The 55,726-nt window shown below is 63.1% G+C and carries 55 protein-coding genes (2 of these 55 running past the window's edge); 23 read left to right on the top strand and 32 right to left on the bottom strand.

Annotated features, from left to right (window positions below; all coding sequences use genetic code 11):
* The 6 genes from AC07OJ_RS05565 to AC07OJ_RS05540 form a co-directional block, all read right to left on the bottom strand.
* Positions 1-1,937: the 5' portion of a TonB-dependent siderophore receptor gene (locus AC07OJ_RS05565; RefSeq protein WP_495094159.1), read on the bottom strand. 478 nt of this gene lie to the left of the window's left edge; only the first 1,937 of its 2,415 coding nucleotides appear in the window; it begins with the start codon at positions 1,935-1,937; its stop codon lies beyond the left edge, outside the window.
* Positions 1,938-2,031: 94 nt separating this feature from the next.
* Entirely contained in the window at positions 2,032-2,961 is a 930-nt protein-coding gene (locus AC07OJ_RS05560; protein ID WP_495094158.1) for a FecR domain-containing protein, read from the bottom strand.
* On the bottom strand, positions 2,958-3,494 hold the full coding sequence (locus AC07OJ_RS05555; RefSeq protein WP_065907906.1) for a sigma-70 family RNA polymerase sigma factor: 537 nt from the start codon (positions 3,492-3,494) through the stop codon (positions 2,958-2,960). The genes AC07OJ_RS05560 and AC07OJ_RS05555 overlap by 4 nt, the downstream gene beginning before the upstream one ends.
* A 72-nt stretch (positions 3,495-3,566) precedes the next feature.
* A complete protein-coding gene (locus tag AC07OJ_RS05550) occupies positions 3,567-4,253 on the bottom strand; it encodes a GntR family transcriptional regulator (protein WP_065907908.1) in 687 nt (228 codons plus the stop codon).
* Positions 4,254-4,270: 17 nt separating this feature from the next.
* Positions 4,271-4,972 (bottom strand): FadR/GntR family transcriptional regulator, encoded by a 702-nt coding sequence (locus AC07OJ_RS05545; RefSeq protein ID WP_065907910.1) that lies wholly within the window; start codon positions 4,970-4,972, stop codon positions 4,271-4,273.
* A gap of 169 nt (positions 4,973-5,141) precedes the next feature.
* Complete coding sequence (locus AC07OJ_RS05540; protein ID WP_495094272.1) at positions 5,142-6,467, bottom strand: C4-dicarboxylate transporter DctA; 1,326 nt, start codon at positions 6,465-6,467, stop codon at positions 5,142-5,144.
* A 217-nt stretch (positions 6,468-6,684) separates the two neighbouring features.
* Here AC07OJ_RS05540 and AC07OJ_RS05535 point away from each other — a divergent pair, with 217 nt between their 5' ends.
* Complete coding sequence (locus AC07OJ_RS05535) at positions 6,685-7,314, top strand: DNA-3-methyladenine glycosylase I (protein ID WP_495094157.1); 630 nt, start codon at positions 6,685-6,687, stop codon at positions 7,312-7,314.
* 54 nt (positions 7,315-7,368) lie between these two features.
* Here AC07OJ_RS05535 and AC07OJ_RS05530 read toward each other — a convergent pair whose 3' ends face one another.
* The 3 genes from AC07OJ_RS05530 to pdxR all read right to left on the bottom strand — a co-directional run bounded on the left by AC07OJ_RS05530 (position 7,369) and on the right by pdxR (position 9,666).
* Positions 7,369-7,770, bottom strand: coding sequence for a cupin domain-containing protein (locus AC07OJ_RS05530; protein ID WP_065907916.1), 402 nt, complete (start codon positions 7,768-7,770; stop codon positions 7,369-7,371).
* A gap of 96 nt (positions 7,771-7,866) precedes the next feature.
* Positions 7,867-8,148, bottom strand: coding sequence for a putative quinol monooxygenase (locus tag AC07OJ_RS05525; protein WP_495094156.1), 282 nt, complete (start codon positions 8,146-8,148; stop codon positions 7,867-7,869).
* Positions 8,149-8,232: 84 nt separating this feature from the next.
* Positions 8,233-9,666 (bottom strand): MocR-like pyridoxine biosynthesis transcription factor PdxR, encoded by a 1,434-nt coding sequence (gene pdxR / locus AC07OJ_RS05520; protein ID WP_495094155.1) that lies wholly within the window; start codon positions 9,664-9,666, stop codon positions 8,233-8,235.
* 155 nt (positions 9,667-9,821) lie between these two features.
* Between pdxR and AC07OJ_RS05515 the strand changes: the two genes are divergently transcribed.
* Positions 9,822-10,265, top strand: coding sequence for a carboxymuconolactone decarboxylase family protein (locus AC07OJ_RS05515; RefSeq protein WP_213552988.1), 444 nt, complete (start codon positions 9,822-9,824; stop codon positions 10,263-10,265).
* Here AC07OJ_RS05515 and AC07OJ_RS05510 read toward each other — a convergent pair whose 3' ends face one another.
* The 7 genes from AC07OJ_RS05510 to AC07OJ_RS05480 form a co-directional block, all read right to left on the bottom strand.
* Positions 10,266-11,033, bottom strand: a complete 768-nt coding sequence (locus AC07OJ_RS05510) for an SDR family oxidoreductase (protein WP_065907923.1) — start codon at positions 11,031-11,033, stop codon at positions 10,266-10,268.
* Between the two features lie 22 nt (positions 11,034-11,055).
* A complete protein-coding gene (locus tag AC07OJ_RS05505; protein ID WP_106803634.1) occupies positions 11,056-12,123 on the bottom strand; it encodes a phosphotransferase family protein in 1,068 nt (355 codons plus the stop codon).
* A gap of 129 nt (positions 12,124-12,252) precedes the next feature.
* Positions 12,253-13,206 (bottom strand): 2-hydroxyacid dehydrogenase, encoded by a 954-nt coding sequence (locus tag AC07OJ_RS05500; RefSeq protein ID WP_213552990.1) that lies wholly within the window; start codon positions 13,204-13,206, stop codon positions 12,253-12,255.
* Between the two features lie 109 nt (positions 13,207-13,315).
* A complete protein-coding gene (locus AC07OJ_RS05495; protein ID WP_495006359.1) occupies positions 13,316-13,840 on the bottom strand; it encodes a cysteine hydrolase family protein in 525 nt (174 codons plus the stop codon).
* 182 nt (positions 13,841-14,022) lie between these two features.
* On the bottom strand, positions 14,023-14,616 hold the full coding sequence (locus AC07OJ_RS05490) for a TetR/AcrR family transcriptional regulator (protein WP_495094154.1): 594 nt from the start codon (positions 14,614-14,616) through the stop codon (positions 14,023-14,025).
* Positions 14,617-14,768: 152 nt separating this feature from the next.
* Positions 14,769-15,203 carry a hypothetical protein gene (locus AC07OJ_RS05485; protein WP_495094153.1) on the bottom strand — a complete coding sequence of 145 codons (435 nt, stop codon included), beginning with the start codon at positions 15,201-15,203 and terminating at the stop codon, positions 14,769-14,771.
* Between the two features lie 54 nt (positions 15,204-15,257).
* Complete coding sequence (locus tag AC07OJ_RS05480) at positions 15,258-15,758, bottom strand: DUF4822 domain-containing protein (protein WP_495094152.1); 501 nt, start codon at positions 15,756-15,758, stop codon at positions 15,258-15,260.
* A gap of 451 nt (positions 15,759-16,209) precedes the next feature.
* On the opposite strand from AC07OJ_RS05480, the gene AC07OJ_RS05475 reads away from it, so the two are divergent.
* A complete protein-coding gene (locus tag AC07OJ_RS05475) occupies positions 16,210-17,487 on the top strand; it encodes a serine/threonine transporter (protein ID WP_065907935.1) in 1,278 nt (425 codons plus the stop codon).
* A 120-nt stretch (positions 17,488-17,607) separates the two neighbouring features.
* Complete coding sequence (locus AC07OJ_RS05470) at positions 17,608-19,257, top strand: SulP family inorganic anion transporter (protein ID WP_495094151.1); 1,650 nt, start codon at positions 17,608-17,610, stop codon at positions 19,255-19,257.
* Between the two features lie 217 nt (positions 19,258-19,474).
* Here AC07OJ_RS05470 and acnB read toward each other — a convergent pair whose 3' ends face one another.
* The gene (gene acnB / locus AC07OJ_RS05465; RefSeq protein WP_065907939.1) at positions 19,475-22,084 is read right to left on the bottom strand and encodes a bifunctional aconitate hydratase 2/2-methylisocitrate dehydratase; all 2,610 of its coding nucleotides are present in this window, start codon (positions 22,082-22,084) and stop codon (positions 19,475-19,477) included.
* 395 nt (positions 22,085-22,479) lie between these two features.
* On the opposite strand from acnB, the gene AC07OJ_RS05460 reads away from it, so the two are divergent.
* A complete protein-coding gene (locus tag AC07OJ_RS05460; protein WP_065907941.1) occupies positions 22,480-22,950 on the top strand; it encodes a DUF1289 domain-containing protein in 471 nt (156 codons plus the stop codon).
* A gap of 42 nt (positions 22,951-22,992) precedes the next feature.
* Here AC07OJ_RS05460 and AC07OJ_RS05455 read toward each other — a convergent pair whose 3' ends face one another.
* On the bottom strand, positions 22,993-23,856 hold the full coding sequence (locus AC07OJ_RS05455) for a universal stress protein (protein ID WP_495094150.1): 864 nt from the start codon (positions 23,854-23,856) through the stop codon (positions 22,993-22,995).
* A 150-nt stretch (positions 23,857-24,006) separates the two neighbouring features.
* On the opposite strand from AC07OJ_RS05455, the gene AC07OJ_RS05450 reads away from it, so the two are divergent.
* Positions 24,007-24,609, top strand: coding sequence for a MiaE family protein (locus tag AC07OJ_RS05450; RefSeq protein ID WP_065907945.1), 603 nt, complete (start codon positions 24,007-24,009; stop codon positions 24,607-24,609).
* Here AC07OJ_RS05450 and AC07OJ_RS05445 read toward each other — a convergent pair.
* Positions 24,565-25,764: an MFS transporter gene (locus AC07OJ_RS05445; protein WP_495094149.1), complete on the bottom strand. Its 1,200-nt coding sequence runs from the start codon at positions 25,762-25,764 to the stop codon at positions 24,565-24,567. The two genes, AC07OJ_RS05450 and AC07OJ_RS05445, sit on opposite strands and share 45 nt — an antisense overlap.
* 157 nt (positions 25,765-25,921) lie before the next feature.
* Between AC07OJ_RS05445 and AC07OJ_RS05440 the strand changes: the two genes are divergently transcribed.
* Complete coding sequence (locus AC07OJ_RS05440; RefSeq protein ID WP_065907949.1) at positions 25,922-26,629, top strand: response regulator; 708 nt, start codon at positions 25,922-25,924, stop codon at positions 26,627-26,629.
* On the top strand, positions 26,630-27,907 hold the full coding sequence (locus AC07OJ_RS05435; RefSeq protein WP_120448804.1) for an ATP-binding protein: 1,278 nt from the start codon (positions 26,630-26,632) through the stop codon (positions 27,905-27,907). It begins immediately after the preceding gene.
* Between the two features lie 69 nt (positions 27,908-27,976).
* On the opposite strand, the gene AC07OJ_RS05430 is transcribed toward AC07OJ_RS05435, so the two are convergent.
* From AC07OJ_RS05430 to AC07OJ_RS05415, 4 genes are all read right to left on the bottom strand, one after another.
* A complete protein-coding gene (locus AC07OJ_RS05430) occupies positions 27,977-28,768 on the bottom strand; it encodes a MipA/OmpV family protein (RefSeq protein WP_083221476.1) in 792 nt (263 codons plus the stop codon).
* Between the two features lie 20 nt (positions 28,769-28,788).
* A complete protein-coding gene (locus tag AC07OJ_RS05425) occupies positions 28,789-30,612 on the bottom strand; it encodes a serine hydrolase domain-containing protein (RefSeq protein WP_495094148.1) in 1,824 nt (607 codons plus the stop codon).
* 94 nt (positions 30,613-30,706) lie between these two features.
* On the bottom strand, positions 30,707-31,195 hold the full coding sequence (locus AC07OJ_RS05420) for a GFA family protein (RefSeq protein WP_495094147.1): 489 nt from the start codon (positions 31,193-31,195) through the stop codon (positions 30,707-30,709).
* A gap of 33 nt (positions 31,196-31,228) precedes the next feature.
* Positions 31,229-32,119, bottom strand: a complete 891-nt coding sequence (locus tag AC07OJ_RS05415) for a LysR family transcriptional regulator (protein ID WP_065907961.1) — start codon at positions 32,117-32,119, stop codon at positions 31,229-31,231.
* 191 nt (positions 32,120-32,310) lie between these two features.
* Between AC07OJ_RS05415 and AC07OJ_RS05410 the strand changes: the two genes are divergently transcribed.
* The 8 genes from AC07OJ_RS05410 (at position 32,311) to dctM (ending at position 41,073) form a co-directional block, all read left to right on the top strand.
* Positions 32,311-33,129, top strand: coding sequence for an HTD2 family dehydratase (locus AC07OJ_RS05410; RefSeq protein ID WP_495094146.1), 819 nt, complete (start codon positions 32,311-32,313; stop codon positions 33,127-33,129).
* Between the two features lie 29 nt (positions 33,130-33,158).
* A complete protein-coding gene (locus AC07OJ_RS05405) occupies positions 33,159-34,322 on the top strand; it encodes an acyl-CoA dehydrogenase family protein (protein WP_106803645.1) in 1,164 nt (387 codons plus the stop codon).
* Between the two features lie 10 nt (positions 34,323-34,332).
* A complete protein-coding gene (locus AC07OJ_RS05400) occupies positions 34,333-35,682 on the top strand; it encodes an MmgE/PrpD family protein (protein WP_495094145.1) in 1,350 nt (449 codons plus the stop codon).
* Between the two features lie 13 nt (positions 35,683-35,695).
* Positions 35,696-36,889, top strand: a complete 1,194-nt coding sequence (locus AC07OJ_RS05395) for a CaiB/BaiF CoA transferase family protein (protein WP_065907967.1) — start codon at positions 35,696-35,698, stop codon at positions 36,887-36,889.
* A gap of 123 nt (positions 36,890-37,012) precedes the next feature.
* Positions 37,013-37,828, top strand: a complete 816-nt coding sequence (locus AC07OJ_RS05390) for an HpcH/HpaI aldolase/citrate lyase family protein (protein WP_201144872.1) — start codon at positions 37,013-37,015, stop codon at positions 37,826-37,828.
* Positions 37,829-38,001: 173 nt separating this feature from the next.
* Entirely contained in the window at positions 38,002-38,985 is a 984-nt protein-coding gene (locus AC07OJ_RS05385; protein ID WP_495094144.1) for a TRAP transporter substrate-binding protein, read from the top strand.
* 175 nt (positions 38,986-39,160) lie between these two features.
* Positions 39,161-39,793, top strand: coding sequence for a TRAP transporter small permease (locus tag AC07OJ_RS05380; RefSeq protein ID WP_065907970.1), 633 nt, complete (start codon positions 39,161-39,163; stop codon positions 39,791-39,793).
* Positions 39,793-41,073, top strand: coding sequence for a C4-dicarboxylate TRAP transporter large permease protein DctM (dctM, locus tag AC07OJ_RS05375; RefSeq protein ID WP_495094143.1), 1,281 nt, complete (start codon positions 39,793-39,795; stop codon positions 41,071-41,073). Before AC07OJ_RS05380 ends, dctM begins: the two co-directional genes overlap by 1 nt.
* 79 nt (positions 41,074-41,152) lie before the next feature.
* Here the strand turns inward: dctM and ampC are convergent, their stop codons facing one another.
* Positions 41,153-42,307: a class C beta-lactamase gene (gene ampC, locus AC07OJ_RS05370; protein WP_201144868.1), complete on the bottom strand. Its 1,155-nt coding sequence runs from the start codon at positions 42,305-42,307 to the stop codon at positions 41,153-41,155.
* 125 nt (positions 42,308-42,432) lie between these two features.
* On the opposite strand from ampC, the gene AC07OJ_RS05365 reads away from it, so the two are divergent.
* Together AC07OJ_RS05365 and AC07OJ_RS05360 are read left to right on the top strand one after the other, a co-directional pair.
* Positions 42,433-43,308: a LysR family transcriptional regulator gene (locus tag AC07OJ_RS05365; RefSeq protein ID WP_495094142.1), complete on the top strand. Its 876-nt coding sequence runs from the start codon at positions 42,433-42,435 to the stop codon at positions 43,306-43,308.
* Between the two features lie 438 nt (positions 43,309-43,746).
* Positions 43,747-44,640 carry a LysR family transcriptional regulator gene (locus tag AC07OJ_RS05360; protein WP_495094141.1) on the top strand — a complete coding sequence of 298 codons (894 nt, stop codon included), beginning with the start codon at positions 43,747-43,749 and terminating at the stop codon, positions 44,638-44,640.
* On the opposite strand, the gene AC07OJ_RS05355 is transcribed toward AC07OJ_RS05360, so the two are convergent.
* The 3 genes from AC07OJ_RS05355 to AC07OJ_RS05345 all read right to left on the bottom strand — a co-directional run bounded on the left by AC07OJ_RS05355 (position 44,641) and on the right by AC07OJ_RS05345 (position 48,056).
* Positions 44,641-45,216, bottom strand: a complete 576-nt coding sequence (locus AC07OJ_RS05355; RefSeq protein ID WP_495094140.1) for a DUF1349 domain-containing protein — start codon at positions 45,214-45,216, stop codon at positions 44,641-44,643.
* A gap of 69 nt (positions 45,217-45,285) precedes the next feature.
* Positions 45,286-46,788, bottom strand: coding sequence for an APC family permease (locus AC07OJ_RS05350; protein WP_065907977.1), 1,503 nt, complete (start codon positions 46,786-46,788; stop codon positions 45,286-45,288).
* The gene (locus AC07OJ_RS05345) at positions 46,785-48,056 is read right to left on the bottom strand and encodes an aspartate aminotransferase family protein (protein WP_282397979.1); all 1,272 of its coding nucleotides are present in this window, start codon (positions 48,054-48,056) and stop codon (positions 46,785-46,787) included. Before AC07OJ_RS05345 ends, AC07OJ_RS05350 begins: the two co-directional genes overlap by 4 nt.
* A 243-nt stretch (positions 48,057-48,299) precedes the next feature.
* On the opposite strand from AC07OJ_RS05345, the gene AC07OJ_RS05340 reads away from it, so the two are divergent.
* Positions 48,300-49,484 (top strand): DUF2252 domain-containing protein, encoded by a 1,185-nt coding sequence (locus tag AC07OJ_RS05340; RefSeq protein ID WP_201144860.1) that lies wholly within the window; start codon positions 48,300-48,302, stop codon positions 49,482-49,484.
* A 72-nt stretch (positions 49,485-49,556) separates the two neighbouring features.
* On the opposite strand, the gene yghX is transcribed toward AC07OJ_RS05340, so the two are convergent.
* Positions 49,557-50,444 (bottom strand): YghX family hydrolase, encoded by an 888-nt coding sequence (gene yghX, locus AC07OJ_RS05335; RefSeq protein WP_065907982.1) that lies wholly within the window; start codon positions 50,442-50,444, stop codon positions 49,557-49,559.
* A 44-nt stretch (positions 50,445-50,488) separates the two neighbouring features.
* Positions 50,489-50,983 carry a PaaI family thioesterase gene (locus AC07OJ_RS05330; protein ID WP_120448794.1) on the bottom strand — a complete coding sequence of 165 codons (495 nt, stop codon included), beginning with the start codon at positions 50,981-50,983 and terminating at the stop codon, positions 50,489-50,491.
* A gap of 121 nt (positions 50,984-51,104) precedes the next feature.
* Here AC07OJ_RS05330 and AC07OJ_RS05325 point away from each other — a divergent pair, with 121 nt between their 5' ends.
* On the top strand, positions 51,105-51,659 hold the full coding sequence (locus tag AC07OJ_RS05325; protein WP_106803656.1) for a YceI family protein: 555 nt from the start codon (positions 51,105-51,107) through the stop codon (positions 51,657-51,659).
* Here the strand turns inward: AC07OJ_RS05325 and AC07OJ_RS05320 are convergent.
* Entirely contained in the window at positions 51,656-52,546 is an 891-nt protein-coding gene (locus AC07OJ_RS05320; protein ID WP_495094139.1) for a DMT family transporter, read from the bottom strand. The genes AC07OJ_RS05325 and AC07OJ_RS05320 overlap by 4 nt on opposite strands.
* A 90-nt stretch (positions 52,547-52,636) precedes the next feature.
* Between AC07OJ_RS05320 and AC07OJ_RS05315 the strand changes: the two genes are divergently transcribed.
* On the top strand, positions 52,637-53,965 hold the full coding sequence (locus AC07OJ_RS05315) for an aminotransferase-like domain-containing protein (protein ID WP_495094138.1): 1,329 nt from the start codon (positions 52,637-52,639) through the stop codon (positions 53,963-53,965).
* On the opposite strand, the gene AC07OJ_RS05310 is transcribed toward AC07OJ_RS05315, so the two are convergent.
* Positions 53,962-54,603 carry a LysE family translocator gene (locus AC07OJ_RS05310; protein ID WP_495094137.1) on the bottom strand — a complete coding sequence of 214 codons (642 nt, stop codon included), beginning with the start codon at positions 54,601-54,603 and terminating at the stop codon, positions 53,962-53,964. The genes AC07OJ_RS05315 and AC07OJ_RS05310 overlap by 4 nt on opposite strands.
* Positions 54,604-54,683: 80 nt before the next feature.
* Complete coding sequence (locus AC07OJ_RS05305; RefSeq protein WP_065907991.1) at positions 54,684-55,115, bottom strand: nuclear transport factor 2 family protein; 432 nt, start codon at positions 55,113-55,115, stop codon at positions 54,684-54,686.
* A gap of 250 nt (positions 55,116-55,365) precedes the next feature.
* On the opposite strand from AC07OJ_RS05305, the gene AC07OJ_RS05300 reads away from it, so the two are divergent.
* Together AC07OJ_RS05300 and AC07OJ_RS05295 are read left to right on the top strand one after the other, a co-directional pair.
* Positions 55,366-55,584 carry a DUF6434 domain-containing protein gene (locus AC07OJ_RS05300; protein WP_065907993.1) on the top strand — a complete coding sequence of 73 codons (219 nt, stop codon included), beginning with the start codon at positions 55,366-55,368 and terminating at the stop codon, positions 55,582-55,584.
* A protein-coding gene (locus AC07OJ_RS05295; protein ID WP_495094136.1) for a RidA family protein crosses the window boundary here: on the top strand, positions 55,581-55,726 show its start. It continues 325 nt past the right edge of the window; the window shows 146 of its 471 coding nt (coding positions 1-146); the start codon lies at positions 55,581-55,583; its stop codon lies off the right edge, out of view. The genes AC07OJ_RS05300 and AC07OJ_RS05295 overlap by 4 nt, the downstream gene beginning before the upstream one ends.

The raw sequence follows: 55,726 nt of genomic DNA, 5'->3' as shown, positions 1-55,726 counted from the left end.
TCGAAGCCACGGCTGCGCGCTTCGCCGATCTGCACGGTATTGCGCATGTCGAGCGGGTCGGCCGTGGTGAGATTCTTCTGGGTCAGGGTGTAGACCGACGCGGTGATAAAGCTGTCCTGGCCCGGCGGTTGGTACTTCACGCCGGCTTCATATTGCTCGCCTTCGGTCGGCTTGAAGATCGGCGTGGTCGCGCTGACGCTGGTGTTGAGCGTCGGGTCGAACGATTGCGAGTAGCTGACGTAGGGCATCACGCCGTTGTCGAACAGGTAGCCGAGCCCCGCGCGCCAGGTGCCTTTTTCATCGTCCTGCTTGATCACGCGGTCGCGTGGCGTCGCGCGGTCCGGGCGGAAGTCGCTGGTGGACGTGGCCCAGTCGTAGCGACCGCCGAGGGTCAGGATCCAGCTATCCAGCTTGATCTGGTCCTGCAGGTAGACGCCGGTCTGCTTCTGGGTCTGGTACATGTCGCGACCCACGTACTGGCCGCTGACGCTGCCGCCGTAAGTGGGGTTGTACGGGTTGATCGGGCTGAACGTGCCGTTGACCACGTCGTTGTCCAGCGCGTTGCGCCGGAAATCCAGGCCCATCAGCAGGGTATGCTCCAACGCGCCGGTGTTGAAGCGCGCCTGCGCCTGGTTATCGACGTTGAAGATCTGGATGTTGCGCTTGATGTCGGAGGCCAGCCGATTGAGCACCGGGCTGGTGGCGCTGGCATAGCCGTTGTTGAACGCCGAGCGGTTCTGGATGTTTACCTTGCTCCAGCGCAGGTTCTGGCGAAGGGTCCAGGTGTCGTTCAGATGGTGCTCGAACAGGTAGCCGAGCTGGAAGCTTTCGCGGCGCAGCTGATCGTAATCCGGATCGCCCAGCAGCGTGTCGCTGCCGATGTGGCCCCAGGGCGAACCCTGCTGCGAGCCTTTTTGCGGGTAGTACTGCTCGGTGGTGCCGCCCCAGTCGCGCTGGTATTGGACAAGCAGGGTCAGCGAGGTGTCATCGTTAGGGCGCCAGGTCAGCGCGGGGGCGATGAAGTTGCGGTTGTTGTCGACGTGTTCGACCTGGGTGCCGCTGTCCTTGACCAGGCCGGTCAACCGGTAGCTCCACACGCCCTGGTCGTCCAGCGGGCCGCTGAAGTCGAAGCCCAGTTGCTTGAGGTCATGGCTGGCGCCTTGTACCTGCAGCTGATGCAGGGGCGTGGTGGTCGGTAGTTTGCTGGTGAGGTTGATCAAGCCACCGGGCCGGCTCTGGCCATACAGCATCGAGCTGGGGCCGCGCAGCACTTCCACGCTTTGCAGGCCGTAGGGCTCGGACACGCTGCCCTGGCCACTTTCGCCATACGGCAGCATCAGGCCATCCTGGAACACGTAGGGCGAAAAGCCGCGCACGCGAAACTGCTCGCGGCTGTTGTTGCTGCCGGTGTATTCGCCATAGATACCGGGGGTGTAGCGCACTGCCTGGCTGACGTCCTGTACGGCCTGGTCATTCATCTGCTTGCGCGACACCACCGAGATCGACTGCGCAACTTCGGCCAGCGGCGTATCGGTCTTGGTTGCGCCACGGCTGCGCTTGACCACATAGCTGTTGTCGCCGTTCTCTTCACTGTCGAACGTGTTGGCGTTGATGCTGGTCTCGCCCAGGTTGAGGGTGCCGGAGGGCAGGGGCTTGAGCGTCAATACGCCGCCTTCGGTGGTGTCCAGGCCCAGGCCGGAACCCGACAGGGCGCGGCTCAAGGCCTGCTCGGTGCTCATGTCACCGCGGACCGCGGGCGCTTGCAGGCCAGACACCAGGCTCGGTTCATACACGATTTCACGCGCGCTTTGCTGGGCGATGCGGCCCAGGGTGGTCGCCAGGCCCGCGGGCGGCAAGTCGAAATTGGCGGCGTGGGCCAGGCCCAGCGGGGCCACCAGCAGGGCTAGCGGAAAGAGGGTACGGGTGCAGCGGGACATAACGAGGGCTCCATTGGCGGTCCGCATTCGTGGGCGGTTCATGGGGTATGTCCAGCGAGCATGAAAAAGCGATATAGGCGGATGAAAAAATAATTCAGGCGCGGTCGACGCTGACCCACCACTCGCCATAACGCTGGATGCGCAGCGGCATGGTTTGCGCCAGGGCGGCGAGGGCGCGGTCGCTGTGGTCGAGGGAGAACACGCCGGAGACGCGCATCGGCGCAGCGCTCGGGCTGACGCGCAGCACGCCGCGCCGGTACGGTTTCAACGCGGCGATGACGTCGCCCAGTGCCCAGTCCTGCACGTTGAGCCAGCCGTCCTGCCAACTGCTTTCGCCGCTGTGGTTGGCGGCCAGGCGTTCAATGCTGTCGTTGAAGCGTGCGCCCTGATCCGCTTTGAGCGTCAGTTGCGCGCCACGGCGGGTGGTGATGTGCACGTCCGGCCCCAGGGCCCAGACGTGGGTGAATGAGGCGTACGCCGCTACCATCAGCCGTGTGCCATTGCCCTGTATCTGGCCAAACGGGGTGCTGATATTGAAGGGGCGTGGCTCGTGGCGGATGTCGAGGATGATCTTGCCGGCGCGCAGCAACAGCCGGCGTTCGTCCGTGCGCCAATCGATATCCACCGCGCTTTGTGCATCGAGTACCAGGTGGCTGCCATCTGCCAGCCATGTGTTCAGCCGCTCGCCGGTGCCGGTGCGCAGGTCGGCGCCGAATTCCGCCAGTGGCATGCCTGGCTGGCGCAGCGCCTGGGTGACCACTCCGAGTCCGGCGACGGCCAAGGCGCCGCGCAGCAATTGACGACGACTGGGGCGCGGTGCTTGCAAGGCGCGGCGGGCCTGTGCGTCATGGGCCGGCGCCAGGCTGCGTTGCACATGGCTTTGCACGGTATTCCAGGCCTGGGCATTCAGCGGATCGGCCTGCAGCCAATGCTCGAACGCATGGCGTTCACTGGGCAGCAGCGATTCATCGCGCAGGCAGGCACTCCACTCGATAGCTTGTTCAAGGGCGGCGCGCGAACTCATGATTCCAGCAACTCGCGGCAGCACAGGCGCAGCCCCTTGGCCACGTACTGGCGCACGCGAATCGTCGACACGCCCAGCAGCGCAGCAATGTCGGCGTACTTCATGCCATCGATCTGGCTGCACAGGAACGCGGTGCGCGCACGCGGCGACAACCCATCCAGCAAGGCATCCACGGCCATCAGGCTTTCCAGGGTCAGGGCGTGCTCCTCCGGTGAAGGCTCCACCGCTTCGGGCTGGGCGGCCAGCACTTGCAGGTAGGCGCGTTCCAGGTCGCGGCGACGCCAGGTGTCGTAGATCAGCCGCTTGGCAATGGTGGTCAGCAGCGCGCGCGGTTCGCGAATGGTTTGCGGCGCGGGCAGGGCAACGACTTGGACAAACGTCTCGGCGGCCATGTCGGCGGCATCATGACGGCAGCCCAGGCGGGCGCGCAGACGGTCGAGCAGCCAGCCATGGTGGTCGCCAAACAACTGCCTCAGGATCTGCTCACGCAGGGTCGAAGCGTCGGAAGAGGTGAGGGGCGTGGCTGGCGGCATGTTGTAACTGTCTGGGCGGGAATGAGAGCGATTATCAATTATTCGCCCTCAGGTGACAACCGCTCGCCGCGTTCAGTTGAGTTGCAGCAGCTTGGTTTCCAGGTGATCCAGATGCTCGGTCATCAAGCGCACTGCGGTGTCCGTGTCGCGCTGCTCAATTGCATCGACAATCGCCACATGCTCCTCCCACGCGCAGTACGTGCAGGCCTGCGCTTCGTACTGGGCGATGATCAACGACGTCAACGGCACGAGGCTGTTGAGGAACTGCGCCAGCGGCGCGTTGCCGGCCATCGCAGCCAATTGCAGGTGAAACTCGCCGGACAAACGAATCGCCGGGCCACGTTGATCACGCTCGATACAGTCGCGCTCGCGCGCAATCAGCTCGCGCAGCTGGCGGATTTGTCCAGGCGTTGCCTGGGCGCAGGCCAGTTGCACCACGGTGATTTCGGTCATGCGCCGGGCTTCGAGGATTTGCCGGGTCTGCTGGCCATCCGGTGCGGCGACCTGGGCGCGCTGGTTGGGGCGCAGGATGATCACTTGCTGGTGGGACAGCTTGGCCAGCACCCGGCGAATCACGCTGCGGCTCACGCCAAAGGTCTCGCCCAGGCCTTCTTCGGTAAAGCGGCTGGACGGGGCGATGCGCTGCTCGAGGATGGCATCGAACAGCCGTGGGTAGATGTCATCCACCGAGGGCTTCTTGCCGGCCACCAGGCGCAGGGTGGGCAGGACGGGGTCGCGTTGCAAGGCGTGGGCGTTCATGGCCGGTCTCCAAAAAATCAACTGCCCAGGTGGTCGTCCGGGATGTTCAGGCGAATGCCCATGCGCAGGCCTTCCTGCAGGATATGCCGGCGCATTTCGGCGCTGGCCAGGGCACTGTTCTTGTTGCGGATGGCGCGCACCACCGCCTCGTTTTCCTGCAGGCGTTCGGCCAGGTGTTCCGGCGAGTTGCGCAACACCTGGGCGCTTTGCTTGAGCGCGTTGCTGGTTTGCTGCACCACGTTCTGGAAGATCGGGTTGGAGGTGAGGGCGAACAATTCCTCGTGGAAGCCGATGTAGGCGTTCATGCCCGCTTCGGCGTCACCGGCATCGAGGGCTTCGCGCATGTCCATCAGGGTCAGGCGCAGTTGCCCGACTTCCTTGCTGCTGATCGACTGCGCCACCAGGCCGACGATGAAGGGTTCGAGGGTGTAGCGCAGTTGCAGGATGTCTTCGAGGCTGGCGTCGGCCACGGCGTCACTGGACTGTGGATCGCTGACGCTGGTTTCCAGCACGACCACGCCTTTGCCGGGCATGGAACGCACCAGGCCGAGGGTTTCCAGCACGATCACGGCTTCACGCAGGCTCGGGCGGCTGATGCCCATCTGTTCGGCCAGTTCACGTTGGCCGGGGAGCATTTCGCCCCTGCGCCACTGGCCCCGCGCCAGGGCGGCGCGAAGTTTTTCGACGACTGAATTGACGACGGTTGAGGTGCTGATCACGTCTACCTCTCCTTTATGTTGCGAATACATTAGCGAGCATGGCGACTCTTGACTGTGGGAGCGGGCTTGCTCGCGAATGCGGTTATTCAGTCAATACATCTGTGACTGACGCAGCGCTTTCGCGAGCAAGCCCGCTCCCACATTTGAACGGTGCCGCTGATGAAATCGGTCAGAACTCCTGGTGCGCGGGCAGTACCGGCTTCTTGGTCTGGAAGGCATAGCCTTGCTGGCCGTCGAGCACTTTGTTCGCGCGCTGGATATCGATGTCTTTTTCCCAACGGGCAATGGCCACGGTGGCGACGCAGTTGCCGATCAGGTTGGTCAGTGCGCGGCCGATGCCCATGAACCAGTCCACCGCCAGCACCAGCACCAGGCCGACCACCGGAATCGCCGGGATCGCCGTCAGCGTCGCTGCGAGGATTACCAGCGCAGAGCCGGGGATGCCGTGGGCGCCCTTGGAGGTGATCAGCGACACCAGCAGGATGGTCAGCAAGTCGGTCATCGACAGCGGCGTGCCGGTGGCGTTGGCGATAAACACGATGGCCAGGGTCAGGTAGATCGAGAAACCGTCGAGGTTGAACGAGTACCCGGTCGGAATCACCAGGCCCACGGTGGAGCTGCCGATGCCCAGGTGCTCGAGCTTGCGCATGATCTGTGGCAGCACGGCGTCGGAGGAGGCGGTGCCCATCACGATCAGCAGCTCTTCGCGCAGGTACTTGAGCAGCGGCAGCATGCGCAGCCCCGACAGGCGCATGACCAGGCCGAGGATCACGGCGACGAAGGCAAAGCACGTCAGGTAGAACAGGCCGACCAGGCTGCCCAGGTGTTGCAGGGAATCGAGGCCGTAGGTGCTGGTGGTGAAGGCGATCGCGCCGAATACGCCGATGGGGGCCAGGCGCACGATCATGCCCATGATGCGGAAGATGATATGGCTCAGCTCGTTGATCAGCCGCGAGATGCCGGAAGCGGCTTCGCCAACCAGGTTCAGGGCGCTGCCGAACAACACCGAGAACAGCAGCACCTGCAGCACATTGTTGTCTGCGAAGGCGCCGATCACCGAGTTGGGGATCAGGTCCATCAGGAACTGGCTGGTGCCACGGATATGCTGGCCCTTGTCCGCCAGTTCATTGAGGCCGGCGGAGGACAACTGCTCCAGGTGGATATTGGCGCCGGTGCCGATCCCGGTGCTGAAGGCCATGATCAGGCCGATCACCAACGCGACGGTGGTGAGGACTTCAAAGTAGATCACCGACTTGAGGCCGATGCGCCCGACTTTCTTCAAGTCGCCGGCACCGGAAATACCGCTGACCACCACGCAGAACACAATCAGGCCAATCAGCATTTTGATCAGCTTGATAAAGCCGTCACCCAGGGGTTTGAGTTGCGAGGAGAATTCGGGAAGGGCCAGGCCGCAGATTATGCCTAGAGCCAGGCCAATCACGACTTGCAGGAAAATCGAACGCGAGCACCATCTGAGCATGGGAGGGATCTCTATTCGGTGCCCTGGTGGTTCCAGGGCTTAATTGTTGTGGTCATACCGGTAAGTCCAGTGCGCGGCCAGTCTACGCCGGGTTTTTTTGAAATAACAAGTCATTCTTGGACGGTTGACAAGTCCCGGTCTGACCAGTTGGTCGCCAACACCGATGCTTGAGCGGTTGGCGGAGGGTAATTTTTTTCGCTTATCATCCGCCGCTTGGCTTTGGAGGTGATGGATGGATAAACCCGGACTGACCACGGATGCAACCGGGCAGACCCACTGCAGTTGGCGCACGGCTGCGCCGCAGTACCCGCGTTACCACGACCATGAGTGGGGCGTGCCGGTGGCGGATGACATCCAGCTGTATGAAAAAATCTGCCTGGAAGGCTTTCAGGCGGGCATGGCCTGGATCACCATCCTGCGCAAGCGCGAGCAGTTTCGCCTGGCATTCGAAGGCTTTGATTTTCGCCGGGTGGCGCAGTATGGCGAGGTCGATATCGAGCGGCTGATGCAGGACCCAGGCATCGTGCGCAATCGCGCGAAGATCGTCTCGACCATCAACAATGCGCGCAGGGCGTGTGAACTGGTCGACGAGACCGGTTCGCTGGCGCGCTGGTTGTGGGCGTTCGAGCCCGACGAGACGGAGCGTCCTGCCGTGGTCGACATGGCGTACTGGACCGGCAACCCGACTTCACCGGCATCGGTGCGTTTGTCCAAGGCGTTGAAGAAGCGCGGCTGGACCTTCGTCGGGCCGACCACGATGTACGCGCTGATGCAGGCGATGGGCATGGTCAACGACCACCTCGAAGGCTGCGCGTGCCGGCCACGGATCGAAGACCTGCGCCGCCAGTTCAAACGCCCCTGAACCCGGCTGAACCTGTAGGCGCCGGTACGCCAGCGCCTGCAGTGGCGGGGTGGATTATTGCTTCAGCGGCGTCAGCACCTCGGCCTTGTCATCCAGCACCATCACCACCAGCAGCTTGGCTGGCTGGGTCTGGCTGGCATTGCTCGATTCAAAGTGCCGCGAGCCGGCCGGCTCGTAGAACGACTCGCCGACCTTGTAGGTCACGGCCTTCTCATCATTCACCCGCGAGGTGATCGCGCCTTCCAGCACGTAGGCCACGGCGGTGCCGGTGTGGCTATGCGGCACGGTGGCCTGGCCGGGGGCGTAGTCCACGGTGAGCATGATGGTTTTCTTGCCGGGCACATTGGTCAGGGCGTGCTCCTGCAGCACCTTGATCGATTCCTGGTTGTACACGGGTTCATGGGCGAAGGCGCTGAAGGAGGCGAGCATCAGGGTGGTGGCGAGCAGTCGTTTCATGGCGAAGTTTCCGAGAAGTTCGAGACCTCTTCACCCTACGCCGCGTGCCCCGGCTGACCAATGACCAATCCTGGCAAAGGCCAGGAGACCAATCGCTCAATGGTCGAAGTGCAGGCGGCTGGCCAGTTGTTCAGCGGTGAGCGCGATAAAGCCTTGCAGGGCCGGCAGCTCGAAGTGCGCCAAGAGCTGCGCAGCACACGCCCAGCGGCCCTTGACGGTCCACAGGTCGGGGTCTTGCTGGCTGCGTTGTACGGCATAGTCGAGGCAACCGGGGGCGCTGCGCACGGCTTCGGCGATCTGTCCCAGGCGCAGGCCCAGTTGCGTCGAGCGCCCGGCAGCCGCGCGGACATGAACAGTGTTGAAGGCGCATTCGGTCATGGCGAGGGTCTCCAGAGTCTGGGGGAGTGCACAGGCTAGAGCCTGGTTGCGCCAGCACCAATGTCCAATCCGGCGGAAAAGCTGTTAGCCAATCTGCTGGAGAATGTCGCGCACCTTGTCCAGTGCCGGGTCGATGTCCAGCGTCTCGATCGCCCCAAAACCGATGATCAGGCCCGGGTGTACCGGCGCGTCGTGGAAGAACACGTCGAGCGGGTACAGGCCCACTTCCACCTGGCGCGCCAACTGCATCAGCAGCGCGATATTCACCGGCACTTTGCACAGCGCCGCCATGTGGAACCCGGCCACGGTCGGCACCGCTTCGAACCACGGCGACAGGTCGCCCGCCAGGCGTTGCAGGATGCGTTCGCGGCGCCCGGCGTACACCGTGTGGCAGCGGCGAATGTGCTTGAGCAGGTAGCCTTCGCTGATGAACTTGGCCAGCGCCCACTGGGGCAGGGTCGAGCTGTGCTGGTCGGTCAATTGCTTGGCCTTGAGCACCGCGCCGTAGATCGCCGGTGGCAGCACCGCATAACCCAGGCGCAGCTCCGGCAACAGGGTTTTCGAGAAGGTCCCGACGTAAGTCACCAGGCCACGGGTGTCCATGCTCTGCAGCGAATCGGTGGGCCGGCCTTCGTAGCGGAATTCGCTGTCGTAGTCGTCCTCGATGATGATCGCGCCCAGTTCCAGCGCCCGTGCCAACAAGGCTTCCCGGCGCGGCAGGCTCATGGGCATGCCCAGCGGGAATTGGTGCGACGGCGTGACGTAGATCAGCCGCGTGCCGGCCGGGATCTGCTCGACCTGAATCCCCTGCGCATCCACCGGCACACTCGCGACGCTCGCGCCCATGGCCATGAACAACTGGCGCGCGGGGCTGTAGCCGGGGTCTTCCATGGCGACAATGCTGCCCGGTTCCAGCACTACCCGCGCGATCAGGTCCAGGGCCTGCTGCGCGCCATTGGTGACGATGATGTCGGTGTCACGGCAGTTGACCCCGCGTGAAAACGCAATGTGCCCGGCGATGGCACTGCGCAGTGCCGGCAAGCCTTCGGGTTGGCTGTAGAACCCACTGTTCTGCGCGATGCGCCGCAGCGCGTCCTGGGTGCAACGTCGCCATTCATCCTGCGGGAACTGATGGCGGCTGGTGGCGCCGCCGATAAATTCGTAGCGTAAGGTGCTGTCGCGCGTGGGGTGGCGCATGGGCGAGGGCAGCGCCTGCCAGGTCGCCAGGTTAGCAGCGCAGGCCAGGTCGGCGCCGGTTTGCAGGCGTTCGGTCTGCGGTGCGCGGGCGTTGACGAAGGTGCCACGGCCGGTCTTGCCGATCAGCAGGCCTTCGTAGGTCAGGGTCGCGTAGGTGTCCGAGACGGTCTTGCGGGACACGCCCAATTGTTCGGCGAGCAAGCGGCTGGGCGGCAATTGCGCACCGGCGGCCAGGCGTCCGGAACCGATGGCTTCACGCAACTGCTGGTACAACTGTTCGGCCAGATCCTTGCGGCCGTGGATCACGATGTGCAGTTCCATGTTTCACCCAGGAGCATTCAATCTGCGCCAAGACTACTCGCTCGCGGGGCGCGCTCAAAATGGTCTCTGCGTAAACCACCGGATTGGCTATAGGGCTTATGCCTTAAGGGTTCTAGGCTAGGTTGTGATTGCATTCGCTGCCTGAGAGCCACCCCATGGAACCTCGTCTGGATTACTACACCGCTTCGCCGCAAGCGCTCAAGGGCATGCTCGTGCTGGAGGCAGCGATCTTTGGCCTGTCCATCGAACAGTCGTTGCTGGAACTGATCAAGATTCGCGTCTCGCAGCTCAACCACTGCGGGTTTTGCACCGACATGCATTCGATGGCGGCGCGTCAGCGCGGTGAGACTGAGCGACGTCTGTTTGCCCTGTGCGTGTGGCGCGATTCGCCGTTTTTCACGGCGCGGGAGAAGGCCGCGTTGGCCTGGAGCGAGTCGGTGGCGTCGCTGCCGACCTCCAGCGTTTCAGATGAGCTGTTCGCGGCAGTGCGCGTGGAATTCAGCGAGCAGGAACTGGTGGACCTGACCATGGCGGTGTCCAGCATCAGTGGCTGGAACCGCCTGGCGGTGAGTTTTCGGCAGCAACCGCCGAATGCTTGATCAGGACAGGAAACCGCCGTCCACATTCAGCGACACGCCGGTGGTGTAGGTGGACGCATCGCTGGCCAGGTACAGCACCGCGCCGGCCATTTCGCTGGGGGCCGCCACGCGCTTGAGCGGGATCTGCGCCAGGGCCATTTTCAGGATCGAATCGTTTTTCACCAGCGCCGAGGCGAACTTGGTGTCGGTCAGGCCCGGCAGCAGGGCGTTGCACCGAATGCCGAACGCCGCGCACTCCTTGGCGAACACCTTGGTCATGTTGATCACGGCGGCCTTGGTCACCGAGTAGATGCCCTGGAACACGCCCGGCGAAATGCCGTTGATCGACGCCACGTTGATGATGCTGCCGCCACCGTTTTCGCGCATCAGCTTGCCGGCTTCCACCGACATGAAGAAGTAGCCGCGAATGTTCACGTCGACGGTCTTCTGGAACGCGCCGAGGTCGGTGTCCAGCACGTTGCAGAACTGTGGGTTGGTGGCGGCGTTGTTCACCAGGATATCCAGGCGCCCGAACTGCTCGCGAATGCCGGCGAAGACCTGGGTGATCTGCTCCATTTCACCGATGTGGCAGGCAATGGCCGTGGCCTTGCCGCCGTCGGCGATGATCGCGTCCGCCACGTGTTGGCAGCCCTCCAGCTTGCGGCTGGAGACGATCACGTGGGCGCCTTGCTGGGCCAGCAACTTGGCGATGGCCTCACCGATGCCACGGCTGGCGCCGGACACAAAAGCGATCTTGCCGTCGAGGTCGAACAGGTTGGTCTTGGACATGGGGATTCCTTGTTATGTGCAATCAGAGCGCGGATTTGCCGATGACATTCAGGCTCATCTGCTCCAGCAGCTTGTTCATGTGGATGAACTGCGCAAAGCGTTTGTCCTGGGTCTGGCCATGGAAGAAGCGGTAGTAGATCTGCTGCACGATGCCGGCCAGGCGGAACAGGCCGTAGGTGTAGTAGAAATCGAAATTGTCGATCTGGATCCCGGCGCGTTCAGCGTAGTAATCGACGAACTCGCGGCGGGTAAGCATGCCGGGGGCATTGCTCGGCTGGCGGCGCATCAGTTGCACGGGCGCCGGGTCGCCGGCCTCGATCCAGTAGGCGAGGGTGTTGCCCAGGTCCATCAGCGGGTCGCCGAGGGTGGTCAGTTCCCAGTCCAGCACGCCGATGATCTGCATCGGGTTATGAGGGTCGAGGATCACGTTATCGAAGCGGTAGTCGTTGTGCACGATGCTTGAGGTCGGGTGGTCGGCCGGCATCTTGTCGTTGAGCCAGGCGCGGACTTTCTCCCAGCTCGGCGCGTCGGGGGTCAGGGCTTTTTCGTAGCGGTCGCTCCAGCCACGGATCTGCCGCTCGACGTAGCCTTCGGGTTTGCCCAGGTCGGCCAGGCCACAGGCGTTGTAGTCGACCTGGTGGAGTTCGACGAACTTGTCGATAAAACTCTTGCACAGTGCCTCGGTCCTGGTCGCGTCCAGGCCCAGTTCGGCTGGCAGGTCGGAGCGCAGGATGATGCCGTTGACGCGCTCCATCACGTAGAACTCGGCGCCGATCACCGCCTCGTCGGTGCAATGCACGTACGCCTTGGGGCAATACGGGAAGCCATCTTTGAGCTGGTTGAGAATGCGGTATTCGCGGCCCATGTCATGGGCGGACTTGGCTTTGTGGCCAAACGGTGGACGGCGCAGCACGAATTCCTGGCCGGGGTATTCCAGCAGGTAGGTCAGGTTCGACGCACCACCCGGAAACTGGCTGATCGTGGGCGTGCCGCTCAGGCCCGGGATATGGGCCTTGAGGTAGGGATCGATCAGGCTGGCATCAAGTTCTTCGCCTGGGCGAATTTGGGTCGATTGGTCGTTCAGCGCCATGCTTATCCCTTCTGCTTATTCTAAAGGCCTCGGACTATTTCCTAATCTAATGCGCACCACCGCCCAGCGACAAGGTCGGGGCGGCTTAATAGGTTAGCGTGTTGGACGATAATCAGCGTGCCTGATCGGTCATTTTTCGGGCGCGGGCAGGGTCACCGGCGTGAGCACCGGGCGGCCGGCAAAGTATTCCACCAGGTTGTCGGCCACGCGCTGCACGGTGTCGTGGGCGGCTTCGGGCGACAGGCCGGCCACGTGCGAGGTGAGCACGGTATTGCTCAGGCGCTTGAGGGCGTCGGGCACCTTCGGCTCGTCGTCGAACACGTCCAGCGCGGCGCCGCCGATACGGCGTTGCTCAAGGGCCGCGACCAGGTCGGCGGTGACCACCACGCTGCCGCGGCCGATATTCACCAGGTAACCGTTGGGGCCCAGGGCGTCGAGGGCATTGCGGTCGATCAGGTGGCGAGTGCTGGCGCCGCCGGGCGTGGCCAGGATCAGGAAGTCCGAGTTGCGCGCCAGCTCCACTGCGGTGGCGCAGTAGGTGTAGTCCACATCATCGCGCGGCTGGCGGTTGTGGTAACTCACTTCCATGCCGAAACCCAGGGCTGCGCGCTTGGCGATTTCCAGGCCTACGGCGCCGAGCCCGAGAATCCCCAGTTGCTTGCCACCCAGGGACGGCCGCATCACCTTGGGCCACTCGCTGCGCCGCACCGCCGCGTCGTTCTGCGGGATGCCGCGTACCAGCGACAGCAGCAGCGCCATGGCATGGTCGGCCACCGACGGCGCGTTGACCCCGGCGCCGTTGGTTACCACGATGCCGCGGTTGCTCGCGGCCTGCAGGTCCACGTGTTCGTAGCCGGCGCCGATCACGCAGATGATCTCCAACAGTGGCAGGGCGGCGATTTCCTCGGCATACAACCCCAGTGGGCCGCGCGTCAGCACCGCCTTGATCTGTCCACCATGGGCCTTGATGGCCTGTGCGCGTTCGGCCGGTGTCGGCGCGAGGATCACATGAAAGTCATTGCTCTCGATGATTTGCAGGTATTCGTTGATGGTTTCAACCAGGACCAGAACAGTGGTGGTCATCGGAACGCTCTTCCTGAAGGGTTTGAAGGGATGAGTATGCGCGATTTGTAAGTAATATCGTTTCGCCGCGTCAGAAAAAATGCAGGGTCGAAGGCGAGCGCGTGCCGGTTCAGAAACTGACCTCGGCCGCTTTCACCCGCTGTACAAAGGCGCCCGCCAGCGTGGCGTTGTGGTGCTCGATAATCGCCTCGGCCTTCAGCGCCGGGGTGTCCATGCAAGTGTGCGCGTCTTCCGGCAGTACCACGCCAAAGCCCAGCTCCACGGCCACCCGGCACGTGGTGTCGATGCAGAATTGGGTTTTCATTCCGGCGATCACCAGTTGCTTGACCTGCGCGGCGTGCAGTTGCTGCGCCAGGTCGGTGCCGAGGAAGCAACTCGGGCGAGTCTTGTCGAAGAGCTGATCGCGGGCCGCATCGACGTCCAGCGCAGGCCACAGCTGCCAGAACGGGCTGCCTGCGGCGATTGGAGAACCCGCCGGACCGGTGTGGCGGGCCACGAAGATCGGCGCGTGGGCCGCGCGTGCGCGCTGGATCAGTTGATTGATGGTGCCCAGCACCCGCTCGCGTTCGAAGGGTTTCTCCGGGCCATCGTACAGGCCGGTTTGCATATCGATGATCAGCAGGGCGTCAGCCATGGTGTTGCTCCTTGTGATTGCCAGGTGGCGGAGCAATAAAAAGGCCCCGTCCATTGCTGGCGGGGCCTTGGGTTGAATCTGCGGATGTTTAGTTCAAGCACCCACAGCCACCGCGCGACCCGCCTTGAGCGGTCGTGGTGGTGGTACGGGTGAGGTACTGCGCGATCAGGTTCATGGCCCGATCATGCTGGGACAGGCGCGGGGCTGTCAACGGGCAACAAGGTGTTTCGTACGGCCTCAAGGAATTCGTCCGACAGCTGATTGCCGCGTGTCGCACGGGCGAGAGTGACGGCGCCGATCATCATCGCGTATTTAGCCAGCATCGCCTGGCGATCCTCATCCTGAAGCTGGGCAAAGATCTCCAGCGACTTTTCTACCCCGTCTATGAAAGTATGCTGCAGCGCTGTGTCGGCGGGCTCGTGGCACATATCCGGGGTGAACGCTGAAATCGGGCAGCCGTCACCCGGGTTGTCGCGGTGGGCTGCCGACAGATAGGGGGCCATTACTGCCTGGCGCGCCGCTTGCCGATCTTCGCTGGTGCGGATCTTTTCCTGCCAGCCCAGGTTCGCGTGCTCGAAGGCCTGCTGGCAGGCCTCCGTGGCCAAGGCTTCCTTGGACGCGAAGTGGCCGTAGAAACCGCCGTGGGTCAGGCCGGCCGCGGCCATCACATCCGACAGGGTGATGCCGTGCAACCCACGCTCACGAAACAGGTGCGTGGCGGCCTCGACGATGATTTCACGGTTGAGTTCGGCTTGTTTGCGGGAAACGCGAGGCATGGCGGGGCTCACAGGAAGAATGGCGGGTGCTGTATGAAAACTACAGCAACGGGCGCCATTCTAAAATAGATTTGTGCGGGAATGTATTAGTCCCCAGAGGCCGCACGTGTTGCGCCCCTGGCCGCATTCGGGGCGCAGCAGCGCCCAGGCGATCACTGCGGGGCGCTGCGTCGCGCCTTGTCCTGCTCGGCTTGTGCGATGGGCATGAAATTGTAGGTGGGGAAAAATTCCGTGGTGTACACCCCCCACGCGCTGTTTTCGATTGCCAGGTTGACCTCTGCCAGGCGCGAAGCCGGCAGGCGCAGCACGACGACCTGGCCGATGCCCATGGTGATGTTCCAACTCACCACCTCCACCCCGGCGGGTGGGAATACGGCGTGAAACGCTTGTTTGGCCAGTTGCGTCTTCAGCTCGCCCAGAGGGCGCGATTGATCGTGTTTAAGAAACACGGTCAACATGACCGCGTTATCGGCAGTGATGGCTGTATTTTTTTCTGGCGGCGCGGCAACGGTCGCTGCAGCGGGCAACAGCGCGGCGGCCATCAGTGCAGGTATTAACAGCAAACGAAGAGGGTTGCGTTTATTCATGGTCGGGCACCTTGTTCTTTGTTGTTTGGAAGAGTGCTAAACATCAATGTTTAATTAATTCGACATGGCTGTCTTGAGCGGGCCTTTATACGGAGCGTGTACTACGTAAATGCGTACGGGAGGTTGTGTGGGGATCATGTCGCGCGGAACTTCGCGAGAGTAAGTGAATTCGCTGTTATCAAGTTTCTCCAGGCGCCTGACGATGGTTCGGTTCGGGCCGAGGTCCGGGATCAGGATATGCGTCTTGCGGTCGCCCGTGACCATGAAGTATCCGCCGCCGCCATCGGCATGCTTTGAGCGGCCGGTGTCGGTGTAGAAGAACTCATAGCGATTGCGCAGTGGGTCCCACATGGATAGGCCAACGACGCCGGGGTAGTTGGCCTTGACGTCCTTGTCCGGCTCGCCTTCGATATAGACTTTGGTGGTTAGCCATTGCGGCGAAGACGCCAGCGCGTGAATGTCCGCTTCAGGTAACACATGTTCTGTGGCACTGGCGTGCGGGATGAGAAAATAGCTGAGTAACAGGCTGGTGAATACAGCATTAAGTCTTCGCATGGTCGAACTCCTGTTGTTTTAAATGAGTGGTGTTGTTGTTTTTCTTCGGGTCGGCTGCGGGCGATATTAGTTTCAAGTTTGGCGGTGACTCAATGGCTGTGTAGGCTTATGTAACAATTGTCGCGGTGGTGTGCTTATTATTTTATTTAGATAGTCGTTAGTGTCTGATTGAGTTGTAGGTAGGTTCTCTAAATACATCGAGTCCAGTTAATACGCCAAGACTTGGCTGCATTCACGAATAGCACGCTGCAATCGCTCGAAACGGTTTCAGCATTCCCGGCAACCATCGCACAGGGCGGCCCTGGAGCGGCTGCACCGGCAAACCGTTCCTCAGCTAAGTCTTTGCTTATTCAAGAGAATCCCGGACAATCACGCCCCTTCTATGGTCGGGGCGCTGCCTGTCAGGTTTTTCTGACTCGTCCCGGCTATGTAAATGCGGAGATCCGACCGGATGAATGATCAGGCCAATAGCGTCGACGAACGCTATGCAACGACACCTGCAACCCTCACAAGCTGGAGCCGCCAGGACACCACCTGGATGCTTGGCCTGTTCGGCACCGCCATTGGCGCCGGTACCTTGTTCCTGCCGATCAATGCCGGCCTGGGCGGCTTCTGGCCCCTGGTGATCCTGGCGGTGCTGGCCTTCCCGATGACGTTCTTTGCCCACCGTGGCCTGACCCGTTTCGTACTGTCCGGCCGCGAAGGCTCTGACATCACCGACGTGGTCGAGGAGCACTTCGGCATCCGCGCCGGTGCGCTGATCACCTTGCTGTACTTCTTCGCAATCTTCCCGATCCTGCTGATCTACAGCGTGGCGCTGACCAACACCGTCGGCAGCTTCATGGAGCATCAACTGCATATCATGCCGCCGCCACGCGCGATCCTGTCCTTGGTGTTGATCCTCGGCCTGCTGGCTGTGGTGCGGTGCGGCGAGCAGGTAATCGTCAAGGCCATGAGCCTGATGGTGTACCCGTTTATCGTCGCCTTGCTGTTCCTGGCGGTGTACCTGATCCCTCATTGGACGGGCGGCATCCTCAGCACCGCCAGTGTGGTGCCGGCGCCGTCCGCGCTGCTCAATACGCTGTGGCTGGCGATCCCGGTGATGGTGTTTTCGTTCAACCACTCGCCGATCATCTCGGCCTTCGCGGTGGACCAGAAGCGCCAGTACGGTGCCCACGCCGATGAGCGCAGCTCGCAGATCCTCTCGCGCGCGCACCTGTTGATGGTGGTGATGGTGCTGTTCTTCGTGTTCAGCTGCGTGTTGACCCTGTCGCCGGCGCAACTGGCCGAAGCGAAAGCGCAGAACCTGTCGATCCTGTCGTACCTGGCCAACCACTTCAACAACCCGACCATCGAGTTCGCCGCGCCGTTGATCGCGTTCGTGGCGATTGCCAAGTCGTTCCTCGGTCACTACATCGGTGCCAGCGAAGGCCTCAAGGGCCTGGTGCTCAAGAGCGGCCGGCGCCCGGCTGCGAAGACCCTGGACCGCATCACCGCCGCGTTCATGCTGGTGGTGTGCTGGATCGTCGCCACGCTCAACCCGAGCATCCTCGGCATGATCGAGACCCTGGGCGGCCCGATCATCGCGTCGATCCTGTTCCTGATGCCGATGTACGCGATCCGCAAGGTACCGGCGATGGCCAAGTACCGTGGGCAGGCGTCCAACGTGTTTGTCACGGCGGTCGGCCTGGTGGCGATTACCGCGTTGATTTACTCGCTGCTGTCCTGACCGCGGGACTCACGCCAAAAAGCCGATTCGCGCAGACCGCGAATCGGCTTTTTTTTGCGCTCGAAAAACCTCAATGCAGGCTAAGCTGACGCACCTCATTTGCCAGGATGGTCGGGCCGCTTGAACATTGAACCTGCTACCCCCGTGGCTGCGCCGCCCACCCGTACCCAGGACCTGCTCGCCGGCTTATCGATTGCTGGCCTGCTGCTGCCGGAAGCCGTGGCCTATTCGAGTATCGCTGCGCTGCCGCCCCAGGCCGGGGTGATTGCCTTGTTCGCCGGCCTGGTGTGCTACGGCCTGTTCGGCACCAGCCGTTTTGCGATTGTCTCGGCCACCTCGTCTTCGGCGGCGGTGTTGGCGGCCGCAACGTCCAGCCTGGCCGCAGATGACCCGGCCCTGCGGCTGTCCCTGGCGTTCGGGCTGGTGCTGGTCACCGGGGTGTTTTTCCTGCTGGCCGGGCTGTTCAAACTCGGCGGCGTCACCTCGTTTATCGCCAAGCCGGTGTTACGTGGCTTTGCCTTCGGCCTGGCGCTGACCATCATCCTCAAGCAGTTGGCGAGTGTGGTAGGCGTGCACTTGACCGATAACAACCTGGTCCGCTTCCTGCCGCAATTGCTCGAGCAACTGCCACAGTGGAACTGGCCGGCGGCCATGGTGGCCGGGGTGGCGTTGCTGCTGCTCTGGGGGTGTGCACGCATGCCGCGCGTGCCCGGCGGGCTGGTGGTCGTGGTGCTTGGCATCGCGGCCGGGCAATACCTGAACCTGCAGGCCCACGGCGTGGCCCTGATCGGCATGATCGACCTGCGCCTGGAGCTGGGGCATTTGCCGGTGTTGCCGTTCGCCGACTGGCTGCGCCTGGGGGAATTGGCGTTTGCGCTGGTGATGATCCTGTACGCCGAGTCCTACGGTTCCATCAGCTCATTCGCCCTCAAGCATGGCGACCGGGTGTCATCCAACCGTGATCTGCTCGCGCTCGGTGCGGCCAACCTGGTCTCCGGGCTGTTCCACGGCATGCCGGCGGGTGCCGGTTACTCGGCGACTTCGGCCAACGAGGCGGCCGGTGCCTACTCGCGCTTGGCGGGAATCTTCGCCGCGCTGGTGATCCTGGTGATTGTGCTGACGGTGTTGCCGTATGTCGCGCTCACCCCGGAGCCGGTGCTGGCGGCCGTCGTCATCTATGCCTTGGGTCGAGGCTTGAGCCTGCAACCCCTGGGGCGTTATTTCATCTGGCGGCGCGATCGGTTGCTGGTGGTCTGCGCGGTAGCGGCCGTGCTGGTGCTCGGCGTGCTGGATGGCTTGCTGGTGTCGGTTGCAATCAGCGTGATGCTGATGTTGCGCCAGATGTCCTCAGCCGACCTTCAGGTGCTCGGGCGCCTGGGCAACAGCCACGACTTTGTCGATCGCCTGCACCATCCCGATGCCGTGGCAGTGCCCGGGGTATTGATCGTGCGGCCCAGTGAGGCGCTGTTTTTCGCGAATGCCGAGCGCATCCTGGGCGCGGCGTTGCGCTTGATGCGTCAGTCTCCAGTCGACGCAGTGGTGCTGAGCCTGGAAGAGTCGCCCGACCTTGACGGCACCAGTATCGAAGCACTGGCAGGTTTTTTTGCCCAGGTGCGCGGGGAGGGCAAGCGCCTGGTGCTGGCCCGTGTGCGGCATGACGCCCGCGAGGTGCTGCAGGGACTGCCCGAGGCGTTGGCGCCGCAGGTGCTGCTCAGCGGCCTGAGCGTCGACGGCGCGGTGCAACTGGCGCTGGAGGCCAGCACAAGCTAGAAGCTGCAAGCTACAAGCTGCAAGCTACAAGCTACAAGCTACAAGCTACAAGCTACAAGCGACAAGCTCTAAGCTCTAAGCTCTAAGCTTGAGGCTTGAGGCTTGAGGCTTGAGGCTTGAGGCTTGAGGCTTGAGGCTTGCAGCTTGTAGTTTGCAGCTTGCAAAAAAAACGCCGCGTACCTTGCGGTACGCGGCGTCTTTTTACGTCAACACACCCTTAGGCTTGAATCACCGGGATGTTGGCGCTGGCTGCGATCTTGCGGAACTCAGCGATCTGGTCGAAGTTCAGGTAGCGGTAAACGTCACTGGCCATGGTGTCCAGTTTCGCTGCGTAGCCCATGTACTCTTCAACCGTCGGCAGGCGACCCAGCGTGGAGGCAACTGCCGCCAGCTCGGCGGACGCCAGGTAGACGTTCGCGCCGTCACCCAGACGGTTCGGGAAGTTACGGGTCGACGTCGACACCACGGTCGAGTTCGGTTCTACACGTGCCTGGTTACCCATGCACAGCGAGCAGCCCGGCATTTCCATGCGCGCGCCAGCCTTGCCGTAGATGCCGTAGTAGCCTTCTTCGGTCAGTTGGTGAGCGTCCATCTTGGTCGGCGGCGACAGCCACAGACGGGTTGGCAGCTGACCCTTGACCTGTTCCAGCAACTTGCCGGCAGCGCGGAAGTGACCGATGTTGGTCATGCACGAACCGATGAACACTTCGTCGATCTTCTCGCCGGCAACGCTCGACAGCAGACGGGCATCGTCCGGGTCGTTCGGTGCGCAGAGGATCGGCTCGTTGATTTCGGCCAGGTCGATCTCGATGATTTCGGCGTATTCGGCGTCGGCATCGGCTTCCATCAGCTCCGGGTTGGCAACCCAGGCTTCCATCGCTTGAGCACGACGTTCCAGGGTGCGTGCATCGCCGTAGCCTTCGCCGATCATCCAGCGCAGCAGGGTGATGTTGGAGTTCAGGTACTCGGTGACGGAGTCCTTGGACAGCTTGATGGTGCAACCGGCAGCCGAACGTTCAGCCGAGGCGTCGGACAGCTCGAAAGCCTGCTCCAGCGTCAGGTCGTTCAGGCCTTCGATTTCCAGGATGCGGCCGGAGAAGGCGTTTTTCTTGCCTTTCTTCTCTACGGTCAGCAGGCCAGCCTGGATCGCGTAGTAAGGAATGGCGTGCACCAGGTCGCGCAGGGTGATGCCAGGTTGCATTTTGCCTTTGAAGCGCACCAGGATCGATTCCGGCATGTCCAGTGGCATTACGCCAGTGGCTGCGGCGAACGCGACCAGGCCAGAACCGGCCGGGAACGAGATGCCCATCGGGAAACGGGTGTGGGAGTCACCACCGGTACCGACGGTGTCCGGCAGCAGCATGCGGTTCAGCCAGCTGTGGATGATGCCGTCGCCTGGACGCAGCGATACACCGCCACGGGTCATGATGAAGTCAGGCAGGGTGTGGTGGGTGGTCACGTCGATCGGCTTGGGGTAAGCCGCGGTGTGGCAGAAGGACTGCATTACCAGATCGGTCGAGAAGCCCAGGCACGCCAGGTCTTTCAGTTCGTCACGGGTCATTGGACCGGTGGTGTCCTGGGAGCCCACGGTGGTCATCTTCGGTTCGCAGTAGGTGCCAGGACGAACGCCTTTGCCTTCTGCCAGGCCGCAGGCACGGCCGACCATTTTCTGCGCCAGGGTGAAGCCCTTGGTGCTTTCAGCCGGTGCTTCCGGCAGCTTGAACAGGGTCGAAGGCGGCAGGCCCAGCTCGGCGCGAGCCTTCTCGGTCAGGCCACGGCCGATGATCAGCGGGATACGACCGCCGGCACGGACTTCGTCCAACAGTACTGGCGTCTTCATTTCGAAGGTGGTCAGTACTTCGTCGCTGTTGTGCTTGGTGACTTTGCCAGCATGTGGGTACAGGTCGATCACGTCGCCCATGTTCATGTTGGTGACGTCGAATTCGATCGGCAGTGCGCCGGCATCTTCCATGGTGTTGTAGAAGATTGGAGCGATCTTGCTGCCGAAGCAGAAGCCGCCAGCGCGCTTGTTCGGCACGTAGGGGACGTCGTCGCCGAAGAACCACAGTACCGAGTTGGTCGCCGATTTACGCGACGAACCGGTACCGACCACGTCACCGACGTAGGCGATCGGGAAGCCTTGGCCGCGCATCTCTTCGATCTGCTTCATCGGGCCGGTCTTGCCTTGCTCGTCCGGCACGATGCCTTCGCGAGCCATTTTCAGCATGGCCAGGGCGTGCAGCGGGATGTCAGGGCGCGACCAGGCGTCCGGGGCAGGGGACAGGTCGTCGGTGTTGGTTTCGCCGGTGACCTTGAACACGCGCAGGCTGATCTTGTCGGCCAGGGTCGGACGGTTCTTGAACCACTCGCCGTCGGCCCAGGACTGGATTACGGCCTTGGCGTGTTCGTTGCCGTTACGGGCTTTTTCAGCGACGTCGTGGAACGCATCGAACATCAACAGGGTGTGCTTGAGTTGGGCAGCGGCGACAGGTGCCAGGGTGGCGTCGTCCAGCAGCTCGACCAACGTCACGATGTTGTAGCCGCCTTGCATGGTGCCAAGGAGTTCAACAGCGCGTTGCTTGCTGATCAGGGGGGAAGTGGCTTCGCCCTTGGCCAGGGCAGACAGGAAACCGGCCTTGACGTAGGCAGCTTCGTCAACACCTGGTGGAATACGGTTGGTGATCAGGTCAACGAGGAATTCTTCTTCGCCAGCCGGAGGATTTTTCAGCAGCTCGACCAGGCCTGCGGTTTGTTCGGCGTTAAGCGGCTGGGGAACGATACCCAGGGCGGCACGCTCTTCGATATGTTTGCGGTAGGCTTCAAGCACAGTTATTACCCTCATCAGTGGTCCCACGGGACGCTCATCCAGAAATGATCGGCACGCATGCGCTCGGGGGCTTTTTGGGCCGCAAAGCCAGCGCTGCCGGCATTCCTCACAGAAGCTGCTTTCAAAGTTTTACGCCTGCAGAACGGAGCTGATGAGGGTTGGCGGGGGTCCTGACCTACCGGGTCGAACCCACGCCAACACCGTTCTGAAGGAACGACTGTGCTCGTGACGCTTTGAAAACAGCTTCCAGCGGATTATTGGCGCCTTACAAGGCCGGATGATTCTACGGCAAAAAATTTCTAAAGGTAAGTTGCCTCGCCAAGTTTGCAGGGTGATGAAGGTTAGACAAAGGGCTAACATGGCGCACTGTTTCGCTGATTTGCGTGTCGTTGCCCATGTCCAACCAAACCATCAAGACCCCCTGCGTCGGCCTGTGCTCCACGGTTTACGGCGATCTCGTGTGCCGTGGCTGCAAGCGTTTCCACCACGAAGTGATCCAGTGGAATGGCTATAACGAAGAAGAAAAACGGGCAGTGTGGCTGCGCCTGGAGCAGTTGTTGGTGCAGGTGATGGCCGGCAAACTGGAGATTTTCGACCCCAAGACCCTGCGCGGCCAGCTGGAGCAGCGCAAGATTCGCTTCGTGCCGCACCAGTCCGAGTACTGCTGGGCCTATCAGTTGATTGCCCGGGGCGCGCGGGTGATTTCCAACCTGGAAGCCTATGGCATGGTGCTGTTGCCGGAATTTCGTGACTGGAACCTGCCGGACTTGCGCGACGCCATCGACCGCGAGTTCTTTATCTTGTCCGAGGCCCACTACCAGCGCTATATCGCCCCGGGGTTCCTCAAGGACGCGTTTGGGCACTGATCAAGCTCCCACCTTTGAAGCCAGCCAGCACCGGCCTGCGTGTCAGACCCGGGTGGCCAGTTCCTCCAAGTGATCCATCAGCTCCTGCGGCTTGAGCACCAGCACGTCGCTTTCCACCTCATCCAGCACCACCTCCGCCGTATTGCCGATCAGTGCCCCGGAAATCCCGGTGCGCGCCACGGTGCCGATGATAGTCACCGCCGCCTGCCATTTATGCGCCGCGAACGGGATCAGCACATCCGCCGGGCCTTCCTCGATATGCAGGTGCGCATCGTCCACATCGAACTCAGCCTGGAAGGCCTTGCATTGCTCGCGATAGCGCGCCTCGATGGTCTCCTTGAGCTGGAAGGTTGGATCCGCCGCCGACAGCATGGGCGACGGATGGGCGCTGATCACATGCAGCTGCGCCTTGGCCAGGCTGGCGATATCAAAGCCATGATCGATGATCGAATTGTGCAGCGAACGGTGCTCGCCATCGGTGTTGCCCACATCGATCGCGGCCAGGATCACCCCGCCAGCCCACGGCGTAGCGGTCTTGACCAGCAGCACGGCCGTTGGGCAGTAGCGCAGCAACTTCCAGTCCGCCGGGGTCAACAGGGCCTTTTTCAACGGGCTGTCGGGGAAATGCTGCTTGATCACCAGGCCACAGCCTTCAGCCTGCTGCACGTCGATGATGGTTTCGTGCAGGCTCTCATTCCAGGCCTGCTCGGTGGTGACGCTGTAGCCATCCTCTTGCAGGGAGGATTTAAGCAGGCTCAACAGCGCCGAGTGCTCGTGCTTGCGGTCGCACACCAGCAGGTGCAGGTGCGCGCCGGTGACCCCGGCGATCAACTTCGCGCGCTTGAGGGCCAGGCTTTCCGAATGGTCGGGCTCGATGACCACCAGGATGCTGCGAATGGCTTGCATGATCGGGATCTCCAAAAAGGGGCGGGCTGGAACAACTATAGTTGCTGCTCGCCGGACGTCATGTTGATGCACATCAAGGCCGGTGGCTGGTGGTCTGCGGCGCGGTCGGTATAATCGGCGCCCTTTTGTGATCCTTTACCCGTGAGCCCGATGAACCTGCCCGAAATCCACGAATTCCTCGGCTGCCGCACCCCCGACGCCTGGGTCCAGGCCGCGCTGGCCGATCAGGACACCCTGCTGATCGACCACAAGAACTGCGAATTCAAGGCCGCCAGCACCGCCCTCAGCCTGATTGCCAAGTACCACGGCCATGTTGACCTGATCAACATGATGTCGCGCCTGGCCCGCGAAGAGCTGGTGCACCACGAACAAGTCATGCGCCTGATGAAAAAGCGCAAGGTTGAACTGCGCCAGTTGCACGCCGGGCGTTATGCCTCCGGTTTGCGCAAGGTGGTGCGCAGCCACGAACCGGTCAAGTTGGTGGATACGCTGGTGGTCGGCGCCTTTATCGAAGCGCGCAGTTGCGAGCGTTTCGAAGCCCTGGTGCCGCATTTGGACGAAGAACTCGGCAAGTTCTACTTCGGCCTGCTGAAAAGCGAGGCGCGGCACTTCCAGGGTTACCTCAAGCTGGCCTACCAGTACGGCGACGCCAAGGACATCGCCCACGTGATCGAGAGGGTGCGGGCGGCCGAGCAGGAACTGATCGAGTCACCCGACATCGAGTTCCGCTTTCACAGTGGCGTACCAGCCTGAGGCCACGGCCACGCCGATCAACGCGGTGATCGCGGTCAGCAGCAGGATCACCGTTTGCGTGCCCAACGGGCTGGCCAGCAGCGCAACCGCCAGGCCGGCCAACGGTTGTGGCAGGTTGTTGAGCAGGGTGATCACACCGACGGTCTTGCCGAAATCCTGCACCGGGATGACTTTTTGCCGGACGCTGCGCATGTACACGCTGTACATCTTGTCGAAGCCGATCACCAGCAAAAAGCCCAGGGTGTAAGCCCATAGCGTCGGGCTGAGGGCGGTGACCAATGCGCCGACGGCGATCAACACATACGACAGGCCACCCAGCACTTTCAGCGGCAGTGCGCTGCGCGCCAGGTAAAACAGAATCGCGATGGTCACCAGGGCGCCGGCGGCTTGCAGCAGGGCGTAGGCATCCTTGTCTGCCGCGTAGAGACCGATGACCATGGCGGCGGACGTGGCCAGCGTGACCCCGATGATCAAGTTGACCCCGACCGTCAGCGCAATCAAGCGCTTGAGTCCCGCCAGCTGCTGGATATGCCCGAAGGCAATACGCAGCGGTTGCACCCAGATATCCCGGTGCTGCGCATGGTGTGCAAGCGTCACGGTATTGCTGCGCTGCCAGGCCCACATGGCGAGGTCCGCCAGCACAAACAGGCCGGCGATGCCCAGTACCACCCAATGCCAGGCCCACACTTGCAGCATCAGTGCGGCAATCAGCGGCCCCAGCACCAAGCCGCTCTGGTCGGCGATCTGCGAGTAGGAGAGGGTCTTGGCATAACTGTATTGCTGGAAAACATGCGGCATCAGCACTTCGCGGGCCATGATGCCCTGGGTGGTCAGCACCCCGCACAGCGCGGAAAGCCCCACGATCCAATAAATGCCGTCGAACACCGCGTACAGTGCCACCGCCACCCCACACGCCAGCGCCCGGTAGACCTGGCTGATATGCAGGATGCGCACCGGGGAAAACTTGTCACACAATGCGCCGCACACCGGGAAGGCGAGAAAGCGTGGCAGTGACTCGACGAAAAACGCCAGCCCGGCCCACGACACACTCTGGGTGGTCTGAAACACGATCAACGGCACGATAAACAGCAGGATCTGGTCTGCCAGCCGTGACAGGAACAGTGAAACGAAGAACGCCAGGTAATCCTTGCGCATACAACTCCCTGTGGATGGCGTTAAAGAGTGCGGGCTATTTGTTAAAAACTCTTAAAAGCATGAAGCTTCGTCGGCCGCCGTTGACCAGTGGGGTCAGAGGCCCAGCTTGCCACCTATAATGCCCACTCTTCAATCCGCCTTTGCACACTGAGAACTTATGGAAAACCTGGGTCTGGGCAAGGTCCTGCTCGTTGAGGACGACGAGAAGCTGGCAGGGCTGATCGCGCACTTTCTGTCGCAGCATGGCTTCGAGGTGCGCGTGGTGCACCGGGGCGATGAAGCCCTGGCGGCGTTTCTCGAGTTCAAGCCGAAAATCGTCGTGCTCGACCTGATGCTGCCGGGGCAGAGCGGCCTGCATGTGTGCCGCGAGATTCGCAATGTGTCTGACACGCCGATTGTGATCCTCACCGCCAAGGAAGATGACCTGGACCACATCCTCGGCCTGGAGTCCGGGGCCGACGACTATGTGATCAAGCCGATCAAGCCCCCGGTGCTGCTCGCACGCCTGCGCGCGTTGCAGCGTCGGCAGGCGCCGGAGCCGACGGTGCGCGGCTCCATCGCCTTTGGGCGGCTGGCGATCGACCGCAGTTGCCGGGTGGTCAGCCTTGGGGAGGAGCAGGTCGACCTCACCACCATGGAGTTCGAACTGCTGTGGTTGCTGGCCAGCAGCGCCGGCAAGATCCTCTCGCGCGACGACATCCTCAACCGCATGCGCGGCATCGCCTTCGATGGCCTTAACCGCAGCGTCGACGTGTACATCAGCAAGTTGCGCAGCAAGCTCAATGACAATCCCCGCGAGCCGGTGTGCATCAAGACCATCTGGGGCAAGGGCTATCTGTTCAATCCGTTTGCGTGGGAGGTCTAGATGCTGCGGCTGTTTCTGCGCCTGTATGTGATTCTGGCGATCGGCCTGGCGGCGGCGATCTGGCTGGTCAACTACACCTTCGACGAGCTGCTGCCCGAGGCCAATGAAACCTATAACCGCGAAGCCCTGCGCGGTCCGGCCTATGGGCTGGTAGAGCAATTACGGCCACTGCGCGGGGACGAGCGCCAGGCCCGGCTGGACGAGCTGCAAGTGCATTACGGCCTGCGCCTCAAGCTGGTGCCCAAAGACACCCAGGCGCTGAGCGCGCGTGAACAACAACTGCTGGCCGAAGGGTTGCTGGTGGTGCGTGGCGACTTCCGGGAATTCCTCACCAGCATCGACGGTGGCCCGCAGTTGCTGGAAATCAAGCTGCCGGAAGAACCCAAATGGCTGTACCTGTGGGCCTATGGGTTTCTCGGGTTGTGCCTGGCCATCGTCCTGTACTTCTGGGTGCGCCCGCACTGGCGGGACCTGGAGCATATCCGCCTGGCCGCGCAACGCTTTGGCGACAACGACCTCGGCTCGCGCATCCTGCTGCCGCGACGCTCCACCGTGCGTGAGCTGGCCGGGCACTTCAACCAGATGGCCGAACGCATCGAAAGCCTGATCGCCAATCAGCGTGAACTCACCAACGCGGTGTCCCACGAGCTGCGCACGCCGATTGCGCGGTTGTCGTTCGAGCTCGACCAGCTCAAGCAACAAGCCGACCCACGCGAGAGCCGCGCGTTGATCGCCGACATGTACGCCGACCTCGGCGAGCTGGAAGAAATGGTCTCCGAACTGCTCACCTATGCCAGCCTGGAGCGCGGCGCCACCCAGGTGACCCGCGAGCGCATCGAGGCCCACAGCTGGCTCGACAGCGTGATCGGCAGCGTGGCGCTGGAGGCTGAGGCGGCTGGCATCCAGCTGTCGCTGCGCACCTGCGAGGTGGACTTTATCCAGATCGAACCGCGCTTCATGGCACGTGCGGTGATCAACCTGCTGCGCAATGCCATCCGCTACGCCGAGCGCCGGGTCGAAGTGTCGCTGGTCAAGTTCGGCAGCGGCTATGAAGTGCGCGTGTGCGACGACGGCCCCGGTGTGCCCGAGGACGGTCGCGCGAAGATCTTCCAGCCGTTCATGCGCCTGGACGCCAGCCGCGACCGCCGCACCGGGGGCTTCGGCCTCGGCCTGGCGCTGGTGCAGCGGGTTTCGCAGTGGCATGGCGGGCAGGTGCAAGTACTGGATTCGGAGTGGGGCGGGGCGTCGTTCCGGATGACCTGGGCGTATGCCGAGTAACAAGCGTCCATCGTGCAGAACTCACCGGTGGGAGGGGGCTTGCTCCCACAGGTTGATGGGGCTACCTCATTAGAACGTGTACTCAAGCACGCCCATCACCGACGTTTGTAGCCTGCGCTCGACAATCGGGCTCTTGCCCGCTTCATCCGCCAGGTACTGCACATCGAGCAGGGTCGAGAATTCGGTGTGTTCGCTGATCGGCACGCTCCACACCAGGTTCAGGCCGTTGCTGATGTTGCCTGCTCCGGCCTTGTAGGCCTGGAAGCGGCTTTGCGCCGCTTGGCCGGTGGTCACGCCGTACCAGGTCTGCAGGTAGTTGCGGTCACCAAAATGGCTGCTGAGGCTGGCGTCGACCGAACCGTAGCGGCCGTCATAAAGGTTGGTGCCCAGGCTCAGTTCCAGGTGGGTGAAGGCCTTGCCGCTGTCCTTGTGGTCGTCTTCCTTGAGCGCGTGCTCCAGGGTCGCGCCGACGATTACACCGCCCAGGTTGTAGCTGGCACTTACCCCCACTTGCGGACGGGCCTTGATCTCGCCCATGCCCTTGAGTCGCTTGGAGCCGGCGTGCAGGCTTTCGTTCTTGTCTTTACGCGAACTGCTGGCGCCCACGTAGGTGCTGAAACTCAAGGCATTGCCTTCATACCCCCAGCCCAGGCCCTTGTCGGTGTCGAGGAAAATCCCCCACGGGCTGACGACTTTGCCGCCCAGCAGCGGCGCGCTCATGCGCTGGTCGCTGCCGCTGTAGCGCGGCGCGTTGGCGACGCCGGCCTTGAGGCTGTATTGCCAGTCTTCGGCCAGGGCGCGGTCGGCACCGGCCAGCAGGCACAGTGAGGAGAGCGACAGGCACAGGGTGGTCGAGCGCATAAGAATGTCCATCCAGGGGGTTAGAGAACCAGGGGTTTATGAGGGGATTGCGTGCGTTTGAAGGCGTAGCCCGAGGCGCTGAGGCCGTTGACCTGGCGGCTCACGGTGTCGCCCAGGCCATAGCCGTTACCGGCCAGCACCGCGTGGGCGTTGTCGACCGGCAGCAGGATGTAGTCGGTCAGCGGTTCGTCGTGTCGTTGGCCGCGCATCACCAGGAAGCCGTCTTCCAGGCGCACGCTGACACCGCTCAACGGTGCGTCGGGCTCATGGGTGTTGAGCACTTGATACGTGCCGATGGTGTCGGCCCAGGCCAGGGGCAAGGGCGGAGGCTCGATGCGCTCGCCGATGGCAATGCGTTGGCCGTGGCTGCGCGCGGTGAGCATCTGGCGGCCTTGCACCGTGACAACGTCCAACTGGATGCGGCTGAGTTCGCCGAGGTCCTTGAGCCAGAAGCCGAGGACTTTTTTCTGCGCGCGCAACCAGCCTTCGTCGTCGCGCAGCAACTCGAAATCGAAGCCGGCCAGCTCGCCAGCCAACCGGCTGTGGCCATCCTTGATGCGAAACACGCCCCAGGCGGTCGCGTAGAACCCGGCCAGGCGCTTGCGGTCGATGGCCGCCGGCACGTGGCGCAACTTGAGGCCATGGCTGGGCGCCTGGCAGTCATCGGCGCAGACTGCCTGGCCGGTTTGTGCCTGCAGCATCAGGCGCAGGGTGTCGGTGGCCACCGTGGCGACCAGTTCCTCGGCATGGCTGTCATTGGCCATGATGATCACGCCCAGTTGCTGGTCCGGCAGCAGGGTCAACTGTGCAGCAAAATCATCCCCTCCACCGCTGTGCTGGTAGGTGCGTATGGCGGGGCCGACCGGTTCGTCACCGCAGGGCGCGAGGAACCAGGCCAGGCCCACCTGGCAGTCGAAGTCCAGCGCGTTGCCGGTGTTTTGCTGGGTGAACATTTGCTCAATCGAGGCACTGCGCAGCAGCCGCTGATCTTTGTAGAGGCCGTGGGCAAACAGCATCTGCAGGTAGCGCGCGAGGTCCTTGGGGCTGGTCCACAAACCGCCTGCGGCGAGGTCGCGCACCTGGGCATCGGGGCTGGCGATGCCGTCCTCGTAGCCTTGGGCGCGGTAGTCCTGCGCGCTGCGGGTGCCGGTAAAACCCGACTGGTTCATCTCCAGCGGCTTGAGCAGGCTGTGCTGCAACTGGGCTTCGAAGCTGTTGCCGCTGGCGCGTTCGATGGCGGCCCCGACCAGCGCATAAGCAAGGTTGGAATAGGCCACTTGAGAGCCTGGTGGACTGCTCAGCCACACGCCCGAGACGCGCATCGGCATCTGGCCCATGGCGAAGTCGCTGCGCAGGTCGCGCAGGTGTTCGCTGGGCAGGCCGGATTGGTGGCTGAGCAACCGCCGCAAGGTGATATCGCGGTCGGCGGCGGCCGGGTCGGCATGAAAGCGCGAACGCACATGGAACTCGCGCAGGGTCTGCTGGATCGGCGCATCCAGGGCCAGCCGCTGTTGCTCCACCAGTTGCAAGGCTGCCGTAGCCGTCAGCAGTTTGGAAATGCCGCCGGCGCGAAACGCCGTGTTCGGCGTGACCGGCACGCCCCGCGCCTTGTCGGCCAGGCCGAAGCCGCGCGCCCAGATCAGTTCCTGGCCATTGACCAGGGCAATCGACAGGCCGGCCACGTTGTCGCGCGCCATGTCGCGCGGAATACGCGCCTGCAGGTAGCGAATGACGGCGCCGTAGTCACCCTTGGGAATCGGCGGCGGGGCCGGCGATTGCCCTTGGCAACCGAGACTGCCGAGCAGGCAACCCAACAGCGGAATACCGCGCAATGTGCGAAACATGAAGAGCACCCGGATGGCCGTTTGGATGCTCGAATGCTAGGGAAGCGCGGTCCGACAATCTTTGCGAGCTTTGTCGGGAAACTGTCAAAGACTGTTAACGGGTCAACCCCAGGCGCTCATGCCATTGGGCGATGGATTCTTCGGGGTATTCCTCGAACTGCAGGTCGCCCTTGCGCACGCTGACCTCGACCCAGGGCGCCTTCGAACCGAGCATCAGGTGCGTGTGTTGCGGCGGTACCGGCAAGGGCGTGTCGATGGCCGAGGCGAACGGGTGGATCAGTTCCGGCCATTCCGGGCTGAACAGCCACAGGGCGCTGCCGCACTGCGAGCAGAAGTGCCGCTCGGCGGTGCTGGCGTGGGCGCGACTGGCGCCGTCGGGCTTGAGCCGCGCGTGATAGATCGAAATCTGTTTGCGGCCCTGGACCTTTAAGCTCTGGGTGTCCCCGGCCAGGTTGATCGCGTAGCCGCCACCGCCTTGGGTCTTGCGGCAGATCGAGCAATAGCAACGCTGGTAAGGGTAGGGGTGGGCGCTGTTCAGGCTGAACGTCACGGCGCCGCAATGGCAGGATCCTTCGAGTTGCATGGGGCGTCTCCTCTGGCAAGGTGACTGCTGAGCTTAGGCGCTTTGCGGCATCAGCGTGGCGATCAATGCACGAATGGTCCCCGGCAGTGCTTCCAGCTCGCGTACCAGGATGCTGCGCTCGCGAATCGCCCAGGGCTCATCCAGCTTCACCGCCACCAACTGCATGGTGCGACTGTGCCGCACGGCGGCTGACTCGGGAATGATGCCGATCCCGACCCCGGCCTCGACCATCCGGCAGATCGCCTCGAAGCTCGACACCTGGATGCGCAGCGACAAATGTTTGCCCAGGCGTTCCACGTGCTCACGCAGGAAACTCAACAACGTGCTGCCTTCATGCAGGCCGATATGCTGGTAGGCGAGGGTTTGCTCCAGGGTCACCGAGGGCAGCTGCGCCAGCGGGTGGTCGACCGGCACCATCAGCACCAGTTCATCGGTGCTGAAGTGCAGCACCTGCAGACCCGCGGCCTCCACGGGGCCGGCGATGATGCCCATGTCGCTGGTGCCATCGAGCACGCCGCGCACGATATCGCGGGACAGGCGTTCCTGCAGGTCCACGGTCACACCGGGGCGCTGCGACAGGAAACCCGCGAGTACCTCCGGGAGGAACTCGGTGACCGCCGTGGTGTTGGCGAAGATGCGGATATGCCCGGCAGAATCGACGCCGTACTGGGTGAACTCACTCTTCAGGTAATCGACCTGGCGCATGATCAACCGCGCATGGTGCAGCAGCCGTTCGCCCGCCGGGGTGATCTCCACGCCACGGCTGTCGCGGTACAGCAGGCGCGTGTCGAGTTGGCCCTCCAGGGCTTTGATCCGCGCACTCGCGGCAGCCGGCGAGAGAAACGCACGCTTGGCGCCCTGGGTCAGGCTGGGGGATTCGGCGATATGGATAAACAGGCGCAGGTCGGCGAGATCAAAGTGCATGCAAGACACCTATTCGGGCAACGGTGATGGCAACAAGGCGCGGGCAGGCCAGCGCCTACAAGGAATACGCTTGTAAATGAGGCTGGCGTTCAGCATAACCGAACGCTGGTTTATTGAAATGCAAATTCTCAGAACGGGCACGCGCTTGCATGATCCGGGGCAGACACTCACTGCCCGAGGACCTGCACCCGATGAGCGCCACTGATTGGATCGGCCGAAGCGAAACCGCCCACGATCACCTGAGCCCCAACCTGCTCAGGCGAATCGCCGCCACCTTCGGCGAACCCGTGCCAGAGCAGGGTGCTGACCTGCCACCGCTGTGGCAATGGTGCTTTTTCCAGGACCCGCTGCCGGAGACTGCCCTGGGCACCGACGGCCATCCGGCCCGGGGCGGCTTCCTGCCGCCGGCCGACAATCGCAATCGCATGTGGGCCGGTGGGCGTATCGAGTTCCTGCACGCCTTGCGTGCCGGTGAGGCGGCGACGCGCGTGTCGACCATCACCCAGGTCGAAGAAAAGACCGGCCGCACCGGTTCGCTGCTGTTCGTCACCGTGCGCCACGACTACTCCCAGGACGGCCGCCTGGCCATCTGCGAAGAACAGGACATCGTCTACCGCGAACCGACGCCACCCAAGGCCGGCAGCGGCGATGCCCTGGCCCGGGGCGAGTGGAAAGAGGCGGTCGACCCGACGCCGACCCTGCTGTTTCGCTACAGCGCCGTGACCTTCAACGGCCATCGCATTCACTACGACCACCCCTACGTCACCGGCACCGAAGGCTATGCCGGGCTGGTGGTGCATGGTCCGCTGATCGCCACCTTGAGCTTGCGAGCTTTTTGCCGTGCGCATCCGGACGCGACCTTGCGCCATTTTGCCTATCGCGGCGTACGCCCGTTGATTGCGCCGCAGCCGTTTGAAGTCGGCGGGCGCGTGACCGCAGAGGGTGTCGCCGCGCTATGGGCGGGCAATGCGGACGGCCTCGCGCAGACCGCCGAAGTACGTTTCGAATAATCCAAGAACAACAGGCGGAGAGCCGTGACATGCACCCCAATGACAACGAAGAACTGAATGCCATCCGCGACGGTGTGCGCGCCTTGTGCGCCGAATTCGACGCGGCTTACTGGCGCAAGATCGATGAAGAAAAGGGCTTCCCCGAAGCGTTCGTCAAGGCGCTGACCGACGCCGGCTGGCTGTCGGCGATGATCCCTGAAGAATACGGGGGCTCCGGCCTGGGCCTGGCGGAAGCCTCGGTGATCCTCGAGGAGGTCAACCGCTGCGGCGGCAATTCCGGCACCGTGCACGGCCAGATGTACAACATGTTCACTTTGCTGCGCCACGGCAGCGAGGCGCAAAAACGCTTCTACCTGCCCAAGCTCGCCAGCGGCGAATTGCGCCTGCAGTCGATGGGCGTGACCGAGCCCACCACCGGCACCGACACCACCAAGATCAAGACCACTGCGATCAAGCGCGGCGACAAATACGTGATCAATGGCCAGAAGGTCTGGATCTCGCGGGTGCAGCATTCCGACCTGATGATCCTCTTGGCGCGCACCACGCCCCTGGCCGAGGTGAAGAAAAAGTCCGAGGGCATGTCGATCTTCCTGGTCGACCTGCGCGAGGCCATCGGCAACGGCCTGACCGTGCAGCCCATCGCCAACATGGTCAACCACGAGACCAACGAGCTGTTTTTCGACAACCTGGAACTGCCCCTCGATAGCCTGATTGGCGAGGAGGGCAAGGGCTTCAAATACATCCTCGACGGCCTCAACGCCGAGCGCACGCTGATCGCCGCCGAATGCATCGGCGACGGCCGCTGGTTCATCGAAAAGGCCAGTGCGTATGCCCGCGACCGCGTGGTGTTTGGCCGGCCCATCGGGCAGAACCAGGGCGTGCAATTCCCGATTGCCGAAGCGCATATCGAAATCGAAGCGGCCGACCTGATGCGCTGGCGCGCCTGCGAGGAATACGACAGCGGCCAGAACGCCGGGGCCAGCGCCAATATGGCCAAGTACCTGGCGGCCAAGGCGTCCTGGGAGGCGGCCAACGCCTGCCTGCAAACCCACGGCGGCTTCGGTTTTGCCTGTGAGTACGACGTCGAGCGCAAATTCCGCGAAACCCGCCTGTACCAGGTGGCGCCGATCTCGACCAACCTGATCCTGTCCTACGTGGCCGAGCACTTGCTCGAACTGCCACGCAGCTTCTGAGGCCCTGACCATGAGCCATACCCAAGCCCTGTGTCGGTTCCTTGCCGAGTTGCACTACGAACACTTGCCCGAGCCGGTGTTGGCGCGCACCGAAGACCTGTTCCTGGATTGGCTGGCGTCGGCGCTGGCCAGCCAGGGCGCACACCCGATTCCGTTGTTCGAGCGCTATGCGCAAAAGATGGGACCGAGCAGCGGCCCGGCGCAGGTGATCGTCAACGGTGGCAGCAGCAGTGCGTATTTCGCCGCGCTGGTCAACGGCGCCGCGTCGCATCTGGTGGAGCAGGACGACCTGCATAACAGCTCGGTGCTGCACCCGGCAACGGTGGTGTTTCCCGCCGCCTTGGCCGCGGCGCAGGACCTTGGCAAATCCGGCCGCGAGTTGCTGCTGGCCGCGGTGGCCGGTTATGAGGCCGGGATCCGCATCGGCGAATTCATGGGCCGTTCCCACTACCGCATCTTCCACACCACGGCCACCGTCGGCACGCTGGCGGCGGCCGTGGCGGTGGGCAAGTTGTTGGCGTTCAACCAAGAACAATTCATCAACCTGCTCGGCAGCGCGGGCACCCAGGCCGCCGGGCTGTGGGAGTTTTTACGCGACGCCGCCGACTCCAAGCAACTGCACACGGCCAAGGCTGCAGCAGACGGATTGCTCGCCGCTTACCTGACGGCGGATGGGCTGACCGGCGCGCGCAATATCCTGGAAGGCGACCAAGGCCTGGCGGCGGGCATGTCCACGGACGCCGAGCCGAGCAAGTTGTCGGCTGGCCTGGGCAGCCGCTGGGCGCTGCTGGAAACCTCCTTCAAGTTCCACGCCTCGTGCCGGCATACCCATCCTGCCGCCGATGCGCTGTTGGATTTGATGCAGCGCGAAGGCCTCAGCACCGCCGACATCAGCCACGTGCAAACGCGTGTGCACCAGGGCGCCATCGATGTTCTCGGGCGAGTGAACGTGCCGACCAGCGTGCACCAGGCCAAGTTTTCCATGGGCACCGTGCTGGGATTGATCGCCGTGCATGGCAAGGCCGGGCTCACCGAATTCCACGAACGGGCGTTGACTGATCCTGGCGTGGCGGCGTTTCGCGACAAGGTCAGCATGACCCTCGATCCCGAAGTCGACCGCGCCTATCCGCAGCGCTGGCTGGGCCGCGTCACCGTCACCACGGTGGACGGGCGCACGCTGCACGGCGCCATCGACGAGCCCAAGGGTGATCCGGGCAACACCTTGAGTCGCGCGGAACTGGCCGACAAATTCCAGCGCCTCACCCAGTTCAGCGCCGCGCGCACACCGGCCCAGGCCGACGCATTGATCGCCAAGGTCTGGGATTTGCGCAACGCCGCGTCCATGGCCGATTGGCTTTGAGGAAGGAATTGTCATGAGCAACCAACGACCGCTGGACGGCATCACCGTTGTCAGCCTGGAACATGCGATTGCCGCGCCATTTTGTACCCGCCAACTGGCGGACCTCGGCGCCCGCGTGATCAAGATCGAACGCCCCGGGGCCGGCGATTTTGCCCGAGGCTACGACGAACGCGTGCGCGGGCTGGCCTCGCATTTCGTGTGGACCAACCGCTCCAAGGAAAGCCTGACCCTGGACCTCAAGCAGGACGAGGCCGGCGATATCCTCGAAGCCCTGTTGGCGGATGCCGACGTGCTGGTGCAGAACCTTGCACCCGGTGCGGCGGCGCGCATGGGCTTGTCGTTCGAGGCGCTGCACGAGCGTTTTCCTCGGCTGATCGTCTGTGATATTTCCGGCTATGGCGAAGGCGGGCCCTACGAGAAGAAGAAAGCCTACGACCTGCTGATCCAGAGCGAAGGCGGCTTTTTGTCAGTCACCGGTGGCCCTGGCGAAGACCAGATGGCCAAGGCTGGTTGCTCCATCGCCGATATCTCCGCCGGCATGTACGCCTACAGCGGCATCCTCTCGGCGCTGCTGCTGCGTGGCAAGACCGGCAAGGGCAGCCGCATTGACGTGAGCATGCTCGAAAGCCTGGTGGAGTGGATGGGCTACCCGATGTATTACGCGTTTGACGGCGCACCGCAGCCACCCCGTGCCGGCGCGGCGCATTCGACGATCTACCCGTATGGGCCGTTTCCCACCGGCGACGGCGGCACGGTGATGCTCGGCCTGCAGAACGAGCGCGAATGGGCGGCGTTCTGCGACAAGGTGCTGCTCACCCCGCAATTGGCCACGGACGAGCGCTTCAGCGCCAACTTCAAGCGCTCGGCCAACCGTGAGGTGCTGCGCCAGATCATCGTCGACAGTTTTGCGCAGTTGGATGCCGAGGCGCTGATCCAGCGCCTGGAAGACGCGCAGATCGCCAGCGCGCGCGTCAACGACATGCAAGGCGTGTGGGACCACCCGCAACTCAAGGCGCGTGATCGCTGGCGTGAAGTCGACAGCCCGGCCGGTCCGCTGCCGTCGTTGCTGCCACCAGGGCGCAATGCGGCGTTTACCCCGCGCATGGATGCCGTTCCTGCGTTGGGCCAGCACAGCCAAGCGATTCTCGACCAGCTCGGCTTCAGCGCCGAAGCCATTGAAACCCTGAAAACACGCGGCGTCATTTGACCCCGCACCCTTTGTAGGCGCCGGCGTGCCGGCGATGGCGTCCTTGAGTCTTGGTTTGACCTCTGGGCCGCTATCGCTGGCCAGCCAGCGCCTACCGGGGGGCGATAACAAGGAAATTGTGTGATGCCAAACCCTCTTGTGCGCTCGGCGCTGTTTGTTCCCGGTAGCCGGCCGGAGCGCTTTTCCAAGGCGCTGGCCAGTGGTGCCGACGCGGTGATCGTGGATTTTGAAGATGCGGTGGAAGAACCCCTCAAGCGTCAGGCGCGGGATAACCTCGCGGCATTTTTGACCGCCAATCCCAGCGCCCAGGTCTGGGTGCGCATCAACGCGCCGGAGCATGCCGAGCACTTCGAAGATGTGGCGTTCTGCAAAGCCCATGCAAATGTGGCCGGCGTGTTGTTGCCGAAGGTGGAAAGTGCCGCCCAGGTCGCCGTGGTGGCCGCCACCGGCAAAGTGATCTGGCCGATTATCGAGAGTGCGCGCGGTTTGTTGGCCGTGGCTGAAATCGCCCGTGCGCCGCAGGTGCAACGCCTGTCGTTCGGTGGCCTGGACCTGGCGCTGGACTTGAACCTCAGCAGCCATTCGCCGGCCGCGCAGTTCGCCCTCGACCAGGCGCGCCTGGCGTTGATCGTGCATTCGCGCGCGGCGGGTTTGGTGGCGCCGCTGGATGGCGTGCACCCGGCCATCGATGACCCCGAGGGCCTGCGCCGTTCGATCCGGCATGCGTATGAAATGGGCTTTGCCGGCGCGCTGTGCATTCATCCCCGGCAGGTGGCGGTGATCCACGAGGCGCTGGCGCCGAGCGCGGCAGACCTGGCCTGGGCCAAGCGCGTGGTAGACGGCGGCGCCGACGGGGCAGGGGCCTATCAAGTCGATGGGCAGATGGTCGATGCGCCGGTGCTGTTGCGTGCGCAGCGACTGCTGGCTGCGCATAAATAAACCACACAACCCCAGCTGTAGGCGCCGGCCAGCCAGCGCCCGGATTGGATCTTCGTTGTGTGCCGGAGCCGCGTTCGTCCACGCCGAACGCAGGTATCTAAAATTCGAAATTCACTACACGCATGACATCAGGCACCTTGCCCTACAACACAACAATAAGAAGGTGATTTCCCATGCTCAAGCTTTCCCGGGCGCTGCTGTGCGCCGCCACCTTGTTCGCTGCGGGCCTGGCCCAGGCGGCGGATCCGATTGTCATCAAGTTCGCCCACGTGGTCGCCGAAAACACTCCCAAGGGCCAGGGCGCGTTGCTGTTCAAGAAACTCGCCGAAGAGCGCCTGCCGGGCAAGGTCAAGGTCGAGGTGTACCCCAACTCGTCGCTGTTCGGCGATGGCAAGGAGATGGAGGCGCTGCTGCTGGGCGACGTGCAGATGCTGGCGCCGTCGCTGGCCAAGTTCGAGCAATACACCAAGAAAGTGCAGATCTATGACCTGCCGTTCCTGTTCAACGACCTCGCTGCCGTCGACCGTTTCCAGGCTGCCCAGGGCAAGGCCCTGCTGACCTCGATGCAGGACAAGAACATCCTCGGCCTGGCCTATTGGCACAACGGCCTCAAGCAACTCTCGTCCAACAAGGCCCTGCATGAACCCAAGGACGCCCGTGGCCTGAAGTTCCGCGTGCAGGCCTCCAGCGTGCTTGAAGAGCAGTTCAAGGCGATCCGCGCCAACCCGCGCAAGATGAGCTTCGCCGAGGTGTACCAGGGCTTGCAGACCGGCACCGTGAATGGCACCGAGAACACCTGGTCGAACTATGAGAGCCAGAAGGTCAACGAGGTGCAGAAGTACTTCACCGAGTCCAATCATGGCCTGATCGACTACATGGTGATCACCAACGCCACCTTCTGGAACGGCCTGCCGCCGGACATCCGCAGCACGCTGGAGCAGATCATGGTCGAGGTCACCGTCGAGGTGAACAAACAGGCCGAGGCGCTGAACCAGTCGGCCAAGCAGAAGATCGTCGACGCCAAGACCAGCGAGATCATCGAGCTGACCCCCGAGCAACGCCAGCTGTGGCGCGAAGCCATGCGTCCGGTGTGGCAGAAGTTCGAGGGTGAGATCGGGGCTGACCTGATCAAGGCAGCCGACGCTTCCAACCAGTAATTGATTGCTGAAACAAACCCGACTCCTGTGGGAGCGGGCTTGCCCGCGATGGCATCACCTCGGTGTTCCTCAAAGACCGAGTCGCCCGCATCGCAGGCAAGCCAGCTCCCACATTGATCCGGTTTCGTCAGTGACTTGTCGTGAATACCCCCGTCCAGTTTCGCGAGGTTTTGCCATGCAAACGCTAAGGCGCGTCTGGGAGCACCTGGAGGAAGGCTTTATTGCTTTCCTGCTGGCCGCCATGACCCTGGTGACATTCGTCTACGTCATGCTCAACAACATCTACACGCTGTTCTTCTCCCTGGCCGACAAGTGGGCCTTGAGCAGCAATTTCTTCAATGCCCTGGGCGACCACACCATGACCTGGGCCCAGGACATGACCTGGAGCGTGGCGCTGACCAAGGCGATGTTCGGCTGGTTGATCTTCTTTGGCATTTCCTACGGCGTGCGCACCGCCGGCCATCTGGGCGTGGACGCCTTGGTCAAACTGACCAAGCGCCCGGTGCAACGCGTGCTCGGGATGCTCGCGTGCCTGTGCTGCCTGGCCTACGCCGGGCTGTTCATGGTCGCCAGCTACAAGTGGGTCAGCGCGGTGATGACGGCCCATATCGGCGCCGAGGACCTCGACCAGTACGGCGTCGACGTCGGCGACATCGTGATCATCGTGCCGATCGGCTTTGCCCTGGTGTTTATCCGCTACTTGGAAATTTTCTACCGCATCTTTACCCACCGTCAGGTCGGGTTGGGCCTGGCCGACGAGGCTGGTGAGGCCAGCAAGTTGGCTGGCAGCCATGAGGAGCGTCACTGATGGCCGTGCTCTGTCTATTCCTGCTGTTGTTCGTGTTCATGTTCCTCGGCGTGCCCATCGCGATTTCCCTGGGCCTGTCCGGCGCGGTGTCGATCCTGATGTTCAGCCAGGACTCGGTGAGTTCGCTGGCGATCAAGCTGTTCGAAACCTCGGACGCCTACACCTTCCTGGCAATTCCGTTCTTCCTGCTGTCCGGTGCGTTCATGACCACGGGCGGCGTGGCGCAGCGCCTGATCGACTTCGCCAACGCCTGTGTCGGGCATATCCGTGGCGGCCTGGCGATTGCGGCGGTGCTGGCGTGCATGCTGTTCGCGGCGCTGTCCGGCTCGTCACCGGCGACGGTGGCGGCGGTGGGCTCGATTGCCGTGGCGGGAATGGTGCGCTCCGGTTACCCGAAGGAATTCGGCGCGGGAATCATCTGCAACGCCGGCACCCTGGGCATCCTGATTCCGCCGTCGATCGTGATGGTGGTGTACTCGGCGGCGACGGAAACCTCGGTGGGCAAGCTGTTCATGGCCGGGGTGATTCCCGGCCTGCTGCTGGGGCTGATGCTGATGGTCGCGATCTACATTGTCGCGCGCATCAAGAAGCTGCCGGCGCAGCCGCGCGTGACCTTTCGTGAGTGGCTGACCTGCGCACGCCGTGCATTCTGGGGCCTGTTGCTGCTGGTGATTATCCTCGGCGGCATCTACAGCGGCATGTTCACCCCGACCGAAGCGGCGGCGGTGGCGGCGGTGTACTCGGCGTTTGTCGCGCTGTTCATCTACAAGGACATGACGTTTCGCGACTGCCCCAAGGTGCTGCTGGAGTCCGGGCGCCTGGCGATCATGCTGATGTTTATCATCGCCAACGCCATGCTCTTTGCGCATGTGCTGACCACCGAGCAGATCCCGCAGGAAATCACCGCGTGGGTGATCTCCGAAGGGCTGACGCCGATCGGCTTTCTGATCATGGTCAACATTGTGTTGCTGGTGGCGGGGAGCTTCATGGAGCCGTCGGCAATTGTGCTGATCCTGGCGCCGATCTTTTTCCCGATTGCGATGAAGCTGGGCATTGACCCGATTCACCTGGGGATCGTGATGGTGGTCAACATGGAAATCGGCCTGGTCCACCCGCCGGTCGGGTTGAACCTGTTCGTGACCTCGGCGGTGACCGGCCTGAGCCTCGGGCAGACGATTCGCGCGGCGTTGCCGTGGCTGATGATCCTGCTGGTGTTCCTGATCATGGTCACGTACCTGCCGTTCATCTCACTGGCGTTGCCGCACTGGCTGGGCATGTAACCGGCGAAAACACTGCAATACCCTGTGGGAGCCGGGCGAGTCGCACCGCCGCTCCCACAGTTCAGTTTTGTGTCGGATCTCAGTTATCCATCGCGCTCAAAAGCGCATGCGCGACTTTCACGCGCTCACCATTCGGGTAGTTCTTGTTCGCCAGGATCACCACCCCCAGCCCCTTGCTCGGTACGTAGGCCACATAGGCGCCAAAGCCATTGGTGGAACCGGTCTTGTTCACCCACGTATCGGCGTGCGGCGCTCGTGGCGGGGTCAGCCAGTTGACCGGGTGCGGCTGCATGGCCATTTTTGTGGAGTTACCGTCGAGCAATACCTGAAGCGGGACCGGGTAGGGGTACATTTCCCAGCCGAGCCCCTGGGTCATGCCGTCCACGGTGTAATAGCCGGTGTGAGTGGCGCCTATCGCCTGCTGCAAGGTTTTACTCAGGCGTGTCGGGTGCATGTTCACTTCAACGTAGTGCAGCAGGTCAGCGGCACTGGTCTTGATCCCGTAGGCTTCGCTGTCCAGGGCGCCGGGGCTGACGCGTACCGGTTTGCCGTCCTTGCCATAGCCTTGGGCGTAGAGGCTCATTTGGCTTTTCGGCACGTTGATGAAGGTGTGCTTGAGCCCGAGTTGGGGCAGCAGGGTTTTTTCCATCAGTTGATCGAACGGCTGCTTCAGGCTTTGTGCCGCGAGATAGCCGAACAGGCCCAGGCTCGGGTTGGAGTACAAGCGCTGGGTACCCGGCGCGAAGTCGGGTTTCCAGTGCTGGAAGTAGCTGAGCATGCGCTGGTTGTTATCCGCCTCGGCGGGGAACAGCAAGGGCAGGCCGCCAGCGGTGTAGGTGCCGAGGTTGAGCACGCTGACGTGATCGAACGTGCCGCCGGCGAGTGCGGGCAAATAGTGGCTGGCTTTGTCGGAGAGCGTGAGTGTGCCGCTGGCCACCGCATAACCGGCGAGGGTCGCGGCGAAAGTCTTGCTCACCGAACCGACTTCAAACAGGGTGTCTTCACTGACGGCTTGCTGTGTGTCTTTGCTGGCGACGCCGTAGTTAAAGTATTGCGCCTTGCCGTCCTTGATCACGCCGACGACCAGGCCGGAAATAGACTGCTGCTGCATCAGGGGTTTGATGCTGGCGTCGGCTACGGCCTGCAGGTCGGCGGCGGCCAGGCAGTGGCTGGCACTGAAAAAGGCCGCGATGGCGGTGAAATTAAGCACGCCAGACCGTAAATGTTTGGGCATGATAACGCTTCCATGAGAATGATCGATTGATGAGAGCCTGCGCGGGCGAGGCAAATGTATGCAGTTCGCCAACCCTGGGCAAACGATGATATCTCGCAGCAGCCATTAGAAATTCTGGGGTCACTATGCTTCGCTCCCATCTGCCGCTGAATGCCTTGCGCGCCTTCGAAGCGGCCGCCCGGCACCTGAGTTTTACCCGCGCCGCCATCGAACTGTGCGTGACCCAGGCGGCGGTCAGCCATCAGGTCAAGAGCCTGGAGGCGCAGCTCAATGTCACCTTGTTCAAGCGCCTGCCACGCGGGCTGATGCTCACCCGCGAAGGCGAGACCCTGCTGCCGGTGGTGCGTGAATCGTTCGACCGCATTGCACATACCTTAGGCCAGTTCGAGGGCGGGCATTACCGCGAGGTCCTCACGGTCGGCGCGGTCGGCACCTTTGCCGTCGGCTGGCTGCTGCCACGCCTGCCGGACTTCCAGAGCCGCTACCCGTTTATCGACCTGCGCCTGTCGACCCACAACAATCGCGTCGACGTGGCTGCCGAAGGCCTGGATTACGCGATCCGCTTCGGCGCCGGTGCCTGGCACGGCACCGACGCATGCCAGCTGCTCGAAGCCCCCTTGACCGTGTTGTGCGTCCCGCAGATCGCCGAGCAACTGCACGCGCCGGCCGACCTGTTGAAGCACACGCTGCTGCGCTCCTACCGTGCCGATGAGTGGAACCTGTGGTTCCAGGCCGCCGGGCTGCCCGCCGACACCCTGGTACCGCGCAGCATTGTGTTCGACTCGTCGCTGGCGATGATGGAGGCGGCGCTGCAAGGCATCGGCGTGGCACTGGCACCGGCGATGATGTTCTCGCGGCCACTGGAGAGTGATGCGATTCGCCAGCCGTTCGCGGTGGGCATTACCACGGGCAGTTATTGGTTGACGCGCTTGCAGTCGCGGGCTGAAACACCGGCGATGGCGGCGTTCAAGGCATGGTTGTGCGAAGTGCCTGATCACTGAAGTTGGGTCGACCTGTGGTGAAGGGCTTGTCCTGTGGCAAGGGCTTTGTCCTGTGGTGATGGGGCTAGTCTTGAGGTGATGGGGCTAGTCCTGTGGTGATGGGGCTAGTCCTGTGGTGATGGGGCTAGTCCTGTGGTGAGGGGGCTTGTCCTGTGGTGAGGGGGCTTGTCCTGTGGTGAGGGGGCTTGTCCCCCGTTGGAGTGCGAAGCGCTCCCGCTTTTTTTGGGGCCGCTTCGCAGCCCAACGGGGGACAAGCCCCCTCACCACAGGACAAGCCCTTCTACCCAGAACAAGTCTCCATGCCACAGGACAACCCTTCTGCCCAGAACAAGCCCCCTTGCCACAGGACAACCCCCCCCACAGTATTTGTGCTGTCCTTGGTGTCATGCCTCATGCGATTCTCACCCTCGGCCCAAAGGCTTATCACAAGGAGCCTCGATGCAAACTTCCGGCGTGGACATCCGTCAACTCAAGGCCTTTGTGGTGGTGGCCGAGGAGCTCAGCTTTGTGCGCGCCGCGACTCGCCTGCATGTCTCGCAACCGGCGCTGTCCCAGACGATCCGCCAGTTCGAGGCGCTGCTGGACGTACAGCTGTTCCAGCGCAACACCCGCAACGTCGCACTGACCGAGGCGGGCTTGGCGTTGCTGGTGGAAGCGCGAGACATCGTCAACGGTGTGAGCCGCCTGGTACGCACCGCCCAGGAACATGCACGCGGGGTACGCGGTTCCCTGAATATCGGTTTCTTGATCGGCGCGGGTGTGGACCTGATGCCACAGATCCTCAGTGTGTTCGCCAAGCGTTATCCCGAGATTGAACTGGTGGTGCGTGAATACGATTTCGCTTCGCCCCACGCCGGCATCGACGACGGCATGGACGTCGCGGTGTTGCGCCCGCCGCTGGGCCTGGCGGAGATCGAGTTGCACACGCTGGTCACCGAGCCGTGCGTGGCCTGCCTGGCTTCCGGGCATCGCTTGGCCGGCGAGAGTCGCGTGAGCATTCATGACCTGCTCGACGAGCCGATCATTGCCGCGCCGGGCAGCGGTGTATGGCGCAGCTATTGGACCGCCGATGCCTATCGCAATGGCCAGCCGGCGCGCATCGTGCACGAAGCCTCGACGGTGGAAACCGAATTGCAGGCAGTCGCCGCCGAGCGCGGCATCAGCATCACCGCGCTGTCCACGGCACGCTTCTACGCGCGGCCGGGGCTGGCGTTTCCGGTGATCGCTGATATGCCGATGTGCGCCGTCGCGGTGGCCTTGCCGCCACATCCCAGCGTGGCCGCGCGCAACTTTGCCGAATTGGCGCTGGAAGTCGCGCGCAGCCGGGGCTAGTCAGGACAGGTCGTGCAGCGACTTGCCGTTGGGCGCGCCCACCTGCCATTCGGAAAACCGCACCTGCAGCCCTGCGCGTTCCGGTGTGCAGCAGTACGGGCCCACTTGGTAGGACGCGGCGGCCGGGAAGGGCGCCAGGCGCACCAGCGGCCAGTGCACGCCGTCCACCGACACTTGCACCCGCAGCACGCCATTGGCCACCGTGGCGCGAATCCAGAATGCCTGCGGGTCACCGGGAAAGACACCGGTGGCCCAGTCCGAGACCTCGTCGGTCAACACGCTGCTGAGCAGCGTCACGCCATCCGACAACTCGGCGCCGATCTTCACCCAATGCGCTTCATCCACCCGCACCATCAAGCCGGCCTGGTCGTAAAGCTCGGCGAAGGCGCCTTCTACTTTCACCTGGGCGGTGAATGCGCCGGCGGTTTGCACGTGCAGGAAGTGGCCGTTGTCGCGGACAAATCCATAGTGGGTTGCACGCCAGAAGTCAGTGTGGGCATCGGTGACGACGGTCAGGTGGTCAGCCTGCCGCGTCCATTGTTGCGGCGGGTTGAGCCAGGTGGCCTGTGCAAACATCGGTCAATCTCCTTGAGGGTGACAACACAAAACCCCGCGTACGGGGTTTTATGCAGGGCCTGGTGCGGGTTAGTGGTCCAGCAATTTGCTGCTCGGCCCGGCACTGCCATTGTTGAGGCGCGTGCGCAGCGAGAACAGCCACCACAGCACACCGACGCCCAGTGTAACGCCGGTGGTGAGGGCGCCGGTGTGGCTTTCTTCGGGCACGCTGAGGGTGAGGATTACCGCGATGGCCCAGGCGCCGCCCAGCAGGATCATCGGCAACAGCCAGCGGCCGAGGCTAAAGACGCCCTCGGGCGCGCCGGGCATGCGCCCGCTGCGGTAGGCCAGGAACGCCGCGATCAGCGTCAGCAGGTAGGTGCAGTAGTAGGTCAGCCCGACCATCGAGTAGATCGCGGTGACAAACCCGCCGCTCGCCAGGTTGAGCAGCACGGCGATGGCGGTGATCAGCACGATGGCGGCCACCGGCGTGCCGAAGTGCGGGTTGATCTTCGCCAGCACCTTGGAGCCCGGCAGCATGTTGTCGCGCGACAGGGCGAAGGTCATGCGCGTGGCTACCGCCATGTTGGCGATCAGGCACGCGAGGATCGACGCGAACGCGATCACGATCATGCCCACCCCCGCTGCGTTGCCCAGTTGCAGGCGCACGATGTTGATCACCGGGTTTTCGCTGTGGCTGAGCAGGTCGCTGACCGAGCCGGGGATGGCAATGCTCAGCAGCGCGAACACCACGAAGCCCAGCACGCTGGACACCAGCACCGCACGGATCATCGCCCGGGGCGCCGCGCGGCGTGGGTCCTTGGTCTCTTCGGAAAGGTCCGCCGCGCCTTCCCAGCCCAGCAGCACCGATACCGGCAGCAGGGTCGCGAGGGCGAGGGTGGTGAAGCTGATCTCGCCACCGCTGACCGGTTGCGCCGAGGTCAGGATCGCCACGCCCTGGGTGTGCTCGAAGAAGAACAGCACTCCCAGGAACAAGGCAATGGCCAGCAGCACCGTGCCGATGATTTCAATGATTGCGCCGATGTCATTGATCCGCGTGGCGAGGCGAATCCCGCAGATGTTCAGCAGGCCCACCACCAGCGTGGCGCCGATGCTCAGGCCCTGGATCTGGCCTTGGGTGGGATTGGCCCAGATCTCCGGCGCGAACACCGTGCCGATCGCCGCCGAGGTGGCGGCGGTGCCGGCGACAAACGAGGTGAACGCCACCCAGCCGGTGAACCAGCCGAAGTGATTGCCGGCCAGGCGGCTCGACCATTGATAGGCGTAGCCGGTCAGCGGAATGCGCCCCGCCAGGTGGCAGTAGACCATGACGATGCAGCACACCAACGGGATCACCAGCAGCCACAGGAGGATGCCGATACCGCCGACCCGGTTGAACGGGTCGGCAAACAAGGTGACCACGCCGGTGTTGATCGAGACCATGGAAAAGGCCAGCGCAAACGAGGTGAAGGCACTCATGGTGCGGTGCATTTTTTGCTCGTAGCCGAGGCTCGCCAGGTCGGCATCGTCGCCGGACAGTGGTGCCTGCGCATTCGGTGGGGCGGTCACCGGGGTGTCGACAATCGTGCTCATGACCGTTGCTCCTCGATGATGCCGATGACGTCGTCCAGCACATCCAGGGCCTTGGCCAGCAGCGGGCGCTCGATGTCCAGCGGCGGCTTGACCTTGATCAGGTTGCCCAGGCCGGCGTAGCGGCTCTCGCCGAACAATACGCCGCGTTCCACCCCAAGGCGATACACCTCCTGGGATTCACGGCACGCCGGCTCCTTGGTGGTGCGATCCTTGACCAGCTCGATGGACGCCATCAGGCCCGGGCAGCGCACATCGCCGATCAGCGGATGGCGGCTCTGCATCTCCTTGAGCCGCGCGGTGATGTAGTCGCCGGAATCGCGCGCCTTCTCGCACAGGTTGTCGGCGACGATGGCCTCCACGGCCGCGTAGCCGGCGGCCAGCGAGACCGGGAAGTGGCCGAAGGTCAGTGCTTCTTCGCCTTCGTCGAACCACTTGAGCTTGTCATCGGCGAGGATCCCGGCCAGCGGGAAGCCACCGCCCACGCCCTTGCCGAACACAATGATGTCGGGCAGTACGTCGTAATAGTCCGCGGCCCACATGGTGCCCATGCGCCCGAACCCGGTTTGCACTTCATCGAAAATCAACAGCACGCCGAGGCGATCACAGATCTCGCGCACGCCCTTGTAGTACGAACGCGGGAACTCGATATGCCCGCCATTGCCCTGGATCGGCTCCATCATCACCGCCGCCACGCCGCCGTCGACGCCCTTGAGGATGGTGTCTTCGAGCAGGCCGAGGCACAGCTGGGATTCGGTTTCCGGGTCCAGGCCCAGGCGGGTGCGGTAGGGGTTGGGGTGCGGCACGCGGGTGAAGCGTGGCTGGATCGCCAGGAACGGGTTGTTCGGGTGCGGCCAACTGGCGCCGAGCGTGGCCAGGGAACGGCCGTGGTAACCGTCCTGCAGCACCAGCAGGTTCTGCGCGCCGGGGCGGTTCTTGAACGCCAGCTTCATCGCCATTTCACCGGCGAGGCTGCCATGCAGGGCGAAGCCCATCTGGTTGAGGGAGGCCGGCGAGACTTCGCGCAGCTTGGCCACCAGCCGGGTGTGGGCCGGCGAGCCGAAGTTGGGGCGGATGTGGGTCATGTCGCGCAGTTGCGCGATCGCCGCCTCCACGACGCGAGGGTCATTGGCCCCCAGGTTGTTCGACCACGCCTGGGCGGTGCAGTCGATGTATTCCTTGCCTTGGTCGTCCCATACCAGCGAGCCACGGGCCTTGACCAGGTTGATCTTGGCGGACGCCTGGGGTGCGGTGTTCATCACGTCATTCATCTGCGTTATCTCTTTTATTAGGGCGGCAGTGTTTGTGGATGTGTGCAGTTAGGGTTATGACTCGCTGCATCGAGTGAGACCGATGCTAGCGCGCAGGGGACGGCGATTAGAAAGACCGATTGGCGTGGGATTGTTTGGCGTGGCTTATGAATGGTGGCGGCGTTATGCCATTTATTTTTGAAACATAATGAAACATTCTCCCGAGGCCGAGGCTCTACCGCTACACCTGCACTGAGTTCTTCCATGAAAATACCGCGTCCCTCCGCCCGCATGCCGCACCTTACCCAACTGCGCAACCTGAAGATGGCGCGCTCGGCCCACGCCTATGTTCGCGGCAGCACCGTGCAGTTCTACGAGTGGCTGCACAGCCAGATGGGCAGGCGCCTGCCGCAGGGGCCTGCCATCTGGATCTGCGGCGATTGCCACGCCGGCAACCTGGGCCCGACCGGCGACACCAAGGGCCGCATCGACATGCATATCCGCGACCTGGACCAGGCGGTGATCGGCAACCCGGCCCATGACCTGGTGCGCCTGGCCCTGTCCCTGGCCACCGCCGCACGGGGCTCGGACCTGCCCGGTGTGACCACCGCGCGCATGCTCGAAGAAATGATGATCGGCTACGAACAGGCGTTCAAGGACAAGCCCGACGAGGCGCCGCCGCGTCCGTCCCAGGTCAAGGCCGGGATGCGCAGTGCAGTGGCGCGCACCTGGAAGAATCTTGCGCGTGAGCGCATTGAAAATGCGCGGCCGACGATTCCACTCGGCAAGCATTTCTGGTCGTTGTCGCGCGCCGAAAAAACCGCGCTGGAAAGCGTCTGCGCCTCCGATGAAATCCACCAGTTGGTCACCTCGCTCAAAGGGCGGCCCAAGGATGCCAAGGTTGAGTTGCTGGACTCGGCCTATTGGGTCAAGGGCTGCAGTTCGCTGGGCCTGCTGCGTTACGCGGCGTTGCTGGGGGTGGGGGACAAGGACGACCAGGAATATTGCCTGATCGATATCAAGGAAGCCGTCGGCGCCGCAGCACCGCGGGCGGCGCGTGCCAAAATGCCGCGGGATAACGGGCGTCGGGTGGTGGAGGGCGCGCGCCAGCTGTCACCGAGCCTGGGCGAACGCATGGTGGCGACGCGGTTTCTCGACCATGGGTTTTTTATCCGGGAACTGCTGCCCCAGGACATGAAGCTGGAGCTGGATGAGTTGAGCGAGACCGATGCGATGCATGCCGCCGGCTACCTGGCGCGGGTCGTCGGCATCGCGCATGCCCGGCAGATGGACCGTGACGCGCGCAAGGACTGGATGGCAGTGTTGCAGGAGAATCGCTCCAAGCAGCTGGATGCGCCGTCCTGGCTCTGGACCAGTGTGGTGCAACTGGTGGGGAGCCATGAGCAGGGCTACCTCAATCATTGCCGGCGCTACGCACTGGAACATTGATCTCCTGCAGGCGCCGGCTTGCTCGGCGATCGCGGTCTGCCTGACACACCGTGATCGCCGGCCATGGCGTGGTCAGGCCAGGTATTTTTTGAACCAGCCCAGTGTGCGTTCCCACGCCAGGTTCGCTGCCGCCTCGTCATAACGCGGCGTCGAATCATTGTGGAAACCGTGGTTGGCGCCCTTGTAGATATAGGCTTCGTACGTAGTGCCGGCCGCCTTCAACGCCTGCTCATACGCCGGCCAACCCTCGTTGATCCGCGTGTCCAACTCGCCGTAGTGCAGCATGATCGGTGCCTTGATGCGCGGCACGTCCTTGGCCTCCGGCTGGCGCCCGTAGAACGACACCGCCGCGCCCAGTTCCGGGTAGGCGACTGCGGCCGCATTGGTCACGCCGCCGCCGTAGCAGAAGCCGGTGATGCCGACTTTGCCGGTGCTGCTGTCGTGGTGCATCAACCATTCGATGGCGGCGAAGAAGTCGTTCATCAGCTTGGTCGGATCGACTTTCTGCTGCAATTCCACGCCTTTTTCATCGTTGCCGGGGTAGCCGCCGACCGAGGTGAGGCCATCCGGCGCGAGCGCGATAAACCCGGCTTTGGCCAAGCGCCGCGCGACGTCTTCGATATAGGGATTGAGGCCACGGTTTTCGTGCACGACCACCACCGCCGGCAACTTGCCGGCGGCTTTCGCCGGGCGCACCAGGTAGCCGCGCACGTTGCCATTGCCCTTGGGCGAGGGGTAGGTGATGTAGTCGGCGACGATGTCCGGGTCGGTGAACTTCACTTGCTCGGCCAACGCATAGTTGGGGCTCAGGGCGGCGAGCAGGGCGGAGGCGGTGAGGCCTCCGAAGGTGAACAGCGCGGCGCGGTCGAGGAATTCACGGCGGTTGATCTTGCCGTGGGCGTAGCCGTCGTAGAGTTCCAGCAGTTCGGGGGCAAAGTCTTTCGCGGTGAGACGAGTCATCGGTGCAATCCTCGATTAGCGGTGACAGACACTGTAGACCAGCCTCAGTCTGCGCGGCCATGGGCGGCGGCGGCCAATTGACCGGTGTCGACCCGCACGAACAGCGAGTCGCCGATGGCCGTGAGCACGTCGCCGGCGTAGACCTCGCAGACCACGCGGGTCTTACGTCCCACCTCGCCCTCGACGCGGGCGCGCAAGGTCAGCGTCACGCCCATCGGCGTGGGCTTGATGAATTTGATCCCCAGGTTGCCGGTCACGCAGTCGATGCGCGGCAGGCTGCCGGGCTCGCGGTGTTCGGTGCGGTAGTGATAGGCCATGGCGGTCCAGTTGGAATGGCAGTCCACCAGCATCGCGATCAGACCGCCGTAGACCAGGTCGGGCCAGCCGCTGTATTGGGCGTCGGGCAGGTGCTCGGCGACCACGTGGACGCCGTCGGCATCCCAGCGGCTCTTGATATGCAAGCCGTGTGGGTTGCTGCTGCCGCAGCCGTAACAGATGCCTTGCGGCGCGGTGATGTCCTGTAGCGAAGGGGAGTGCATGCAACGTCCTTATTATTCTCGGGCGACTACTCTATTTAGCAGGGCGCGCGCCGGATGGGAATAAATCCGTGGCATGAGGTGTTAGCTCAGTACTGTGTCCTGTCCTCTTGCGGAGCGTTGCATGAAGCCTTTCATCTACCTGGCTGTCCTCCTCGGTGTTTGCGCCAGCGCCCAGGCGGTGGAGTACACGGACGTCAACCGCACCGCCAGCCAGATCAGCTTTACCTACCAGCAATTGGGGCAGAGCGTGTATGGCACCTTCGGTGATTTCGAGGGCACGCTGAGCTTTGACACGCAAAAGCCCGAGGCCGGGCATGCGTTGCTGAAGATCCAGTTGGCGAGCATCGACGCCGGCAGCCCCGACGCCAACGACGAGCTGCAACGCGCATCCTGGTTCGACACTGCGACCTACCCGGTGGGCGTGTATGAATCCACCGCCGTCACGCCCCTGGGAGGTAACCGGTTCAAGATCAGTGGCAACCTGACAATCAAGGGCACCACGCGCCAGGTGGAGGTCGACGTGGTGCTCAAGGAGCAAGGCGGCATTGGCGTGTTCGACGGCAAATTCATCCTCAAGCGCAGCGATTTCAAGATCGGCGAGGGTGAGTGGGCCGGCAACAGCGTGGTCTCCGACGGCATCGACATCAAGTTCAAGATGGTCGCGCCACAGCGCTAGCGGGCGAAGCGCTTGGCGCCTGCGACGCAACCGATCACCGCCAGCGTCACCAGCACCATGCCCAGGCTCACCTGTTCATGCAGCAGTCCCGCCGCCAGCGCCAGGCCGAAGAACGGCTGCAGCAGTTGCAACTGGCCGACGGCGGCGATGCCACCCTGGGCCAGCCCGCGATACCAGAACACGAAGCCGATCAACATGCTGAACAGCGCCACATAACCCAGGCTCAACCAGGCCGGCAGGCTGATCCCGCTCAAGGTCGACGGCGCCAGCAGCAGGCTCAGCGGCGCCACCACCGGCAGCGCCACCACCAGCGCCCAGCAGATCACCTGCCAACCGCCGAGGCTGCGCGACAACGTGGCGCCTTCGGCATACCCCAGGCCGCACACCAGCACCGCCAGCAGCATCAGCAGGTCACCCGCCGGGGCGGCGCTCAAGCCCTGGGCCACGGCATAGCCCATCACCAGCACACTGCCGAGGACCGAAAACAGCCAGAACACCGGGCGGGGTCGCTCGCCGCCGCGCAACACGCCGAACACCGCCGTGGCCAAAGGCAGCAGGCCGATAAACACGATGGAGTGCGCCGAGGTCACGTATTGCAGTGCCAGGGCCGTGAGCAAAGGGAAGCCGATCACCACGCCCAGCGAGACGACCGCCAGGGGCACCCATTGGTGGCGCGCAGGGCGTTTCTCCTTGAACAGCCGGAGCAACAGCAGGCCCAGCACGGCGGCAATGGTGGCGCGCAGCAGGGTCAGGAACACCGGGTCGAATTCCATCACCGCCAGGCGCGTGGCCGGCAGCGAGCCGCTGAAGATCACCACGCCGATAAAGCCGTTGATCCAGCCTTGGGTACGGGTGTCCAGGTTGCTGAAGGGGGTTGTGCGTTCCATGAGGGGTATCCAAGAAAACTGCGGTTGCGTTCGCGCCATCCTAGAGGCGAGTATTAGGACAATCAAAAAATTGTCATGGATACATCACCTATGCCGCGCGCGCGTTACAAATCCCTGGTCGATACCTTTGCCGACGACATCCGCAGCGGCAGGCTGGCCCCCGGCACGCGCCTGCCGACTCACCGGCAACTCGCCGCCGACCATGGCCTGGCGCTGGTCACGGCCAGTCGCGTGTACACCGAGTTGGAAGCGATGGGGCTGGTCAGCGGCGAGACCGGGCGCGGCACCTTCGTGCGCGAAATCGCGTTGCCGCCGGGGCAGGGCAGTGGGCAGATGAATGTCGTGGCCGGCCTGCTCGATCTCAATTTCAACTACCCCTCATTGCCGGGCCAGGCCGATTTGCTGCGCACCGCCTTGCGGCAGTTGGCGCTGTCCGGCGACCTTGAGGCGCTGCTGCGTTACCAGCCGCACGCCGGCCGCCTGCACGAACGCGCTGCCATCGCGCGGCACCTGCTCAACCGTGGGCTGACGGTCGAGGCCGAGCAGGTGCTGGTGGTCAGTGGCGCCCAGCACGGCTTGGCGGTGACCCTGATGGCATTGCTCAAGCCGGGGGATGTGATCGCCGTCGACGCGCTGACGTATTCGGGCTTCAAGGTGCTGGCCGAGACCCTGCACCTGGAAATACTTGCCGTGCCGGTAACCCCCGCCGGGCCAGACCTGCAGGCCCTGCAAACGTTGTGTCGCCAGCGCCCGGTGCGGGCCGTGTACTGCATGCCCACCCTGCATAACCCGCTGGGCTGGGTGATGGAAATGTCGCAGCGCGAGCAGTTGGTGAGCATTGCCCGTCAGCACAATCTGATGCTCATCGAGGATGCGGCCTACGCTTTTCTGGTCGAAAACCCGCCACCACCGCTGGCGACATTGGCACCCGAGCGTACGGTGTATGTCGGTGGGCTCTCCAAGAGCATCGCCACCGGTTTGCGCGTGGGTTTTATTGCCGCGCCGCCGGCGTGGGTCAAGGTGCTGGAGCGCACCATCATGGCCACCACCTGGAACGTGCCCGGCGTGATGAGTGCCATCGCCGTGGCATGGATCGAGGACGGCACGGTGGCGCAACTCGAAGCGCAGAAACGCCAGGACGCCCGCGCCCGGCAAGCCCTGGCCGCGCAGGTGCTAAAGGGGCTGGCGACCATCAGCCATCCCTCGTCGTACTTTCTATGGTTGCCCCTGGCGGAGGAGGTTCGCGCCGACCAGGTCGCCATGACCCTGCAGCGCGAGGGGGTCAGCGTGTCGACGGCCGAGCCGTTTGCTGTCTCAGCCCATGTGCCGCACGCACTGCGCCTGGCCTTGGGGTCGGTGGACATGCCTGCACTGCGCGAAGCCTTGCTGACCGTGCGCCGGGTTGTCGGGCCGTACTAGAGCGTCTGGCGTCGCAGGCTCAGCAGCGCGGCGCCGAAGCCAATAAACGTTGCCCCCACCACACGGTTGACCCACCTGGAAAACACCGGGCGCGCCAGCCAGCCCTTGGCCTGCGAAGCCAGCAGGGCGTACAGGCTCAACGACAACGCCGAGAGCAGGATGAAAATCAGGGTCAACACCAGGAACTGCGGCACCAGCGGGGCGTGCTGGTCGAGGAACTGTGGAAACAGTGCGGTGAAAAACAGCACCGCCTTGGGATTGGTCACTGCGGTCAGGAACGCCAGCTTGTAAAGCTTCCAGCGACTTGGTGGATTGACGCGGGCGGGGCCCTGCGAGCCGGGCGCGAGTGTGCCGGATTTTTTCAGCAGGTTGCTGGCGCCCAGGTAGAACAGGTAGCCGGCGCCGAGCACCTTCACGGCATTGAAGACCCACTCGGAGCTGATGATCAACGCACCCAATCCCAGCATCGCTGCCGCCGACATGCAGAACAACCCACTGGCATTGCCTGCGGTTGACCACAACGTGGAGCGCGCGCCATAGGCCAGGCTGTTGTTCAGGGCCATCAGGATGGCCGGGCCTGGGCTGGCAATGGCGATAGCGGCAACGAGGGTAAAGGCCAGGATCGAGTGAGTGTCCATATTCAGGCTCGGTGAGTTTCGGAGTGCTGATGCTAACCCGATCCTCACCTTCGCGCAGAGTGTTCCTCAGTCACGGGCGATCAATATTTGTAAGCCTGGCGCCCGATCAGCAGCCACTTGCCTTTTTGTTTCTGCCAGACCTGGAAGTTGTCGATATCGGTCGGTACTTCGACGCCGCTGTTCACCGCCAGCGCGTGGAAGTGGTTGCGCACCAGCGCGGTGTCGCCGTTGAGGGTGATGGTCTGGTTTTGCATTTCCAGGGTCTTGAACGCGCTGGTGTGGGTTTCCAGGTCGGCGATGAATTGGTCCTTGTTCTGCACCTTGCCGCTGGAGTGGCCGTAGGTGAGTTTATCGGCGGTCAGCGCGTGCAGTTGCTTGAGGTCCAGGTGCAGCATGGCCTGGGTCAGTTGGTCGACCGCTTGGGCCACATCCTTTTCGGCGGCAGCCGGCGCGGCGGCGACATAACCGCTGAACAGGCACAGAAAACCGATCAGCACTTTGACGTTTTGCATGGGTGTTTCCTTATTGTTGTTGGGGGCTGGCACGACCGGTTAAGTCGTCGTACAACCATGCAATATTTCCTGCGCTGAAGGAAAGTGAAATTTTGAAATATCTTGAAAAGATTAGTCTTGAAGACGCTTTAAAAAACCTGGGCGACTTATACGACGTCTCAACACAAGGCTAATCCTTACCGACTCTTCCTGTGCAGGTAGCACATCGCTATGCTACGCCCGGACACCCTGATTGCCCGGAGACGACAACATGGATTTTGATTGGCACAGCGATCCCATCACGCGTGCCACACCCGTCACCCGCCACTATAAAAACACCCAGAACGTTCGCCGTTTCATGCTTGAACACTGTGGTCCGGGGTTCAAGTTCGATCGGCCTTTTATGGCCTGGATTCGCAACGACGTGCCCAAGACCCTGGGCGATGTCGTGGATGAATGGCGACGTCGCCACGAGGAAGCACGCGCATGACCCCCGATGAGAAATACCAGGCAGCCCAGCAACGCCTCGGCTATCAGTTGGACGAATTCAAGGTGGGCGGCAACTACACGCCGCTGGTCCGTGACGGCAATCACTTGTACATCAGTGGCCAGATTCCACGTGTAGGCGACAC

It is taken from the genome of Pseudomonas sp. GW821-FHT09C08, assembly GCF_059418125.1.
The sequence above is the reverse complement of the archived record's forward strand: the minus strand, read 5'-3'. Positions and strand labels throughout refer to the sequence as shown.

Bases quoted from the DNA above. Each gene is read 5' to 3' on its own strand.
- AC07OJ_RS05560 (WP_495094158.1), bottom strand. From the start codon at position 2,961: ATGAGTTCGCGCGCCGCCCTTGAACAAGCTATCGAGTGGAGTGCCTGC.
- AC07OJ_RS05555 (WP_065907906.1), bottom strand. From the start codon at position 3,494: ATGCCGCCAGCCACGCCCCTCACCTCTTCCGACGCTTCGACCCTGCGT.
- AC07OJ_RS05550 (WP_065907908.1), bottom strand. From the start codon at position 4,253: ATGAACGCCCACGCCTTGCAACGCGACCCCGTCCTGCCCACCCTGCGC.
- AC07OJ_RS05535 (WP_495094157.1), top strand. From the start codon at position 6,685: ATGGATAAACCCGGACTGACCACGGATGCAACCGGGCAGACCCACTGC.
- AC07OJ_RS05530 (WP_065907916.1), bottom strand. From the start codon at position 7,770: ATGAAACGACTGCTCGCCACCACCCTGATGCTCGCCTCCTTCAGCGCC.
- AC07OJ_RS05525 (WP_495094156.1), bottom strand. From the start codon at position 8,148: ATGACCGAATGCGCCTTCAACACTGTTCATGTCCGCGCGGCTGCCGGG.
- pdxR (WP_495094155.1), bottom strand. From the start codon at position 9,666: ATGGAACTGCACATCGTGATCCACGGCCGCAAGGATCTGGCCGAACAG.
- AC07OJ_RS05515 (WP_213552988.1), top strand. From the start codon at position 9,822: ATGGAACCTCGTCTGGATTACTACACCGCTTCGCCGCAAGCGCTCAAG.
- AC07OJ_RS05510 (WP_065907923.1), bottom strand. From the start codon at position 11,033: ATGTCCAAGACCAACCTGTTCGACCTCGACGGCAAGATCGCTTTTGTG.
- AC07OJ_RS05505 (WP_106803634.1), bottom strand. From the start codon at position 12,123: ATGGCGCTGAACGACCAATCGACCCAAATTCGCCCAGGCGAAGAACTT.
- AC07OJ_RS05500 (WP_213552990.1), bottom strand. From the start codon at position 13,206: ATGACCACCACTGTTCTGGTCCTGGTTGAAACCATCAACGAATACCTG.
- AC07OJ_RS05495 (WP_495006359.1), bottom strand. From the start codon at position 13,840: ATGGCTGACGCCCTGCTGATCATCGATATGCAAACCGGCCTGTACGAT.
- AC07OJ_RS05490 (WP_495094154.1), bottom strand. From the start codon at position 14,616: ATGCCTCGCGTTTCCCGCAAACAAGCCGAACTCAACCGTGAAATCATC.
- AC07OJ_RS05485 (WP_495094153.1), bottom strand. From the start codon at position 15,203: ATGAATAAACGCAACCCTCTTCGTTTGCTGTTAATACCTGCACTGATG.
- AC07OJ_RS05480 (WP_495094152.1), bottom strand. From the start codon at position 15,758: ATGCGAAGACTTAATGCTGTATTCACCAGCCTGTTACTCAGCTATTTT.
- AC07OJ_RS05475 (WP_065907935.1), top strand. From the start codon at position 16,210: ATGAATGATCAGGCCAATAGCGTCGACGAACGCTATGCAACGACACCT.
- AC07OJ_RS05460 (WP_065907941.1), top strand. From the start codon at position 22,480: ATGTCCAACCAAACCATCAAGACCCCCTGCGTCGGCCTGTGCTCCACG.
- AC07OJ_RS05455 (WP_495094150.1), bottom strand. From the start codon at position 23,856: ATGCAAGCCATTCGCAGCATCCTGGTGGTCATCGAGCCCGACCATTCG.
- AC07OJ_RS05450 (WP_065907945.1), top strand. From the start codon at position 24,007: ATGAACCTGCCCGAAATCCACGAATTCCTCGGCTGCCGCACCCCCGAC.
- AC07OJ_RS05445 (WP_495094149.1), bottom strand. From the start codon at position 25,764: ATGCGCAAGGATTACCTGGCGTTCTTCGTTTCACTGTTCCTGTCACGG.
- AC07OJ_RS05440 (WP_065907949.1), top strand. From the start codon at position 25,922: ATGGAAAACCTGGGTCTGGGCAAGGTCCTGCTCGTTGAGGACGACGAG.
- AC07OJ_RS05435 (WP_120448804.1), top strand. From the start codon at position 26,630: ATGCTGCGGCTGTTTCTGCGCCTGTATGTGATTCTGGCGATCGGCCTG.
- AC07OJ_RS05430 (WP_083221476.1), bottom strand. From the start codon at position 28,768: ATGCGCTCGACCACCCTGTGCCTGTCGCTCTCCTCACTGTGCCTGCTG.
- AC07OJ_RS05425 (WP_495094148.1), bottom strand. From the start codon at position 30,612: ATGTTTCGCACATTGCGCGGTATTCCGCTGTTGGGTTGCCTGCTCGGC.
- AC07OJ_RS05420 (WP_495094147.1), bottom strand. From the start codon at position 31,195: ATGCAACTCGAAGGATCCTGCCATTGCGGCGCCGTGACGTTCAGCCTG.
- AC07OJ_RS05415 (WP_065907961.1), bottom strand. From the start codon at position 32,119: ATGCACTTTGATCTCGCCGACCTGCGCCTGTTTATCCATATCGCCGAA.
- AC07OJ_RS05410 (WP_495094146.1), top strand. From the start codon at position 32,311: ATGAGCGCCACTGATTGGATCGGCCGAAGCGAAACCGCCCACGATCAC.
- AC07OJ_RS05405 (WP_106803645.1), top strand. From the start codon at position 33,159: ATGCACCCCAATGACAACGAAGAACTGAATGCCATCCGCGACGGTGTG.
- AC07OJ_RS05400 (WP_495094145.1), top strand. From the start codon at position 34,333: ATGAGCCATACCCAAGCCCTGTGTCGGTTCCTTGCCGAGTTGCACTAC.
- AC07OJ_RS05395 (WP_065907967.1), top strand. From the start codon at position 35,696: ATGAGCAACCAACGACCGCTGGACGGCATCACCGTTGTCAGCCTGGAA.
- AC07OJ_RS05390 (WP_201144872.1), top strand. From the start codon at position 37,013: ATGCCAAACCCTCTTGTGCGCTCGGCGCTGTTTGTTCCCGGTAGCCGG.
- AC07OJ_RS05385 (WP_495094144.1), top strand. From the start codon at position 38,002: ATGCTCAAGCTTTCCCGGGCGCTGCTGTGCGCCGCCACCTTGTTCGCT.
- AC07OJ_RS05380 (WP_065907970.1), top strand. From the start codon at position 39,161: ATGCAAACGCTAAGGCGCGTCTGGGAGCACCTGGAGGAAGGCTTTATT.
- dctM (WP_495094143.1), top strand. From the start codon at position 39,793: ATGGCCGTGCTCTGTCTATTCCTGCTGTTGTTCGTGTTCATGTTCCTC.
- ampC (WP_201144868.1), bottom strand. From the start codon at position 42,307: ATGCCCAAACATTTACGGTCTGGCGTGCTTAATTTCACCGCCATCGCG.
- AC07OJ_RS05365 (WP_495094142.1), top strand. From the start codon at position 42,433: ATGCTTCGCTCCCATCTGCCGCTGAATGCCTTGCGCGCCTTCGAAGCG.
- AC07OJ_RS05360 (WP_495094141.1), top strand. From the start codon at position 43,747: ATGCAAACTTCCGGCGTGGACATCCGTCAACTCAAGGCCTTTGTGGTG.
- AC07OJ_RS05355 (WP_495094140.1), bottom strand. From the start codon at position 45,216: ATGTTTGCACAGGCCACCTGGCTCAACCCGCCGCAACAATGGACGCGG.
- AC07OJ_RS05350 (WP_065907977.1), bottom strand. From the start codon at position 46,788: ATGAGCACGATTGTCGACACCCCGGTGACCGCCCCACCGAATGCGCAG.
- AC07OJ_RS05345 (WP_282397979.1), bottom strand. From the start codon at position 48,056: ATGAATGACGTGATGAACACCGCACCCCAGGCGTCCGCCAAGATCAAC.
- AC07OJ_RS05340 (WP_201144860.1), top strand. From the start codon at position 48,300: ATGAAAATACCGCGTCCCTCCGCCCGCATGCCGCACCTTACCCAACTG.
- yghX (WP_065907982.1), bottom strand. From the start codon at position 50,444: ATGACTCGTCTCACCGCGAAAGACTTTGCCCCCGAACTGCTGGAACTC.
- AC07OJ_RS05330 (WP_120448794.1), bottom strand. From the start codon at position 50,983: ATGCACTCCCCTTCGCTACAGGACATCACCGCGCCGCAAGGCATCTGT.
- AC07OJ_RS05325 (WP_106803656.1), top strand. From the start codon at position 51,105: ATGAAGCCTTTCATCTACCTGGCTGTCCTCCTCGGTGTTTGCGCCAGC.
- AC07OJ_RS05320 (WP_495094139.1), bottom strand. From the start codon at position 52,546: ATGGAACGCACAACCCCCTTCAGCAACCTGGACACCCGTACCCAAGGC.
- AC07OJ_RS05315 (WP_495094138.1), top strand. From the start codon at position 52,637: ATGCCGCGCGCGCGTTACAAATCCCTGGTCGATACCTTTGCCGACGAC.
- AC07OJ_RS05310 (WP_495094137.1), bottom strand. From the start codon at position 54,603: ATGGACACTCACTCGATCCTGGCCTTTACCCTCGTTGCCGCTATCGCC.
- AC07OJ_RS05305 (WP_065907991.1), bottom strand. From the start codon at position 55,115: ATGCAAAACGTCAAAGTGCTGATCGGTTTTCTGTGCCTGTTCAGCGGT.
- AC07OJ_RS05300 (WP_065907993.1), top strand. From the start codon at position 55,366: ATGGATTTTGATTGGCACAGCGATCCCATCACGCGTGCCACACCCGTC.